This is a genomic window from Paenarthrobacter aromaticivorans (genome assembly GCF_019038615.1).
GTDB classification, from domain to species: domain Bacteria; phylum Actinomycetota; class Actinomycetes; order Actinomycetales; family Micrococcaceae; genus Arthrobacter; species Arthrobacter aromaticivorans.
The window spans coordinates 1-57,508 of sequence record NZ_JAHOPC010000020.1; the positions used below are offsets into that span (position 1 = coordinate 1).

A 57,508-nucleotide genomic window follows, 5' to 3' on the forward strand; every position below is an offset into this window, starting at 1 on the left:
CGCGATCAACGCATCAAGGGACTCAATCCACTCCGCGGTCTCTTCCGGATCACGATCAGGCAGCTGGGCAGTCAACCCGCTGAGGATGTGTGAGGTCTCTTCTCCTGCAGCCACGTCCAACCTCTCTTCATTGAATGTCTGGGCGCTTGCTCTGTGGGGGCGCTCAAGGAATTTCGTATTGTGAGAATAAAATTCTGCAATTCGAGATTACGTCTGCCGATGGGCAGCGTCAACACGGATTACGTAACCGCAACAGTCAACTGGGAAAGGCGGGCCCAATCAACCGAATGTGACCCTCCATACACTTGTGACGCCTTGACGTGACGTGACCTGAGTCATAGAGTACTTTCACTATTCAATAACTTGTTTCCGCTTTGTGGAAACAGTACGAAGTGGAGATCCACGATGCAGACGACTTCATCAGTCGGCGTCACTGAGACTCCGGGAGACACAACAGCAGGTGGGCCCAACCACCCGGCCGTGGGCAACACGGACCTTTGCGCTATTGCTTCCGAAGCCGCAGGCCGTACCATCAGCCCGAGTCTTTACAACGTTGACCTCGCACCCACCAAGGCCGCAGGCCGCAAGTGGACGAGCTACAGCATCTTTACCCTCTGGGCCAATGACGTCCACAGCCTGGGTAACTATGCCTTCGCCATTGGTTTGTTCTCGCTCGGTCTAGGTGGCTGGCAGATCCTGGTGGCACTGGGAATTGGGGCTACCCTGCTCTTCGCCCTCTTGAACTTCTCCGGATTCATGGGCCAGAAGACCGGCGTTCCGTTCCCCGTCATGAGCCGCATCAGCTTCGGCATCCGCGGTGCGCAGATCGCCAGCCTCGTCCGTGGCGCCGTGGCTGTCGCTTGGTTCGGGATCCAGACATACCTGGCATCAGTGGTGCTTCGCGTCATGCTCGTCGCCATGGCCCCGGGCCTGAAGGATCTGGACAGCAACTCGATCCTGGGCCTTTCAACGCTGGGCTGGCTCTCCTTCGTGGCTCTCTGGATAATTCAGTTGGTCATTGTCAGCTTCGGCATGGAGATGATCCGTAAATATGAGGCCTTCGCAGGTCCCATCATCCTGGTCACCATGGCAGCGATTGCCGTGTGGGTCTTCATCGAGGCCGGCGGAGCCATCCAGTGGAGCGGCATCAAGGGACTCGAAGGCGCCGATATGTGGCTCACCATCTTCGCTGGTGGGGCATTGTGGGTTTCGATCTACGGAACGTTTGTCCTGAATTTCTGCGATTTCACCAGGTCCTCTGTGTCCAGGAAGTCCATCGTCAAGGGCAACTTCTGGGGCATCCCCATCAACATGCTGGTATTCGGTGCAATCGTGGTTGTCATGGCCGGTGGACAGTACAAGATCAATGGCACAGTCATCGAGAGCCCGTCGGACATCGTCCAGAGCATCCCAAATACTCTGTTGCTCGTCCTGGCTTGCCTTGCCTTGCTGATCCTGACCATCGCCGTGAACCTGATGGCCAACTTCGTAGCACCCGTTTATGCACTGACCAACCTCTTCCCGCGCCACCTGAACTTCCGTAAGGCGGCTTGGGTTAGCGGCACCATCGGCCTCATCATCCTGCCGTGGAACCTCTACAACAACCCGATCGTCATCGTGTACTTCCTTGGTGGCCTGGGCGCCCTGCTCGGCCCGCTGTTCGGAGTGGTCATGGCCGACTACTGGCTGGTCCGTCGGGGCAAGGTCAACGTTCCCGAGCTCTATACCGATGATCCCAAGGGCGCATACTTCTACAAGCGGGGCGTGAACCCGAAGGCCATCATTGCCATGCTCCCCGCAGCTGCCTTGGCCATCGCCATCGCCTTCATTCCAGGATTAGCTCCCGCGGCACCGTTCGCGTGGTTCATCGGAGCCGGCGTCGCTGCGCTCACGTACTTCGCTGTTGCTGACAAGAAGCAGGCTCACGAGGACGTCTCCGGCGAACCAATCGCTGTCGCCAGCACGCACTGATACAGAGGAAACCATGCGCATCCTTGTTGCAAACGTGAACACCACACAGTCCATGACCGATTCGATCGCCGCTCAGGCCCGGGCTGCTGCCGCCCCCGGCACTGAGATCGTCGGCATCACTCCACGCTTTGGTGCCGACTCCTGCGAGGGCAACTTCGAGAGCTACCTTGCCGCGATCGCTGTCATGGATGCTGTGGTCAACTATCCCGAACCTTTCGACGCCGTCATCCAGGCAGGCTACGGCGAGCACGGCCGGGAGGGGTTGCAGGAGCTCCTGGATGTCCCGGTGGTCGATATCACCGAGGCTGCTGCCAGCACTGCGATGTTCCTTGGCCATAAGTACTCGGTCGTTACTACGTTGGATCGTGCCGTCCCCCTGATTGAGGACCGCCTCAAGCTTGCCGGGCTGGAGGCACGCTGTGCCTCGGTCCGCGCCAGCGGTATGGCTGTACTGGAACTCGAGGAGCACCCGGACCGAGCAGTCGAAGCGATCGTGGGCCAGGCCGAGCAAGCTGTCCTGCAGGACAGGGCCGAGGTGATCGTCCTTGGCTGCGGTGGCATGGCTGGCCTCGACGAGCAGATCCGGCAGCGCGCCGGCGTGCCCGTTGTTGATGGTGTGGCTGCGGCCGTCACCATCGCTGAATCCTTGGTCCGGCTCGGCCTCAGCACGTCCAAAGTCCGTACCTACGCAACGCCGCGTCCGAAGACTGTCATAGGCTGGCCGATAACAGCACCCCAGCCCACTGCAGAGCGGTCCGCGGAGGCCGCTCGCTGACGCGGGTTACAGAAGCTGACGCTGGTTACAGAAGCTTAAGGCGATTTCCCGAAAGGCCACCACATGACTGACCCACGCCCGCCCGCAGACCCGAGGGTCGCCGTCGTGACCGGTGCCGGTTCCGGCATTGGGCGGGCCGTAGCCCGCCTCATGCTCGCTGATGGTTACCGTGTGGCGTTGGCAGGGCGTCGCGAAGCGCAGTTGCTGGAGACTGCGAACAACCATCCGGATGCCCTGGTGGCGCCATGCGATGTGACAGAGCCCGACGACGTCGCGCGCCTTTTCGCGGAGGTGCGGCAACGCTGGGGCCGCGTTGATGTGCTATTCAACAACGCTGGCATCTTCGGACCAGCGGGCGACGTTGGCGAAATCGACGTCGATGAGTGGGAGGCCACGTTGCGCGTCAATGTCACGGGCTCCATGCTGTGCGCCGCTGAGGCCGTGAGGACCATGAAGGCCCAGGATCCCCAGGGTGGACGCATCATCAATAACGGCTCCATCTCTGCGCATTCCCCCAGGCCCAGATCTGTTGCGTACACGGTGACGAAGCACGCGATGAGCGGCCTGACCAAGAGCATCGAGCTGGATGGCCGCGACTTCGGTATCACCTGCGGACAGATAGACATCGGCAACACCCGCACCGAGATCATGGACACCATCGGCGTTGGTTCCGGTGCCCTCCAGGCCGATGGGTCACGGAAGGTGGAGCCGATGTTCCCCGTGGCGGACGCTGCCCGTGCTGTGCTGATGATGGCCAACATGCCGGCCTCGGCCAACGTCGGTTCCCTGGTGGTGACAGCGGCGGGCATGCCGTTCATAGGCCGCGGCTAGGTCACCTGCTCCTGAGTGTGTCGTCCTGACCCTCTTTGCTTTACTCTGCCCACGGCACGCCCATCTTTTTGGGCGTGTCGTGGGTTTTTCCTTGCCAAAAGGGGTCAGGAAGGCACGGGAGCAGGGCTTCCCATCCAAATGTGACTTTCCGCAATATGGAAATTCAATTTCCCCTTGCGGAATGATGTGAGCGGGCTTACATTTTTAAACAACCCCCAAATGTGGGGCTGTTCCCAACTGATTGGTTCAGATCAATGAAGATCCCAGACTCTGCGGCGCTGAAGGCGAGTTCGGCCCCGCTGAAGAAGAAGCCACTGTATAAGTCGCTCTTTTTTCAAATCCTGATCGCCGTCGTCGCAGGTGTGCTCATCGGTCATTTCTGGCCGAACCTCGGGTCCACCCTCCGGCCGCTGGGTGATGGATTCATTCAACTCATCAAGATGATCATCGCCCCGCTGATTTTCCTCGTGATCGTCACAGGCATCTCGGCAGTCGGCGACGTCAAGGCGGTCGGAAGGGTCGGAGTCAAAGCACTCCTGTACTTCACCTGCGCCACTCTCTTCGCCCTGGTCTTCGGACTCATCGTGGGCAACATCGTCCAGCCGGGTGCCGGCCTGAACATCGATCCCTCCACGCTTTCCCAGGAAGCCGTGGACGCAAAGACCGGCCACGCGGTTCCCAAGGATGCGGCGACCTTCCTGCTGGACGTCATCCCCACCAGTGTGATCGGCGCCTTCGCCAACAACAGCCTGCTCCAGGTGCTTTTCTTCTCCGTTTTCTTCGGTGCCGCGATCGTGGTCATCGGTCGCCAGCGCTGCCTGCCGGTGATCAGCCTCATGGAGACCGTTCTGGAGCTGATCTTCAAGATCATGTCCTGGATCATGAAGGTCGCTCCGATCGGTGCCTTCGGTGCCATGGCCTTCATCATTGGCCAGTACGGGCTTGGCACGCTGGGCACGTATGCGCTTCTGATCGCATCCTGCTACGGAGCGGCCGTCGTCTTCATTGGCCTGCTGTTCCTTGTGGCCTGGGGCTTCGCCCGTGTTCCGCTGTGGCACTTCCTGAAATACACCCGCGAGGAATTCCTGCTCGCACTCGGCACGGCCTCCACTGAAGCGGTCATGCCGCGCATCATGACCAAGCTGACCAACGCTGGCTGTTCCCGGGCAACCACCGGTCTGGTGGTTCCCACCGGCTACTCCTTCAACCTTGACGGCGCAGCGATCTACCTTTCCATCTCCCTGCTCTTCCTTGCCCAGGCGTTCGGCCACCACCTGGACCTCGGTCAGCAGTTGGCCGCACTGGGTGTGCTGCTCCTGACGTCCAAAGGCATGGCGGGCGTCCCGGGCTCATCGTTCCTGGCCCTCTCGGCCACGGCTGCCGCCCTTGGCATCTTCCCGGTTGCAGGCGTAGCACTCCTCCTCGGAGCCGACCGCCTCATGGACTCCATGCGCGTCGTCGTCAACCTGCTTGGCAACTGCGTAGCCACGTTCGTTGTAGCCAAGTGGGAAGGCCAGTTCGACCGCAGCGTCATGGTCCGTGCCTTCAATGGCGAGATTACCAACGAGGATTCAGCCATCATGCTGGGCCAGGAGGAAGTATTCGAGGAACAGGAGCTCGAACGCCTCAGCGAAGGCCACCACCCCTCACCGAAATTCCGTGGAGGTCCAACCTCGGACGAGATCCCGCAATTCGAGATGAGCAAGCCAGGGCAACCAACCACCCCGGTTTGCCCTGACTAACTCCACAGTTTGTGTACAGCCAATGCCCTCAAGACGCCGTCTTGAGGGCATTGGCTGTACGCAAACCCGTTAGAGGGGAAGCAGTTCCGAGAGGTCCGCGCGTAGTCCGGACGCGGCAACGCGGCCAGCCGAAACGGCGTCTCCCCACGAGATCCGGCCGGTAACCAACTCAAGCCAGGTGGCGGCGTCGCACTCTATGACGTTTGGGGGAGTGCCGCGGGTGTGACGGGGCCCCTCCACGCACTGAGTGACGCCGAACGGAGGCACGCGGACCTCCACCGAATTGCCGGGCGCGCGGGCGGTGACTTCCTCGAGCGAGTAGCGCACGGCCAGCGCAATCAAAGAGCGCGACGGCGGTGCGGCGCCGGTTTCGCCGGAGGCGCCTTCACCCGAGGGGCCTCCAGCTGAGGGACCTCCAGTTGAGGGGCCGACGGCGGATTGCCAGGCTGCCAGCGCAGCGCGGCCCTCGTTGACGTCGATGCGGCGTCGTGCAACTGCCATGGTTTCTTTCCTTATATAACTAGGTGACTCAGTCGAGCATCGCGGATACGGCGTGGCCCAAGCGGATCTTGCCCACTGGACGCCCGCCGCCGAGCACGGGTTCCACGACGCGTTCCAGGACGTTGGAAACCGCGGGAATATCTACCGCGCCGCTTACGGCAAGCAGGGTCAAGCCCACCAGGGACGTAGCGCGGAGGTTGCCGTCCAGCATCTTGACGGCCACGGTTGCGCCGGTGGGAGTGGCGAGGACCAGAATCCCTTCGGCGCCGATCTTGGCCAGGATGTCCAGCTCTTCCATGACGATCGTGTTCGACTCGCCTTTGCCCTGGACCGCCCACGGGTAGTCCAGCATGGACGTGGCGATGGTTGCGGCGCGTGCGTTCGAGGAGGAATCGCCCGGTGATTTAGCCAGACGTGAATACGCCCGGGCCAGTCCAGTCAGCGAAATCGCCGCAACGGGTGCTCCGCAACCATCAATGCCCAAATGCGAGATCGTTTCGCCGCTGTATTCCTCGATCACGGTCCGCACGCGCTGCTGCAACGGATGATTCGGCTCAAGGTAACTGCGAAGATCCCAGCCGTTTTCCGTGCAGGCCCACAGGAAAGCCGCGTGCTTCCCGGAACAGTTGAACGCAAGCCTGCTCTGGCCGCGTTCGGAACGGACCAGCCAATTGCGGGCGGTTTCATCCTGCGGCCATGCGGTGGGGCACTGAAGCTGATCCTCGCGGACACCTGCCGCTTTGAGCATTCCCTCCACCACGTCCATGTGGTCCAGTGAACCGGTGTGGCTTCCGCAGGCCACAGCCACCTGTGCGCCCCGAAGCGGGACTCCGGACTGCATGGCTGCGAGGGCCTGGAATGGTTTCAGGGTGGAGCGGGCCAGGATGGGAGCATCGATGTCACCAAGCCGGGTGACTACGCTTCCGTCACCGGCAAGGACGACGGCAGCACCGATGTGCCGGGACTCGATAAAGCCACTGCGTTCGATGACTGCCAGTTCGACGGCGGACTCAACGTTGAACGTTTCATGCGAACTCATGGGCATGAGGCCAGTCTAGGGCGCGACGGCTGTGTTCCCTGGTCACATGCGAGGTCCGGGCGCGGTCCCGGATCCAGTCATCCGTTGCCGGGGAACCGACACAGCTTAGGCCCCGCGCCCTACACAAAGTACCCTTGAAGACTGTGAAGGTACTCGTCATTGGCCCAGGCGGCCGCGAACACGCCATTGTCCGCTCTCTGCTTGAAGATCCCAACGTTTCCGAGGTCCACGCTGCCCCGGGCAACGCGGGCATCAGCAAACTCGTTCCCACGCACGCAATTGACGGGAACAACCCGGAAGCCGTGTCCGCGCTCGCCACCAAGCTGGGCGTGGACCTGGTTGTCGTCGGTCCGGAGGCTCCCCTGGCCGCCGGTGTGTCCGACGCCGTCCGTGCAGCCGGGATTCCGGTCTTCGGACCGAGCAAGGAAGCAGCCCAGCTCGAAGCGTCCAAGGCCTTCGCCAAGCAGATCATGGCTGAGGCTGGCGTTCCCACGGCCATGGCGCGCGTTGCCACCAATGCAGAGGAAGCCGCCGACGCCCTGGCTACGTTCGGCGCTCCGCACGTTGTCAAGGACGACGGCCTCGCCGCAGGCAAGGGCGTTGTGGTCACCAACGACCGCGAGGAAGCCCTCGCGCATGCGCAGGCTTGCTTCGACGCTGGCGGAACAGTTGTCATCGAAGAATTCCTCGACGGCCCCGAAGTTTCCCTGTTCGTCCTCTGCGATGGACGCACCACCGTTCCCCTGTCTCCGGCGCAGGACTTCAAGCGCATCTACGATAACGACGAAGGCCCGAACACTGGTGGCATGGGTGCCTACACGCCGCTGGAGTGGGCTCCCGAAGGCCTGGTCCAGGAAGTTATCGACCGCGTCGCCCAGCCAACCGTGGATGAGATGGCACGCCGCGGCACGCCCTTCATCGGCGTGTTGTACTGCGGCCTTGCACTCACCTCGCGCGGTACGCGCGTCATCGAGTTCAACGTACGCTTCGGCGACCCCGAGACCCAGGCAGTCCTCGCCCGACTCAAGACTCCGCTCGGCGCGCTGCTCCTGGCAGCTGCCAAGGGCGAACTGGACACCGCGGAGGAGCTGCGCTGGTCCAAGGACACGGCAGTCGCCGTCGTCGTGGCCGCCGAAAACTATCCGGATACTCCCCGCACAGGGGATCGCATCCGCGGCCTGAAGAAGGTGGACGAGCTCGAAGGCGTCCACGTTGTCCACGCCGGCACCAAGCTGGATGAGGAAGGCAAAGTGGTTTCGGCCGGCGGTCGCGTTCTCGCAGTGGTCGCGCTCGGTTCCGATCTGGTGGAGGCCCGCGAAAAAGCGTACGACGGCGTTGAGCTGGTTCAGCTTGAAGGCTCACAGTTCCGTACGGATATCGGAGGCAAGGCCGCCCGCGGTGAAATCCGAGTGCCCTACGCAGCAACCGGAACCCTCCCGAAAGTACAGGCCTGAGCATGACTGATTCGCTCCCCACAGGCGGTTTCAAAACCGAGACCCTGCAGCTTCCGGGCTGGACGCACGTCTATTCCGGCAAGGTTCGCGACCTCTACGTCCCCACCGATGAATCCATCACGGAAAAGGTCGGCCAGGAATGCGTACTGGTGGTTGCCAGCGACCGCATCAGTGCCTACGACCACGTCCTGAGCAGCGAAATCCCTGACAAGGGCCGCATACTGACGCAGCTCAGCCTGTGGTGGTTCGATCAGCTGGATGTTGAGAACCACGTGCTGGCCTCCACGGTTGAGGGTGGCGTTCCGGCCGCCGTCGAGGGCCGGGCCATGATCTGCAAGAAGCTGGAGATGTTCCCGGTGGAGTGCATCGCCCGTGGCTACCTCACGGGTTCCGGGCTGGAGGAGTACAAGCACTCCCGTACGGTCTGCAACATCCCGCTTCCCGAGGGGCTTGTTGACGGTTCGCGCTTGGAGAAGGCACTGTTTACGCCCTCTGCCAAGGCCGACGTCGGCGAGCACGACGTCAACATCACCTATGACGACGTCGTGGCCATAGTCGGTGACGACATCGCCGCCCGCCTCAGCGAACTCACGCTGAAGATCTACACCCGCGCTGAGGAGATCGCCCGCGAACGGGGCATCATCCTTGCCGACACCAAGGTGGAGTTCGGCCTCGACACGTACACGGGCATCATCACGCTTGGCGATGAAGTCCTCACCCCGGACTCCTCCCGTTTCTGGGACGCATCCACTTATGCGCCGGGCCAGTCGCAGCCCTCGTATGACAAGCAGTACGTCCGTGACTGGCTGACCTCGGCCGAGTCCGGCTGGGACAAGTCCTCGGACACGCCTCCGCCGGCCTTGCCCGCTGAAGTCGTGGAGCGCACCCGTGCCCGCTACGTGGAAGCCTACGAGAAACTCACAGGGCGAACGTTCGCCTAACTTTGCACCAAACAGCCCCGGACCAGTTCAAGTTCACCACTGGTCCGGGGCTTTTTGTGTGTCTTCGTGGTTGGCTAGCTTGCTTCGGAGTGCGCTTCCGGGTGTGATGCAGCGGCGCGGCGTTCCGCCAGACGGATCTCCAGGACAGCATCCATTGCTTGCTGGACCCGGTCCGAGGCGCCGGCTGCACTGAAGTCGTGCTGGGCCTCTTCCAGATAGTGCAGGGCCTCCGTGGTTTCACCTGCTGCCTTCAAGGACTTCCCCAGCAACAGCGAGACCTCTCCAGCCGTGTGGCGGGCCAATACCTTGCGGTCCTTGTAGATCTCGCGAAGCTTGTCCACCGCGGCCGGAATATCGCCCGTCAGGTACAGCCAGCGTGCGCGGATGAAAGCTACTTCCAGCTGGTCCGTCTTGTTTCCCCCGACGATGGACAACGCCAGCTCGGCACGTTCAATTGCGGACAGGGTTTCGGGCTCAACAATGCCGGACGACAACCTGACAGCGGCCGATGCCTTGTTGAATCGGGCCCACAGTTCGATGTCGTTGGCAGGGGAGAGCAGCTTTGCCGCGCGCTCGTGGTGCTTGATGCCCTCAACGTAGTCGTGTCGCATGAAAGCAACGTTGCCCACCACCCACGCGACCTCGCCGGCCAGCTGGGACATGGAGTGCTCGTCCATGTGCTCGATCATGGTCAGGCAGTACTCCCATGCTTCGTCAAGCTTGCCGCTCTCCGCGAGGGCGCCGATCAACGCCCGGTGCGCGCCGATAATCAGCGTGGATCCCTTGGGCAGCTGTTCGGACAGTTGCACAGCTTTCTTTGCATGCTCGACGGCGGTGGCCAGCTGACCTTGTCCGTGACAGACTGCGGCAAGCATCTGCCATGCCCGGACGCCAAGCCCTGCCGATTCCGTCGCCATGGGGTGTTCCAACAAATGTTCGACAATTTGCTGGCATTCCTTGAGTTGGCCTTGCTTCATCACGCACTCGGCCTGCATGTAGGTCATATTCCACCAGGCGCTGTTGTTCTTCGCCTCGAGGGCGATCTGCGCGGCAGTCGCTGCATGGCTTGCTGCGAGTTGGTAGTCGCGCAGGTCCCACGCTTGCCGGGCATACAAACCAGCCAGCACGTACTCTGCATCGCTCACGGAGACAGGTTGGCTCCAGGCTTCCAACGCCTTGGGCGCTAGCTCGAGCCTGCGTGCCAGCTCTTCGATGACCTCGGCAGTAGGCTCGCGACGACCTGTTTCAAGCAGCGAAATGTAGCTCGGGGAATACAGGTTTTTGCCCAGTTCTGCCTGCGTCAACCCGCGTTCGAGCCGTTCGGCACGTAGCTTCTCGCCGAATCCGTTTCCCACGGGGTCCTCCTACAGGTGTCTTTTCACCAAAACCTTGACAGTCTCTGTGGAAAACATTTTACAATGTATGTCAACAGGGACCGTGCAATTTCCGTAACGAATCCGACTCGCATTGGGGAACATAATGTTCAAGAAAATGGCCGCTTCGGTGGCCTTGGCAGGCGCTCTCGCTTTTACGGTTGCGGCTCCCGCAGTCGTCTCTGCTGCTGCAGCGGCAGACTCCGGCTCGGTAAGTGCTATTGGCAACTGGCCCGATCCTATGAGGTCCACCACCACGTCAGGTGACACGACGTACACGACGTCGTCCATCGGCAACTGGCCGGATCCTATGTAAATCAGTAATTACTGAAGAAACCCCGGAGCGTGACGAGCGATGCTCCGGGGTTTTCTTTTGCGTTCCTGCGGGTGCTCGGGTTTGCACGCGGCCGGCGGGGATGCGTGGCTTGGACGAACGTCCGTGTCGTGGCGGCACTCAGGGCATCCCCGGACAAACAAAAATGGCGCCGATTTCTCGACGCCATTTCCTTTTTGGTCGGGATGACAGGATTTGAACCTGCGACCTCTTCGTCCCGAACGAAGCGCGCTACCAAGCTGCGCTACATCCCGATCCGCTGCGAAAGCAACTGTTCAAGGATAGCTGAATCGCTGCGGGATGCGAAATCGAGGAGGGGGTGTCGCTCCTCACACGAGCGAGTCCCGCCAGGCTCCGTGCAGCCGGGCAAACTGGCCACCACCAGTGATTAGCTCGGCCGGTGTTCCGTCCTCAACAATCCGGCCGTCGTGGACCACCAGCACCCTGTCCGCTGTCTCCACGGTGGAGAGGCGATGGGCAATGATGATGGCCGTACGGGCAGCGTTCTGGCCTGCAACACCCTCCAGAAGATGGGCGAGTCCTGCCTGCACCATCCGCTCGGAGGGAATATCGAGTGAAGACGTTGCTTCATCCAGGATCAGAACGGCAGGCGCGGCGAGGAAGGCCCTGGCGAATCCGATCAGTTGGCGCTGGCCCGAGGACACGCGGCCACCACGCTTGTTCACATCCGTGTCATATCCCTCGGGCAAGCTCAGGATAAATTCATGGGCGCCCACTGCTTTTGCCGCCGCCTCCACTTCAGCACGCGAAGCCTCCGGCCGGCCCAGCGCGATGTTCTCCGCCACGGAGCCGCTGAACAGGAAGGCTTCCTGGGTCACCATGACCACTGCGCGGCGAAGGTCGGTGGTAGCCAGATCACGGAGGTCAATGCCGTCCAAAGTGATGGCGCCTGACGTGACGTCGTAGAAGCGCGCGACGAGTTTTGCAAGAGTGGATTTGCCGGCGCCCGTCTGCCCAACCAAGGCGACGGTTTGGCCAGCCGGAATGTGAAGGTCCAGCTGGGGCACAACCACCTTGCCGTCGCTGTACCCGAACTGCACACCCTTGAAGTCGATCTCGCCGCGTGAACTCTTCAGCGGCACAGGATTTTTTGGAGGCCGGACGGTGGGTACCTCTTCGAGGAGCCCGGATACTTTCTCCAGTGCAGCCTGGGCACTCTGGAAGGAGTTGTAGAACATGGCCATCTGGTCCACCGGCTGGAAGAAGCGCTTCGTGGACAAGATGAGGGCCAGGAGTACGCCCACTGCGAGGTCACCACTGAGCACCCTGAACCCGCCGAACAACAGGACCGTCGCCACGCACACGTTGCCGATCAGGACCAGTCCCGGCTGGAAGATGCCGTTCAGGTTGATGGAGCGGACAGTGTTCTTGCGGTAGTCCTCAGCCAGGGCTCCATAGCGGTCGGCGTTCTCGCGCTCCTTGCGGAAGGCCTTCACTGCACGGATGCCGGTCATGGTTTCCACGAAGTGTACGATCAACCGCGCCGAAACCACCCGGGATTCCCGGAACGCGATCTGTGAATGCTTTTGGTACCAGCGCGCGAGTAGGAACATGGGCACACCCGCCGCAAGCATGATCAATCCGCTCCGCCAGTCCAAGGCAAATACAGTGAAGGCTGTGAAGAGCATGAACAGCATGCCCGAGGCCAGCGAGCTTACGCCGGAGTCCAGCAACTCCCGCAGCGCCTCGAGGTCCGAGGTTTGACGGGCGATGATGCGGCCGGACGTGTATTTCTCATGGAATTCAAGGCTCAACCGCTGGGTGTGCCTGAACACGCGGACCCGGAGGTCCAGAAGCATGGCTTGGCTCAATTGGGCTGTGGACGTTACGTAGAGGGCGGTCATTGCAGCGGTGGCGACTGCCGCGGCCAAGTACAAGGCACCGGCGAGTACCAACGGGCCATTGTCGCCGGCTTGCAATGCGGGCAAAGCGGTGTCGATGCCAAAGGCGATCAGGGCTGGCCCCGCCACGCGGGTGAGCTGTGAAACCACCACCATCACGATTGTCATCCAGAAACGCAACCGCACCGGGCGGATCAGCGAGCCCAGCAAGGCCAGTGACCGGCGTCGTACTGCTTTGCTGTCCGCTTTGCTCAGGAGCGTGTTGTCCTCGTTGGCGGTTCCAAAGGTTGTGGCGCTCACCGGCGGGCCTCCTCGGCGTCTTCGAGCTCGTCCAGTTCGCTGTCCAGGTCCCTCGGACCGGTATCCAGGCTTGCGATGACGTAGCGGTAGTGGGCGTTTTCAGCCAGCAGTTCCGTGTGGGTTCCGACCGCGGTGATGGTTCCGTTCTCAAGCAAGGCCACGCGGTCCGCCAATGCCACGGTCGAGGGCCGGTGCGCGACGATCAGCGTGGTGGTCTCGTGCAGTACTTCGCGCAATCTTGCTTCCACACGTTCCTCGGTGTTGACGTCCAAGGCCGAGAGAGGATCGTCCAGGACCAACACTTTCGGCTTCGCTGCGATGGCCCGGGCAAGGGCTATGCGCTGCCGCTGGCCACCTGAAAGGCTCAATCCTTCCTCACCAATCAGCGTGTCGACGCCTTCTGGCAAAGAGTACGCGAAGTGGGCTTGGGCAACGTCCAAGGCTTCATCCAGGGCTGCGTCGCTGGGCTCAGGGGAGCCGAGCAGGACGTTGTCCCGTACCGAGCTCGAGAACAGTGTGGTGTCCTCGAAAGCCACCGCAACGATGCGCCGGAGTTCCTCGATGTCGTAGTCGCGGACGTCCACACCATCTATAGTCACGGAGCCTTCGCTGACGTCATAAAGACGGGGTACCAGTTGGAGCAAGGCGCTCTTGCCGCTGCCGGTGATGCCCACCAGTGCCATGGTTTCGCCAGGACGAATATCCAGGGTGATGTCACGCAGGAGCATACCGCCGTCGTCGAATCCGAAGCCCGCGTGCTCAAAGCGCAGGGCGCCCTTCACTGTTTCCGGCACCGCAGCCTGATCCGGCGAGGTGATGGTGTTCTCGGTGTCCATGACCTCGAAGTGCCGGTCCAGCGCAGTCTTGGCAGTCAGCGCCATGGCAAGGAGCATGCCGGAAAATTCCACGGGAGTGGCCACCACGGCTGCGGTCGCGAAGAACGCAACCAGCGAGCCGATACTCAGCTGGCCGCTTGCCGCGAGCATGATGCCCACCACGAGGCCGACGCCCAGTGCCAACTCAGGCAGCAAGGTGACCACCAGCGTGAAGCCGGCTTGCTGCTTCGCCTTGGCAATCTCTGTCTGCCGCAGCTCTTCCGCTTGGCCGTTGAAATTCTCCAGCGCTTCGCGGCTGCGGCCGAAAGCCTTCAGGACGCGGATGCCGTGGACGGACTCTTCCACGGTGGTAGCAAGATCGCCCGCCTGGTCCTGGCTGAGGCGCGTGACCAGGCTGAAACGACGGCGGAAGCGAAACGAATTGACCATGATCGGCACAGCCGCGCCGAGGAAGATCAACGCCAGCTGCCAGCTCATGGAGAACATGACGCCGACGCCAATGATCACTGTCAATGTGGTGACCACCAGCATGATCGCGCCGAACGCCATCCAGCGGCGCAGGAAACTCAAGTCCGTCATGGCGCGGGACAGCAACTGCCCTGAACCCCAGCGATCATGGAAGGACACTGTGAGTTGCTGGAGGTGACCATACAGCGATACGCGCATCCTGGTCTCAACCGTGGTGGCCGGGTTGATCACGAACTGCCTCCGCAAAGCCACCAGCCCGGCTTCAGCCACACCAAGCGCAAGAATCACGACGGCGGCAATCCAGACAGCACCTGGGTCACCGCCCGGCTGAAGCGAGGTGTTGACCAATACACGCAGCACCTGGGGGATGGTCAGCGCGACGATGCTGGCGAGCAGGGCGCAGAGGAGGCCCATGAAAAGCCGGGGGAGGATGGGCCGCACATGAGGGTACAGGCGGCCGACGGATGTGAAGAATGACGTTTGTTTGGACATGCCCGCTTCTCAACAGCTGGATCTTCAGATGGTGCGGAGGTAGTTTCCCGTAGCAACTACCCTATGCCATGCCGTGATTCGTTTCACAGGACCACACTTTGCTATGTGGAAAGTTCCCCAGTTATTGGGGTTCGTAATGGTCCGTGCGTTTAGCTGCGCTTGGCGTCTAGCTGCGGGCCGTGAGGGTCAGCAAGACCGCTTCCGGGCGGCACGCGATCCGGACCGGGGCGTAGCGCGAGGTGCCAATGCCGCCTGAGACGTTCACCGGCGTCCTGAACCCGTCACTTTCCCAATCGTGGAGGCCCTTCGCCCGCCATGTCGGCAGGTCGCAGTTGGATACGAGAGCGCCGTACCCCGGGATGCAGATCTGGCCACCGTGGGTGTGTCCGGCCAGGATCAGGTCTGCTTCGGCTTCGGTGAAGTGGTCGAGGACGCGTTGGTACGGTGCATGGATGACGGCGACCCTCAGGTGGGGACGGGCATCCTGGTTCACGGTGCCGCGGGGCCAACCAGCATAACGTTCGCGCTTCAAGTGGGGATCATCGACCCCCGAGAAATCGAAACGCAGGCCGTTCAACACCACCGACTGGGCTCGGTTGGTGAGGTCGATCCAGCCCCCCATGCCGAACGCAGACCGCAACCTGGGCCAGTCGAGCTTGATGGGATCAGTCCTGAGTTTCGACGGTCCGCGGAAGTAGCCCGCCGGGTTCTTGATCCTGGGTGCGTAGTAATCGTTGGAACCCGGGACGAAGACACCGGGAAATTCCATGAGAGGCCGGAGAGCGGTGATCAGCGGATCGACGGCCTGTTCGTGGCTGAGGTTGTCGCCGGTGTTGACTACAAGATCGGGCTTCAGATCCACCAGAGACTGAAGCCACTGGGTTTTCTTGTCCTGTCCCGGAACGAAATGGATATCGCTCAGGTGCAGCACGCGGAACGGCTCCGAACCTTCGGGGAGGATGGGGAGCGTCTCATGACGGACTCCGAACTGGTCCTTTTCCCACCAACCGTAGGCAGCAGCTGCCGTGCCCGCAGCGGCACCGAGGGCAGTGGTGACGGCGAAACCGCGCCCGATAGTGCGGACGCGGTTTGCCAGGGAATCAGGGAACTGCACGGTTAATCCTTGCCAGGGCCGTTGCCGTTGCGGTTATTGCCACCGTTGTCTGTGGGGGCAGCCGGCGGGGCAGGATTGTTCTGTGTGGGTGCTGGCGGCGTACTCCTTTGTGGAGCAGGGGCTCCGAGGAGGTTGGACGGTGGCGCCTGGAACGGGTTGGTTCCATACGCAGGGGCAACGGAGAGCATGTAGTTGGTGAACTGCGGACCAGCAATCATGTAACCGTCGATCGACTGGTAGAACTTGCCGTTGACGGTCAGGTTACGTCCGGGACGCTTCTGGTCACCCAAGGGGTCACCGAACCAGGAAGCTGTTGCCAACCCCGTGGTGTAGCCGACCACCCAGGTGGAACCGTTGGTGTCGTTGGTACCGGTCTTGGCGGCTACCGGGAAGTTGTTACGAGTGGAAAGAGCAGGCCGGATCAGCGAACCCGAACCGGCGTTCAAGACTTCCTGCATAGCGTACGCCACGCCTCGGGCAACCTCAGGTTTGACGGCATCCTTGCAGTTGGAGGATTGGGCCGGGAGGTCGGCGCCGGACTGGTCCTTTACCGACGTAATCGCGATTGGCTGGCAGTACTTGCCATCGGCAGCAAACGTGGCGAAGGCGCTGGCCATGGTGAGAGGCGCAGTCTGGGTGGAACCGATGAGGTTACCCAGGGTGGTCATTGGCACCTTGGGATTGGGGTCCGTGATCTTGCCAGTATCGTCCCGTGCAGGCAGGCCACTGTGGATGCCCGTAGCATCGACGATGCCCTGGATTCCGCAGAGGTCCAGCTGGGCAGCCGACGCAAACGTCGCCGTGTTGATGGAGTTCATGAGGCCATAGAGGACCGTCATGTTTCTGTAGTAGCCCTCGTCCGAGTTTTGGAGGTCGAACGTGCCATTGGTGGCGTCATACCAGCCAACGGTGGGCGCAGGGCAGGTGTTCCTCCACCGGAAGTTCTGCGGGTACCTGCGGACTGAAGCGTTGATGGTCGTATTCATCGACTTGCCCTCGTTCAGCCATTCAGCGAACGTAAACGGCTTCATGGTAGAACCGGGCTGGAAGCCGCCAATGCCGTTGAGGTCATTGCCGTCGGCATCGAGGACATCCACGTTGAAGTTTTGGGTCTGATCGAACTTGCCGTCTTGGGGGAGCCAAACAGTGTTCTGGGCCATGCTCACGATCTGGCCGGTGCCTGGCTGGACCGAGACGATCGAGGCACCCCACTTGTCCGGGTTGGCGCCAGCTGTCCCATCAACCTGCTGCTGGGCAACGGTCTGAGCGGTGGGATCAAGGGTGGTGCGGATGGTCAGGCCGCCACGCATGACCCGTTTCTCGCGCTCGTCCGAGGTCTCGCCGTACGCCGGGTTGTTCAAGAGCAGGTGCAGCACGTAGTCGCAGAAGTACGGAGCCATGGTGGCGTACGCGCAACCCTGGCGTGCAGGAGTGACCTTGGTGGTGACAGGGGTGGCAACCGCTTCGTCGTACTGTGCTTGGCTGATCTTGCCCTGGTTCACCATGGCAGCCAGCACAAGGTCGCGGCGCTTCTTGGAGTTATCCGGGTTGGTGATCGGATCGAAGGCGGACGGGCTGTTCACCAAACCAGCCAGCAAGGCTGCCTGCGGAAGTGTCAGATCCTTGGCAGAAGTGCTGAAGAAGAACTTGGAAGCAGCTTCAATGCCGTAGGCGTCACGGTTGAAGAAGACGATGTTGAGGTAGCCCTCAAGAATCTGCTCCTTGGAGAACTTCTTCTCCAAGGCAATAGCCAGCTTCATCTCGCGGAGCTTATCGCCGACGCCCTTGTTGAGGCCGTTCAGCTTGACGTCTTCGTCCTTGCCGGATGCCACCAGCGATTCATTGATGACGTTGTTGACGTATTGCTGCGTAATGGTGGATGCGCCCTGCTTGTTGCCTCGGGCGGTGCTCACGATGGCTCGCATGATGCCGGTGGTGTCGATGCCGCCGTGCTCATAAAAACGGCTGTCCTCGATAGCGATGACAGCGTCCTTGATGAACGGGCTCATTTGATCCAGCGGAACCTTGGTCCGGTTCTCAGCGTAGATCGATGCAATCGGTGTACCGTCCTTCGCCAGAATCGTTGTGTTCTGGCTCGGAGGGTCCACCTGCAGCTCTGCCGGCAGAGTGTCAAAGAACTGGATTGAACCACTTGCGGCACTGCCCGAAACGGCGGCTGCGGGGACCAAAAGGCCCGCCACCAGGACGCCACAAATCGCGCTCACGCCAAGGAAACCTAAAATCTTTCCGAGGGTGGTGGCAGTGTCGAATATGGGGTTCTTGCGAGTCACCATGTTTTCCACTTTACCGGCAAGGGCTAGGCTTTCTGTCATGACCAAATGGGAGTACGCCACGATTCCGCTCATTATCCACGCCACGAAACAGATCCTGGACCAGTGGGGCGAGGACGGCTGGGAGCTTGTCCAGGTCGTCGGTGGACCCGATGGCAAAGGCCTTGTTGCATACCTGAAGAGGGAGAAGCAGTAATCATGACAACCCCCGCAGAAACCACGTCTGCCGCGGAATCCGGCGCTCCGACGTCGGCCGTTGAGCAGCGTCTCGCCGAGCTCGGCTTGACCCTCCCGGAGGTGGCCGCACCCGTTGCCGCCTACGTGCCCGCGATCGTCTCCGGCAACTACGTTTACACCTCCGGCCAGCTGCCCTTTATTAATGGCAAACTCGAAGCTACGGGCAAGGTGTCCCTCGGCGAGTTGGGCGCTTCGGATGAACCCACCGTCGATCCCGAGGATGCCAAGCGCTACGCCGCTGTCTGCGCGATCAACGCCCTCGCTGCCGTTAAGAGCGTCATCGGCGACCTCGACCGCATCACCCGCATCGTCAAGGTAGTTGGCTTCGTTGCGTCCGAGCCCACCTTTACGGGCCAGCCCGGCGTTATCAACGGCGCCTCCGAACTGCTCGGCCAGGTACTGGGCGACGCCGGCAAGCACGCACGCTCCGCCGTCGGCGTTTCCGTCCTGCCGCTCGACTCTCCCGTTGAAGTCGAGCTCATCGCTGAATTCAGCTAAGGAACCGGTTCACCCAATTGCCGCAGCTTGCCCGCCGCCTGTTCGAACTCCCCCCGGCACTCGAAGGGGCGGCACGAAACTGGCTTGAGCTCGGCGAGCGGACCCCCAGGGCCGCCCGCTACGCATCATCCGTCGTCCTTTTGCGGGACTCACCCACCGGTCTGGAGACCTGGCTTGGTTACAGGCCAGGCTCCTCGCCGCTGGGTGTCGTCGCGTACCCAGGTGGGTCCCTGGACCAGTCCGATGACGACCCCGTCGGTTGGTTGGGTCCCTCACCTCAGTATTGGGCTGAGCATATGGGAACGGACGACGTCGGGCTCGCCCGCCGCCACGTGGTGGGCGCAATCCGCGAACTCTTCGAGGAAACCGGTGTCCTCCTTGCCGGCCCCGACGCTTCCTCCACCGTGGAGGCCAACTCCACGGTGGAATGGATGAAAGCCCGGGAAGCTGTGTCCAGCCAGGAAAAGTCCTTCAGCGAAGTGCTTGCCAAGCGTGGCCTTTCGCTGCGCACCGACCTGCTGAAGCCCCTGGTCAACTGGCTCAGCCCCGACTTCGCGCACACCCGTTTCAATACGCGCTATTTCGCCGCTACTGTCCCCGTGAACCAGCAGCCGAGCATCCTGGGCAGCAAGGGAGTCTGGGGCCGTTGGGTGTGCGCCGCGGAAGCCATCGCGCTTCGCGACACCACAGCACTCGGCGACGAAATAGCCCAGGAAAACACGGTGGGACTCACCCTCGGCCAGCTTCTGGTGCCAGGGTCCGAAATCATGCTCGAAAAAATGGCCCACGCCAACGGCTGTATCGCTTACCTGAGTTACAAGCGCAAGGCCCACCTGTACCAACCCAAACTGGTAGATGAAGGTGGAGTGCTGATGCTCGAGGTCGAAGCCGCCAGGACCGTAGCCGGAGAGCCACAGCGGGAGCGCTAAATCGGTTCCTCTCTCACATCCCGACGGGTTTTGATGGTTCCTCTCTCACATCAAGACGGTTTTTGATGGTTCCTCTCTCACCTCCCGACGAAAAAAGCCGCCCCGGTTCATCACCGGAGCGGCTTTTTTGCAAGGACAAATTAGCGCGAACGCTGGCGGAGCCGCTGCATGTCCAGAATGACGACGGCGCGCGCTTCCAGACGCAGCCAACCGCGCTGGACGAACTCGGCCAGTGCCTTGTTGACGGTTTCGCGGGAAGCGCCCACCAGCTGGGCCAGTTCTTCCTGCGTCAGTTCGTGGGCAACCAGCACGCCGTCGGTGGCCGGACGCCCGAAGCGGTCAGCCAGATCCAGGAGCGCCTTGGCGACGCGGCCCGGGACGTCCGAGAAAACGAGGTCGGACAGTGAATCGTTGGTGCGGCGGAGTCGGCGGGCGAGTGCCTGCAACAGCTGCGCGGAAACCTCGGGACGTGTGCGGAGCAGCGCGTTGAGGCTTTCGTTCTTCAGTCCTGCCAGGCGCGTTTCGGAGACGGCGGTGGCCGTGGCGGTGCGGGGGCTGGGGTCGAACAACGCCATTTCGCCGAAGAGTTCTCCCGGGCCGAGGATGGCCAACAGGGACTCGCGGCCATCGGGGGAGGTGCGGCCGAGCTTTACCTTGCCGGAAACGATGAAGTACAGCTGGTCACCCTGGTCGCCTTCGCGGAAGACCGATGCCCCGCGTGAGAGGTCCACCTCGGTGAGTTCGTCCGTCAGCAAGCGGAATGCGTCGTCGTCAAGGGTGGCGAAGAGGGGTGCGCGGCGCAATACCTCGATGTCCATGAAATCTCCTGAATATAAGTTTCGGTCGTGGCGCTCCAGCCATTGTTTCAGAATTTTTAAGCTTCTGTGACGTACTTGGCAGGCGAAACGCTGAAACGGCGCGGTTTTTGCCCCTGTCAGGCCCTGTTTGCCGTGCCTTTGTGCGCTCGGAGGGGACCCGTATCGTGATGGGACTAACGGTTCCCTGTCAGGGTGCCCAACTACAATTGGCGCTACCCGGTCACAAGGAGCATTGGTGTTTGGCTTGACGATTTTGGATTTGGCATTGATCTTGATGCTGCTGTCCTACCTGATCTATGGCCTGCGCAATGGCTTCCTGGTGACCCTCGGCGGAATTGCCGGTTTTGTGGTTGGCGCTATTGGTGCATTTGTGGCGGTTCCACTTGTGAGCGGCTGGGTGAGCGATAGCGGTTGGAGGCTGACCGCTACGGTGGGTGCCGCCGTCGTACTTATTGCACTTGGCCACGGGCTGGGGACCATGATCGGACGAAAAGTCCGCCATGCCGTGCGGATAAAGCCCTTGCACGCAGCTGACCGGTTGATTGGCGGCGTGGTCAGCGTGGTGGTCGCGGCGCTGGTGATGTCCATGTTGGCGTTCAGTGTCAGTTCGCTGGGCGTGCCGTTTGTCTCGCAGCAGTTGGCTGAATCGCGGGTCATTCGGTACATCGATTCCTTGACGCCGACGCCGGTCAAAACCACTATGGCGCAACTGCGGTCAACGGTGATCGGCGACGGTATTCCCACGCTGATTGAGGGCTTCGGCCCAGCGACGCCGGTTGAGGTTCCCAACGAGTCCACTGACACTCCTGCCCTGAACCGCGCCGCCGAGTCCGTGCTGAAGATTGCCGGCACGGCTTTCGAATGCGGCCAGAATCAAACTGGATCCGGATTTGTGGTGTCGCCCGGGCGCGTCGTGACCAATGCGCACGTTGTGGCGGGCGTGTCGCAACCGGTGGTGGAGATTCCCGACGGCGGCGCGTTGCCGGGACGGGTGGTCTATTTCGACTCCCAGCGGGACATCGCAGTTTTGGCAGTGGACGGACTTTCATCGGAACCACTCCAGTTGAGTCCAGACCTGGCAGCTGGCAGCCCTGCAGCTTTTGCTGGCTACCCGCACGGCGGTCCTTTCCAGTCCAAACCAGCAACGGTCCAAGGTGTCTCGACCATCCTGGTTCCCGATATTTATGGCAGCAATCCTTCTCCGGAGTCGGTCTATAAGCTTGCGGGTGACGTCCAACCCGGTAACTCGGGAGGGCCGCTGCTCACCATGCAGGGACAGGTAGCAGGCCTGATCTTTGCCAAGACCACCACCGATGCTGCGCTTGGCTTCGCACTCACCATGGAGGACATCCAGCCGGTGGCTGCACAAGCTCCAGGTCTTAGCGCTCCGGTTTCGCCCGGGCAGTGCACACGCAAGTAACTTTGAGGGCAATTCCCGGACATTCTCCCGTCGCCTAATAGATTGGGAGCCATGACTGAAGCCACCCCCGCCACCGAAGCTGGTCGCGGAACCATTCTTGTGATCAACGGACCGAACCTTAACCTTTTGGGCACGAGGGAGCCCGAGAAGTACGGCACTTCCACGCTCGCCGACGTCGAACAGTTGGCCATGTCAGCGGCGGCTGCCCATGGCTTCACGGTGGACTGCGTTCAGTCCAATCACGAGGGGGACCTCCTCGATGCTATCCACGCGGCGCGTGGAACCGCGGCGGGAATCGTCATCAATGCCGGCGCCTTCACCCACACGTCGGTGGCACTTCGTGACGCCCTGGCCGCGGTTCAGCTGCCTTCGGTTGAAGTACATATCACCAACGTTCATCAGCGGGAAGAGTTCCGGCACCATTCCTACTTGTCCGGCGTGTGCAGTGCGATCATCGTCGGCGCGGGTGTGCTTGGGTACAAACTGGCCATCGATTACCTGGCTGAAACGGTCTAATTGGGCTGATGTGAGAGAAGGTTCCCGGGAAGCCGTCAGGATGTGAGAGAGGGTTCCCGGGAAGCCCTCTGGATGTGAGAGAGGGTTCCCGGGAAGCCGTCAGGATGTGAGAGAGGGCTACAGGGCAGTGAACCTCAGCAAAAGTGCGTGCTCGGGGTTCAAGACGGGCATGGGAAGGCCCACCTCGCCCAGGAAGCGTCCCGTTGCCACAGCACCTTCGGCCAGCCAAGCGACCGGCCGGGCCTCGATGAACGTGTGCCCGTAATCGGCATCCGCCGGTGTGGGGAAGATTGCTTCCACGCGATAGGAACGGGAAGCTTCCAGTCCCGGAATGGCCACGCGGCCGGGCTGCTCGGCGAAACCGGTCCGCGTCTTGACCACGGCGAACAGGGCTGCGGTGGCACCCACTGCAGTACCGCCGTCGTTCATGGCAGGATCGGCAACAACACCGTGCAGCATCAGCGACTCGTCCGCCAGATCTGCGCGAACCATCCGCCCAGTGTGGATCAACCCGCGGTGCTCCTTGTACAGGGTGATGAAGCGCTTGAGTTCCTCGCGCTCCGCCCCCTGGACTTCGCGGATGTCCCACTCCATGCCGAAATGTCCAAACAGTGCGGTGATGGCCCGGAACGACAGGTCGTGCGTCCGCGCCGTGGTGTGGGACGTGGTGGGCCCGATGTGCCCGCCCACCAGCTCCGGGGGAACCACCATGCCGGTCCAGCGCTGGATGGTTTGCCGCTCCAAGGCGTCATTGCAGTCCGAGGCCCAGATCCGGTCGGTACGGTCCAGGATCCCAAGGTCCACCCGGGCGCCGCCGGAGGAACAACTCTCGATCTCGACGCCCGGATGTGCTGCACGAAGGGCATCGAAGAGCCGGTAAGCGGCAAGTGTTTGTTCATGCACGGATGAACGGCCCGCATGGCCGTGCTCCACGAGGTCCCGGTTTTGGTCCCACTTGAGGTAGCTGATGTTGTTTTCCCGTAGCAGGGCGTCAATACGGTCAAAAATGTACTGCCACGCCTCGGGATTGACGAGGTCGATGATGTGCTGGTGTCGCCACTCGAGCGGCAGGCGGCCACCGTCCTTGAAGGACAGGGCAGATGGTCCAACGATCCACTCGGGGTGGGCGCGGGCGATGTCCGAATCAAGGTTCACCATCTCCGGTTCAACCCAGAGCCCAAACTCCATTCCGCGGGAAGTCACTGCATCAATCAGGGGCGTGAGGCCTGAAGGCCAGATGGTCTCATCGACATACCAGTCGCCGAGCCCAGCGTGGTCGTCCCGGCGCCCGCGGAACCACCCGTCGTCGAGCACAAAACGCTCAACGCCCAGGTCCGCGGCGGACTCGGCCAGCTCGATCAAGGTCTCCAGGTTGTGATCGAAGTACACTGCTTCCCAGGTGTTGAGGACAACTGGCCGTGGTTTCCCAGCGACATCCACGTGATGGGGGCGGGACCGGAACCAGCTGTAAAAGGCTTCACTGATGCCGTCCAAGCCGTGGCCGGAGTAGGCGGCATACAAGGCAGGCGTGGTGTAGCTTTCGCCGGATTGCAGCACTACTTCCGAGGGGCCAAGCAGTTCGGAACCGCCGATCATTGTGCGGCCGTCCGCTACGTTGTCGGCAAATTGCTCGTGGTTTCCGCTCCACGCCAAATGCGTGGCCCAGACTTTGCCGTGCCGGTTGCCGAAGCCTGCGGTTCCGGCTGCAAGCAGCAGCGAGAAATCGTGTCCCGTACGGCCGTGCCGGCCAGTGCGGACCCAGGTTCCTTGCTGGATTGCCCTGCGTTGCGGGTGCCGTTCGCGGCACCAACGGCCTGTAAGGTCCAAAAGCTCGACGGCGTCCGGCGCCACTGGGAGGATCGTCGCCAATTCGTCCACCTGGAAAGGCGACGTGCCGTCGTTGGTGACGGTGTGCCGTAGTTCCAAAAGCCCACCCGGGTGCAAAGTGAGGTTGCTCGTGACGGTGATGCCGGCGTCGGGATCCGATTGAACGATCACCGCTGACGACCCGTCCCCCGTCGCGTTCGCCACCCGCAGGCGTACAGAGAAGTCATGCCCGGGAACGCCATCCGTGAACCGGTGTCCGCGCAACCCCGTCCGGCCTTGCCACGAGGAGGACGCCTGCGGGAGGAGCCCGGCCGGTACGTTGGCATCGATCGAGGAAGGAGGGATGGGCTCATTGAGGATGGAAAGATCCGGAAGGGCGTCGCCCAGGTCTGCTCCCCAGTGGGATATTTCGGCCTCTCCTCGGTGAGTGCTGATCACCAGGCTGGTACCGGCGGAACGGAGATGGAGCGGGTGCATGGGTATGAGTCGCTTTCAAAAGATGGTGCTGGACTTGTGAGGCCTGTTCTGCGTCCCAACGGGGCGTCAAAGAGCGCAGAACAGGCCTCACAACGGGAGGGGTTTTACTTGAAGAGGGCGTTGACTTGTTCGTTGGCTGCGGTCAGGGAACTGGCCGGGGACTTGCCGGCGATCACCGCGTCCATGGCCGGCTTCATGATTCCCGCAACCTTGGCGGCGTTGTCCGTGATGGGGAGCATGAAGGTGGTCTTGTCCTTCACGTGCTGGGTGAAGGCGCTGACGTCCACGTTCTTGGCCTTGAAGGCGTCAGCGGCCTTCTCGGAAGAGGTGGTGATGGCCGGGAACACGACGGCCTTGGAAGCGACGACGTCCTGGCACGCGGCAGAGCCGAGGTACTCGACCCACTTGATGGAAGCATCCTTCTTCTTCGTGCCGGCCCAGATGGAATCGGCCAGGCCGTTGAACATGGAGGCGCGCTTGCCGTCGGGGCCCTGAGGGGTGGGGGCGATGCCGACGTCGATGCCCTTGTAGCCGGTGTACTGGCCGATCATCCAGGAACCATTGCTGTTGATGGCTGCCTTCCCCGCGCCGAAGTTATCGGCTGCGTTGGCGCCCACGGTTGTTTCAAGCTTGGGCATGTAGCCCTTCGCAGCGAGTGAGGCCCACCAGTCGATGGTGTCCTGGAGCTTCTCGTCGTCGTAGTTGAAGTGGGTGCCCCAGGGGTTCTTGTCCGTGGTGGTCCAGCCCGTGGTGGCGGACAGGTAGCTCCACTGCGTCTGGCCGGCGTTCTCGGCGTCGGAGCCTGGCAGCCCCAATCCGTAGACGGCAACGTTGTTCTTGTCGAAGCCTGCTTCGTCGCCGCGCTTGCCGTTCTTGTCCACGGTGAGGCGGGCGATCGCCTTCTCGTATGTTCCGCCGTCCTGCGGGTTCCAGTTCAGGGAGCCCATCTGTTCCGGGGTTATGCCGGCGTCCGTGGCCATCTTCTGGTTGTAGAACAGCGCGATGGTGTCCCAGTCCTTGGGCAGCCCGTAGCGCTTGCCGTCCTGGCCCACCCAGAGGTCGGCGAGGCCCTCGTTGTACTGTGAAAGCTCTACCTTGTCCTTGGTGACGGCGTCGTCAAGTGGCACGAGCTGCTTGGTCTTGAGGAAGTCCGGGTACTTGGACAGGTGGTCGGTAAAGACGTCCGGTGCGGTGCCGGAGGCCATGCCGTTGGTGATCTTGGACCAGTAATCATCCCAGCCGGTCTGGGTGATCTTGACGGTGATGTCCGGGTTGGCCTTGGTGAAGTCCGCGGCGCACTGCTGGTAGGCAGGGAGCTGGTTGGCGTCCCAGAGCCAGTAGTTGATCTCGCCCTTGGCAGCATCTGCTCCGGCGCTTCCGCCCGAGCAGGCGGACAGGGCGAGAGCAGCGGCTGCTGCTACGGCGACAGCGCCGAATGCCTTCTTGTTCATCATGGTTTGTCCTTTCAGGACGGGATGGGGTGCGGCCGGCACATGCCGGTTCCGCGGGAGTGCGGTGGAGAAAGCTATTTGGTGCCGTTGAAGCCGATGGAGTTGACGATCCGTTTGCCGAAGATGGCGAAGAGGATCAGCACGGGCGTGGCGGACACGAGCGTTGCGGCCATGAGCCCGGACCAGTCCGGTGCGCCTTGCGGGGACTGGGATTTGAAGACTCCCAGACCCACGGTGAGCACCCGGGATTCTTCGGAGGTGCCCACGAGCAAGGGCCAGAAGTATTCGTTCCACTGGCCCATGAAGGTCAGCAGTGCCAGGGTCGCGATCGGTGCGGCCGCGTTGGGCATGATGATCTGGAAGAAGATCCGCCAGTGCTTGGCGCCGTCGAGCATGGCCGCTTCTTCGACTTCCCTGGACATGTTCAGGAAGAACTGGCGCATGAAGAAGATCGCGAACGGGGTCATGAACAGGTAAGGCAGCACGAGCCCGAGCATGGAATTCAACAGGCCCAGGTTCTTGATGAGCAGGAAGTTGGGCAGGGCGGTGAAGATCGGCGGAACGAGCATGGTGGCAAGGAACAGTGAGAAGACGGCGTCGCGGCCCTTCCATCGCAGCCGGGAGAAGGCATAGGCGGCCATCGAGCTGAAGAACACGGCGCAGGCTGTGGTGATGCCGGAGAAGAGCAACGAATTCCACAGGTACTGCCAGAAGTTGATCGAGGCACCGGAGCCGCCTTCTGCGATGGCTTCGGAGGCACTTTGGAGGCCGAAGACCCGCTTGAACGCGCCTAGGTTGAAGTCGGCCGGCAACAAGTTGGCGGAGTTCGCTGCGAGGGATCCATTGGAGGACAGGGCCGTGCGAAGTACCCAGTAGAAGGGCAGGATGCTCACGGCGATGGCCACGGCGAGAAGGGTCAAGGCGATGGCGCGGCGCCAATTGAAGGGGCGGCTGAAAGGACGACGGCGGGCGCCGTTCTTGTGGGAGGCAAGAGTGGTCATGGCGTGTCCTTAGTCCAGGTCAGACTGGTTGCCGCGGAGGAACTTCATCTGGATGAAGGCAACGATGGCGAGGATGAGGAAGAGGATGACGGCCAGCGCGGATCCGTAGCCGAAGTCCTGTTCGTTGAAGGCGCGCTGGTAGATGTAGAACTGCAGCACGCGGGTGGCGTTGACAGGTCCGCCGGCGGTGGTGACGGCAACGGTGTCGAAGACCTGGAAGGAACCGATCACGGTCACGACGAGGACAAGCACCAGGACCGGGCGCAGCAGCGGCAAAGTGATCCGCCAGAAAGTGCTCACGGCCTTGGAACCGTCGATGCTTGCAGCCTCGTAGACGCTGTTGGGGATGGCCTGCAGGCCGGCGAAGATCAGTAGTGCTGTGTAGCCCATGTGCCGCCAGGTATTGATGAGTGCCTGGGTGGGGATGGCCCATTGCTCGCTGCCGAAGAAGGCCACCCGAGGCAGCCCGGTCCATTCGATGATCTGGTTGATGATTCCGATCTGGTAGTCAAGCATCCAGAACCACAACAGGGCCGCGATGACGTTGGCCATTAGATAGGGCATCAGGAGTGCACCGCGGATAAGGGTGGACTTTGCCACCCGGTGCATCAGGATTGCCAGGCCCAGGGCCAACGCCGTCTGAAGGACAATGTTGATCACGACGTATTCAGAGGTGACGCCCAGGGCGTTCCAGAACAGCGGATCCTTGGCTATGCGTTCGTAGTTCCTGGCGCCAATCCATTCCGGGTCACCCAGGATGCTGTACTCGGTGAAGCTCAGGTAGATGCCCCGGATGGTCGGCACGAGGTAGAAGAGGATCAATCCGACCATCGCCGGAGCGATGAAGAATAGAGCGACCTTCAGGTCCCCGATGCCGCGGAAGCCGTCGGACGGTTTTGCCCGTTTCCGTGACTTTCGGGGCCCCCTGGGGACAGAGAGCCCCGGATCCAGTTGCTTGGTTAGCGTGGTCATCGTCGACCCTTTCCTGACTGTGATATGGGTAACAACTGGACTAGAATCTACACGAGTAGATCCGAACTATGCAAGCTTTTTGGGAATATTTGTTCGTTTATGTCCAATTTGTTGACTCGTGTAGATCGTAGTGAAAGACTCAAACGAGCCCACTGAGGGCCACTACAACTGCTGCCGAGTCAGCTCCAGGAAAGGTAAACGATGACGTTTTCGATCGGTGTTCTAGGTGTCGGGCAATTCGGCAGCCAGTTCGCGCACCTCTTCAAACTCCACCCCGGTGTCAGTGCCGTCTACGTGGTGGATGAGCTACCGGAGCGGGCCACGGCAGCTCAGGAGCGCTGGGGCCTTGATGGCGTGTTGGGAAGTTTTGAGGAACTCCTGGAGTCCGACGTCGATGCTGTCGCCATCTTCACGCAACGGTGGACTCACGGACCCCTCGTCGAGCGGGCGCTGCGCGCTGGCAAGCACGTGTATTCCGCCGTCCCGATGGCGATCTCCGAATCGGAAATCGAACGGATCATCCAGGCCGTCCGCGAAACCAAGCTTGTTTACGCCATGGGGGAGACCAGCTACTACAACCCCGCGACTGTGTTCGCCAGGCAACAGCATGCCGCCGGGAAGTTTGGCCGGATCTTCTACACCGAAGGCGACTACGTCCACGACATGGACCTGGGTTTCTACGAGGCCTACCAGTACAGCGGTGGCGAACGGTGGAAGGAAACGGCGAGCTATCCGCCCATGCTGTATCCGACCCACGCCATCGGCGGCGTCCTGGGCGCCGTGCCGGGCCACGCTGTCAGCGTCAGTTGCATTGGGGTCAAAGACGATCGTGGAGATGGCGTCTTCGATAAGGACGTCAGTATGTTCGCCAACGATTTCTCGAACGCTACGGCATTGTTCGAAATGAACGACGGCGGTGCGATGCGCACCAACGAGATGCGCCGGGTCGGCTATCCCTCGCACCTGCGCGAGTCCCGCTTCCGCTTCTTTGGCACGGAAGCCAGTTTCGAGCAGCTGGCAACCACAACAGTGTGGCAGGACAAAACGAAGGTGGAGGACGTCTCGGAACAAGTTGAGACAAAGCCCACCATGTCAGCCGACGACCCCTCTTTGGCTGACGTGGCGCCGGAACTCCGGGATGCCTTCATTTCCGGCCTGGCACCTGTTCACGATCAGTCACGGCTTCCCGAGGAATTCCTCGGAGCGCCCAACGGACACGAAGGCAGCCACCAATTCCTTGTGGATGACTTTGTCACCGCAGTCAACAACCGAACGCTGCCGCCCGTCAATGCGTGGGTTGCGGCCCGCTTCACCTTGCCCGGAATCGTAGCCCATGAATCTGCCCTCCGCGGCGGCGAACGCCTTCCCATCCGGGACTTCGGCGACGCTCCCTCCATGTAGCTAGCATTTACCTCATGACAACTTCGGCAGTACAAACCCCGCGCGGACCGGTTACACGCAAAGACGTGGCCCGGTACGCCGGGGTGAGTACCGCCGTCGTGAGCTACGTTGTGAACGGCGGGCCCAAGAACGTGGCCCCCGCGACGGAAGCAAAAGTGCGCGACGCAATCCGTATCCTCGGCTACCGTCCAAACGCTGCGGCGCGCGCTCTGAAGCTCGGCTCAAGCGAAACTGTGGGCGTGATTGTTCCCGACAACACCAACCCATTTTTCTCGCAGCTCGCCCACGCTGTTGAAGATGCTGCAGCAGAACTTGGCTACGGCATGGTTCTTACCAACTCGGGCGGCAGCCTGGCCAAAGAACGGCAAAACATCCGCAACCTTGCCGCACGGCAAGTGGACGGAGTGTTCCTGGCGAGCTGCGTGTTCGATCCCGACCTGACCGACCTTGAAGCCTCGGAAATCCCGTCGGTGTTGCTGAACAATGCCGGCTCGCCCCCAGGGTTCACCAGTGTAGGTGTGGACCTCGAAGCAGGCGCCCGGGCCGCCGTCGAGCACCTCATAGGCCACGGCCACACAAACATTGGCCTGGCCATAGGAACCAACACAGGTAATCAGCTCGACGGACGTGAAGTGGGCTGGCTTCGAACTTTGCGTGACGCGGGACTGCCGGATGGACCAATGCTGCACAGCCCCTTCACCCGCCCCGGTGGCTACGAGGTAGGCAAGCGCTTTCTCGCCATGGCCAACCGACCCACGGCAATTTTCGCCAGCAACGACATGCAGGCCATCGGAATCCTCCGCGCCCTCCACGAGGCGGGGCTGAATGTTCCCGATGACATGGCCGTTGTGTCCTTCGACGGTTCCCTCGATTCCGAATACAGTTGGCCCGCGCTGACTACCGTGGCCCAACCTGTGGAGGCGATGGCTGAAGCAGCTGTTCGGGCACTCGTGGGGGAGGGACGGGGTGAGGCACTGCAGCACAGCATCCTGCCCACGGAGCTGATCGTGCGCCAGTCGTGCGGCTGCAAGTGACCTCCCGACGTTCTCTCACATCGTGCCGCCTGGACGCAGGTGTTCTCTCACATCCTCCGTCGATGTGAGAGAACATCCCTCAGAAAGGGCCTCGATGTGAGAGAGCATCCCTCAAAAAGGGCCTCGATGTGAGAGAACATCCGCGGGCTACGAGTCCATGCTGGCGTAGCGTTCGGGCCGGGCGAGTACCTGGCCGATCTGTGCAGTGCCCGCGGCCAGGGCGAGCCGGACCAAGAGGAAGCCGGCCGCAAAAACTCCACCAACGGTCAGGAACACCACGGGCCGGGTCAACAGGGCAGGACCCGCCAGTGGCAGGACCAACGCTGCTGCTGCGGACGCAGAGATGCCCGCCACGAGGAGCAATGGGGACATCACTGCCTTGACCCGTGCAGCCACCATGAGTTTCTGCGGCATCCCTACCCGGTCCAGGGCCACGAGGGTCGAGGCACGATCCAGCACGGCAGCGGCTTGGTTCACGCCGGCGGAACAAGCCACCATGAGGAACGAGCCCAGCAGGGTGATCATCACGCCGGTGTTGATATCGCGCACCAGCAGCGTGGATTCATCCGATGTGCTGCTGCCCATCGTGTCCGCCACCGCCATGCCGACGCCCACGAACACTCCCACAAAACTGGTCATCGCGACGCCCCCAACTTGTCGCCACGATTCCTTGGGACTTTCCAGGACTGTCCGAGCAGCGAGCAGTTGTTCGGGGCGCCTTGCCCTCTTGAGCTGCGACGACGCCTGAAGTCGGAGGACCCACGGCCCCATCAGGTTCAGTGCAAGCAGGGCCAGTCCGAAGCAGCCGCCCATCACTGCGATAATCACCATAAACGCGCCGAAACTGCTGAGCATGCCCATGGCCACCACTCCGACGACCACCACCACGGCCGCGATCACACCGCGAACCCAGTGCGCGCCGTCCGCCGTTTGCCTGGTCCGCACGCCCAGCGGCGTCAGTACCACCTTCCGCAGGCCAAGCGCAGCGCTCGCTGCGGCAAGGACGCAGACTGCCAGGATGCACCCGAGAATTGATGGCACGGACAACCAAGCATGGCCGCCTAGCGATTGTCCCCGGAACTGGATCAATCCCAGAAAAGGCGCCGCGCAGGCATACAGGCAAGCACCAGCTACCGCCCCGATCGCCGCCAGGACTGTTGATTCTATGATCGTCATCCATATGACCGTGGCACTACTGGCACCCAAGAGGCGAAGGGACGCCAGGCGGTCATCACGACGGCGGGCGGCCAGTCGTGCTGCAGAGGCACCGAGCGTCAGCAGCGGTATGACGAGCAAGACCATGGCGACGACGGCCAGCGCCTGATAGGTGCCCGCGATGTCATCAGACCAGGACCAGAAGACTTGGGAACCGCCAGCCACCGTCAATAGGAGTGCCGTGACCGTGCCGAACGCGAGAATAGGCAACGCGGCGTCGCTCAGTTTGGTTTGGTGCAGCCCGGTTTGACGGCTGCTGCTCCGCGAGAGGTACGGGGTGAGGCGAAGGGCAAGGGCAAGGCTAGACATTGAACGCACCCTTGAAGTCAGTGGTTGCAGGGGCCGACTGGCTGGGAGGGGGAACGGCGCAGCCAGTGTCCGCCACGATCCGGCCGTCACGCAGTTCCACGACGCGTTGGCAGCGTGCTGCCACGTTGGGGTCGTGGGTGACCACCAGCAGCGTTCGGCCATTGGCTGCGACGGACTGAAGCAACACGTCGAGGACCTCATTTGAGGTGGCGGAGTCCAAGGCACCAGTGGGTTCGTCGGCAAAGACGATGCGTGCACCTGTGACCTGGGCCCGGGCGATGGCCACCCGCTGGACCTGCCCGCCAGACAATTCACCGAGCCTGCGCTGCTCCATGCCGGCAAGGCCAAGTGCCGCCAGCCACTCGGCGGCACGGGCCTCGGAGGTAGTCCGATCGGTGCCGTTCAGCATCAGCGCCAAAGCAACGTTCTCAAGGGCGGTCAGTTCCGGCAGCAACATGCCCTGCTGGAAGACGAAACCGAATTCCTCCCGGCGGAGACGGGAAAGCGCCCCATCTCCGAGGGAATCCAATCGGACCGGACCGGCTGCCGAGCTCAAGGTGACCGTACCGGCGTCGGGCCTCAAAATCCCGGCTAGGCAGTGCAGAAGGGTGGTCTTACCGGAACCCGACGGCCCAATGATTGCAATGGATTCGCCCGCAATTGCGGCGAAGTCCACGTGATCGAGCGCGATGTTGCCGGGGTAGTGCTTGGTGAGTTGCTGAGCGTGGAGGATGGCGTTCATGAATCCAGCATCCCCAAAGGCCCCATCCCTAGGCGTCAGCCCACTGGTTGAACTCCCCGGGCAGGCCTCCACCCGCGGTATGAGAGCCTACTTGGCCTGGACGTCCGCGATTCTCAGCTTCGCAACATTCTCGGCGAGCACGCGGCGGGCATCCTCGCCCAGGTTCGAATCGGTGATGAGCTCGTCGGCCTCTTCCAACTGGGCAATGGAGGCTATGCCCACCACGCCCCACTTGCTGTAGTCGGCCAGGACCACAGTGCTGCGGGCCGATGCCATGAATGCACGGTCCGTTTCGGCCTCGAGCAGATTGGGGGTGGTGAAACCTGCCTGGGCGTCCATGCCATGGACGCCCAGGAACAGGACGTCAAGATGAAGCTGCTTGAGCGAGGACGTCGCAATGGGCCCCACCAACGCGTCCGACGGCGTGCGCTCGCCGCCAATAAGGATCACGGTTGAGCCGAACCGGGCCGGCCCTGATGAAGACCCATGATGGAACAGATCGGCTATCCGCACGGAGTTGGTGACAACGGTGATTCGGGGACCATGGACGAGTTCCTGTGCCAGCGCCCATGTGGTGGTTCCCGCGCTGAGCCCGATCGCCATGCCTTCATGGACCAGCGAGGCAGCCTCGACCGCGATGGCATGCTTTTCGGCCGTTAGCTGTGTGGACTTGAGCTCAAAGCCGGGCTCGTGGGTGCTGGCATCGCCGGGAAGTTTGGCCCCGCCATGAATTCGTTCCACCCGGCCGGTTTCCTCGAGGGCTTCTATGTCACGCCGGACGGTCATGGGGGAGACGCCCAGCAACTGGGCGAGGTCCGATACCCGCACAACGCGCTCGCGCTGGACGGCATCGATGATGGCGGAGTGGCGTGCTGCCTGAAGCATCAGGGCCTTTCTGGAGAGCCTCATCAAACACGAGGCTGATTCTGGCTCCAGTCTAGGACGCGGCGCTGCTGCTGGGTGGCAAATGTAGTCGCGGCGTCGTCACGATCCTTGTGAACGCACGACGGCGCCGCTCGCCTTGGGAGGGGAGCGGCGCCGTCGACTAGTGGGTCCGAGGGAGGCTACTTACGCAGCGATTCGGCGATTTGGGTCATGATGGCGGGGTCTGCCAGGGTGGTGGCGTCGCCGGTGTCGCGGCCTTCTGCGATGTCTTTCAGGAGGCGGCGGACGATCTTGCCCGAGCGGGTTTTCGGCAGTTCCGGCACGATCAGCAGCTGCTTGGGCTTGGCGATGGGGCCGATTTCCTTGCCCACGTGGTTGCGCAGTTCCAGGACGGTTTCGTCGCCGCCGTTTACGGCGTCGCCGCGGAGGATGACGAACGCGACGATGGCCTGTCCGGTGGTCTCGTCAGCGGCGCCCACGACCGCCGCTTCGGCCACGGAGGGGTGGGAGACGAGGGCGGATTCGATCTCCGTGGTGGAGAGGCGGTGGCCGGAGACGTTCATGACGTCATCCACCCGGCCCAGGAGCCAGACGTCGCCGTCTTCGTCCTTCTTGGCGCCGTCACCGGCGAAGTACATGGTCTCGAAACGGGACCAGTAGGTGTCCTTGAACCGTTCCGGGTCGCCCCAGATACCGCGCAGCATGGAGGGCCACGGTTCGCGGACCACAAGGTAGCCGCCTTCGCCGTTGGCAACGGACTCGCCGGTTTCGTCCACCACGTCCACGGCGATACCGGGCAGTGGTACCTGGGCTGAGCCGGGTTTGGTGGCGGTGACGCCGGGCAGGGGCGCGATCATCTGCGCACCGGTTTCGGTCTGCCACCAGGTGTCCACGATCGGGGCGGGGTTTTCCTTGCGTTCGCCGTTCTTGCCGGCGTTGCCGCCGATGACCTCGCGGTACCACATCCACGCCTCGGGGTTAATGGGTTCGCCCACGGAGCCCAGGACGCGGATGGAGGACAGATCGTACTGGCCCGGGATCTCCCGGCCCCACTTCATGAACGTCCGGATCGCCGTGGGGGCGGTGTAGAGGATGGAGACCTTGTACTTCTCCACGATCTCCCACCAGCGGCCCTGGTGCGGGGAATCCGGTGTGCCTTCATACATGACCTGGGTGGCGCCGTTGATCAGCGGTGCGTAGGCGACGTAGGAGTGCCCGGTGACCCATCCGACGTCGGCGGTGCACCAGTACACGTCCGTTTCCGGGTGAAGGTCGAAGACGGCCTTGTGCGTGTAGGCGCTCTGGGTGAGGTAGCCGCCGGTGGTGTGCAGGATGCCCTTGGGCTTGCCGGTGGTACCGGAGGTGTACAGGATGAACAAAGGGTGCTCGGAGTCATGCCCGACGGCGGTGTGCTCGGTTGCTGCCTTGTCAACGGTGTCAGCCCACCAGAGGTCGCGGCCTTGGACCCAGTTGACGTCCTCGCCGTTGCGCTTGACCACGACGACGTTCTGCACGGAGTGTCCCTCTTTACTGAGGGCCTCGTCCACGGCCGGCTTCAGCGGGCTGGGCTTGCCCCGGCGGTAGGTGCCGTCCGCGGTGACCACTAGCTTGGCCTCGGCGTCCTCGATGCGGGACCGGAGCGCGTCGGCGGAGAAGCCGCCGAACACCACCGAATGCACAGCACCGATCCGGGCGCAGGCCAGGATCGTGATGACGGCCTCGGGAATCATCGGCAGGTACACGGCCACGCGGTCGCCCTTGGCAACACCCAGGGCTTCGAAGGCGTTCGCGGCCTTCTTAACCTCCTCGGTCAGCTGCGCATACGTGTACGTGCGGGTATCGCCGGGCTCGCCCTCGAAGTAAATGGCAACGCGGTCTCCCAGGCCGTTCTCCACGTGGCGGTCCAACGCGTTGTACGCGGCGTTGACCTCACCGCCCACAAACCACTTGGCGAACGGCGGATCCGACCAATCCAGGGCATCGCTGAAGTCCTTGTCCCAGCTCAGCAGCTCACGGGCCTGCTTCGCCCAAAACGCGGGACGGTCCGCTTCGGCCTCTTTGTACTCATCGGCGCTAGCCACGGCGTTCGCGGCAAACTCAGGTGATGGCGGGAACTTACGGTTCTCGTGGAGCAAATTCTCGAGAGCCTCGACGTGCGGTGCCGGACCGTTCTGCGGCGTCGACGCTGCAGCGGTGGCCGTGGATCCGGTGGTGTCCTGGGACATGGTGAACCTCATCATTCATCGATCTTTGCTGCGCGGACGCCGCCAGCTAAGTCCGCACTCCAGCCGTGAGCCGTTGCAGTGCGTCCCGCGGCGGATCCGCAGAGTGTTGTCCGCCTTCAACATTATCGCTTTGGGAGGTCCTACGTGTGCGTGGTCACAAATGGGTCAGCGAGCGGTACGGATTCGTCGACGAATGGCTGCTTTGGTTGTCAGGAACCGCTTACATGACGGGGGTTGGCAATGCCAGACTGTAAGGAACCTTGGAGTTTCCTGTGGACGGAGCAGCGTGGCCGATTTCAGCTAGAAGAGTGTCAGTGGCGTGGCATAGGCTGAATAAGTCTTGGGACGCATCGTCAGGTGTGCCCGGTTTTCCGCGGAAACCTGCGGAAAATACCGGTCCGGACTGTCCAGGACGCCGCCGTACGAAGGAGAAATAGATGAACCAGCTGAGCCCAGGCCCGCACGACTCACATCCGACGGGACCGGACACCGCGGCTGGAAAGGCGAACGACGCCGGTACCACCACTGCTGCGAAATCCACCTCAGGCGCACCCACCAAATACGAGGCAGTTGCCGGCCCTTTCACCATTCGTGACCTCACGGTTTTCGGTTCCGTACTCCTGATGTTCATCGCCTCGCTGCTGCCCATGTTCGGTGGCCGTTACAACCTGTGGAACTTGGACAACCTTTTCTTCCTCCTCCTGGGAATCATCCTGCCGGTAGTTGTTGTGGCGCTTTTCGTTGCCCGTCGGCTGCAGCCCGGGACCATTGTCCGCGTCGGCTCGTTGTCGATTGACCAGTTCGCTTCCGTGACCGCTGCATTCGCGGTGCCGTTGTTCTTCCTGACGATCGTTGATTCCTTCAACGGCAGCGTCCTGCTGGGCCTGGTGGGTTCCGTGGGCTTGCTGGCCGCCACCGTCCTGGCCCCGCATCTGCCAGTGCTATCGGCTGACTTCAAGGGCCGCACTGAAACACCGGCCCACATTGTTGCCCGCCAGGCAGCGATTCCCACCCGTAAACCGGCTGCCCCAAAGCCTCCCAAGGAACCCAAAGCGCCGAAGTCGGCCAGCGGGCCTTCGACGCCCGACTCCCGAGCAACGGGGTATCAGGCGCAGGGTGCAGGTTCTGCCAGTGTCCATCCATATGCTCCGCCAGCCGGTGCGAGCCCCTACGCTCCGCCAGCCACGTCCGGCCGCGTTGCTCCGGCCCCAACTGGTGGGCCCGCCGTCGTGCATTCGGCCGATTCCACGCCTGCTGCGGAACCTCATGCTGCCGCACCCTCCTCTGCTCCCTCGCCCGCAGCAGCTGTCGCCCCTGCCGCTGCCCCGGCTGCATCCGGGTCGCCCGCTCCGGTTTCTCCAGCAGAGCCCTCACCGGCCGAGCCCGACGTCGTCGTGGAAAGCCCGGGACAACCGCAATCGCCGACGCAGGCACCGGCCACTACCCAGCACGCCCAGCAACCGGCTGCCCGGCAGCCCGCCGCCGCACAGCCCGCAGCAGCCCAGCAGCCCGCCGCCCAGACGCCGGCCGCCCAGACGTCCGGAAATGAGCGCGGATGGGCTGCCACCATGGCCACGCCCATCGTCTCCGCCGATACCCGTTCCGTGAGCGACTCCATTGGGGCCACTGTGGATCCGTCCAGCCGTTCTGATGATTCCGGTTCCTCTCCTGCCTATGAAGCCTTCTGGTTTGCCGTAGCCCAGCCTCGAACTGCATATGACGAACGGACAGGTGCTCCGGCCTTCACCATTGAGCCTGGCGGTTGGGTCCTCGCGCTCGAGGACCGTGGCGACGAATTCCTGGTCCAGGACACCGATGGCAAGGTTGGGGTCCTGCGGGAGCTCAGCAATATCGAACGCGGCTGAGAAGGACGCTGTGGCCATCGCTGAAGCTGGTTCCCTGCTCGCCTTGAAACGCCGGGCACGCAAGATCAACAGGATCTTGGCTGACAAATACCCTTATGCTCACGCCGAGCTGGATTTCCGGAATCCGTTTGAGCTTGTGGTGGCCACAGTCCTCTCGGCCCAGACCACGGACGTACTGGTCAACCAAGTCACCAAGATCCTGTTTGCCCGCTACCCGGACGCCCGCGCCTTGGCGGAAGCGGACCCTGCTGAGCTGGAATCGATCCTGCAGCCCACTGGATTCTTCAGGGCAAAGGCCAGGAACGTCCTGGCCCTTAGCACCCGGTTAGTGGACGAGTACGACGGCGAAGTTCCAGGTCGCCTCGAGGATCTCGTGACACTTCCGGGCGTCGGGCGGAAAACAGCCAACGTGGTCCTCGGGAACGCCTTTGGTGTCCCCGGAATTACTGTTGACACGCACTTCGGGAGACTGGCACGCCGTTTCGGGTGGACGGCATCCGATGATCCCGTGAAGATCGAATTCGACGTCGCTGAGCTCTTTGAACCACGCGACTGGACCATGCTTTCGCATCGCGTGGTCTTCCACGGCCGGAGGATATGCCACGCTAAGAAACCCGCCTGTGGGGCGTGCCCGGTTGCCAGCCTCTGTCCCAGCTACGGCGACGGCGAGACCGACCCCGATAAGGCGGCAAAGTTGTTGAAGTACGAGCTCGCGCCCGGCAACGAGGCACTGTTGGAGAAGTTGCTGGCCGAGACGCACAGGGCGGCGGAGATCCGGATGGAATCACAGAGGAGGCCCGGGTGACCGCGTTTGAGGACCTTGCCAAGTTAGTGTCCCGCTTTGAGGCCGGCGAGCAGCAGCATTCTTCCCACTGGGCGCAGTTGCCCGTCACGCCGGAAACCAATCGCGCCGCCGCCGTGCTCATGCTCTTTGGTGTGCTGGACAACATCCCGGCCGAATCCGGACGCCCCTTTGCGCCGGCGGACCTCGACGTCCTCCTGCTTGAACGGGCCCACACCCTGGACGACCATCCAGGCCAGGTAGCATTTCCGGGCGGGAGCGTGGATCCGGAGGATGACTCCGTGGTGTCCGCGGCCTTGCGTGAGGCAGTGGAAGAGACAGGGCTGGACGTCAGTGGCGTGAAGGTGCTGGGCGTCATCCCCGAGCTCGGGCTGATCCGCAGCAATTTCCGGGTGACACCCGTACTTGCCTGGTGGGACTCTCCATCACCCGTTCGCGTCGTCGATTACGCTGAGTCCGCCCAGGTGTTCCGGGTCCCGGTTCGGGATCTCCTGGACCCCGTCAACCGGGTATCCGCCACCATTTCCCGTTTCGGCCGGACTTTCAGGAGTCCGGGTTTTACCGTCAACGGCGTCGTGGTCTGGGGCTTTACCGGGATGGTACTCAGCGGTTTGTTCGACGAACTCGGATGGACGGTCCCCTGGGACCAGGACAAGCTGTACGAGATCGAGCTCTAGCAGCTCCGGCCGCGGGCGCCGTTCAGGCAGCCCTTCGGTTCGCCGTCGAGCGGTCCACGATCAGCCCTGTTGCGGCGTTTTCACGCACTGCATTAATGCCGTCCATCACGCCTTTGAGATGCTTGAACGTTGGTGACTCCGCTACAACCGTTCCGTCCGCCGCTGTAAGGCGAAACCGGTACGAGTCGTCGCTGTCTTTGAGAATTTCGAACCTGCCAGCCATTTTGTGCTGTCCCCCCTTGATGCTTCCTTGCAGCAGTCGTGGGCCGGTGTGCCGATCCCACCTAGAGAACGTATCCAGAAGCCAGCGGGAAAGAAAGTTACTTTGGGGTACCGGTCATGGAATTGTCATGCACCATCACACTGCGAGATGTGACTGGCTTGTTGTGAGGGTGGCAGCTAATCTGAGCGCTGGCTGCTCCGTCGTGCCACCCGTCGACGGCGAAGGTGACGAATGATCAACCCAGCAGCATTCGGCGAGGCTCAGGGACAGGGGAAGCGAGCAACGCTGCCCGGAGGCTGGCCTCGGTCTCGGCGAGCCTACGTTGTTCCATGTTTTGAAGGTCCTCGACGTCCAATGGCTGTACACCGGGCATTTCTGAAAGGCTGTTTATCCACGCCTGGCCAGCCACGCTGTCGTGTTGTTCTCCGAGGAGACGCTGCAGGGTCATCGATGGTTGGATGATCGCCGTGGCGCCTGGACCCAGGACAGGGGCCACCGCCTCCACGGAGTACCGCAATACTTTGATGTCCTTTCGCGCGCCATGGAGTCCTTCGTTGCGTTCTGCTTCATCAGCATGCCTGCTGTCCGGCTCCAGGCTTCGTTGCGTAGTTTCCAAGCTCTTCTGGACCGTCTCCCAACGCGGCTGCAGGAGTTCCACCACCTCGAGGAGACTGGGATGGTTGTCAGTTTCCCCTGCCGCCAAGTGGGCCGTTGCAGGAAGGAGGGCTTGCCGGGTTGCCTTGACGATTCCCTGCCATCGACTTCCGGTCCCGATCCGGGTAGCCATTGCGTTACTGCTGGCAAGGAGCTGGTTCACGGCTTTATGGAGTGCTTCCGGTGACAACCAGGCCTCTGATGCGTCCAGCCATAGCGCCAAACGCTGGGACAGAACGTATGCGTCGCGGGCTTCGCCGAGGGAGCGCGCCAGCCACCGGACGTCGCGGCCCGTGGCTCCCGGGACGTCAGGGAGAACGGATTTGTAGCATGAAAGGACAGAACGGAGCCGCCGAAGCGCCAGCCGGGCCCCGTGGACGGCGTCCTGGTCGGCCGCGCCAACCAGCGGCAAGCAGCCTTCCAGCTCTGCAAGTTGGAAAGCAATGTACGAATCCACGGAATCACGCACGTCCGAACCCACGTGGCCAGTTTCCTCCGGGACAGCAGGGGTGGACAAGCAGGTGCCTACTTCGCTTTGTCGTAAGAATCGACGACGGCGACACTCACCGGGAATTCGACCGGAATTCGCCCGAACATAAGCTCTTTCGCTGCGTTTGCGGACTCCTCGATCGCCTGGATGCAGGCGTCTACGGCCTCATCCGGGGCATGGACCATTACTTCGTCGTGAAGGAAGAAGACGAGCTCCCCTGAGGGTAAGCCTTCGGCATCCAAAGCCCGCAGCCGCCGTCGTAATTCCGCCAACCAGCAGGAAGCCCATTCCGCAGCCGAGCCCTGGACTACGAAGTTCCGCGTGAACCGGCCACGAGAGCGCGCCAGGTTGTCGGCTCGCCGCTGCTCCTCGGCGGTGGTGGACTGTTGGCTTCGCAACCAGCCGTGGGACGGGGGTGGGCTGCTTCGCCCCAAACGGGTGGTGACGGTCCGGCCTGCCTCGCCTTCTCTGGCTGCTTGCTCCACAAAGCCCACCGCTCGCGGGTACGTGCGTGCCAGTTGCGGCATGAGCCTGCCCGATTCACCGGTGGTGGCGCCGTAAATGGCGCCGAGCAGCGCCACCTTCGCCTTGGACCGGTCCCCACCGAAACCTTGGGCCGCGATACCGGCGTAAAGGTCCTTATCGCGCGCGGCCTCGGCCATTTTTGTGTCCTGGGCGAGCGCTACAAGGACGCGCGGTTCCAGCTGGGAGGCATCGGCAACAATGAGCTTGTGGCCAGGGTCCGCACGAACTGCGGCACGGATGTTTTTGGGAATCTGCAGAGCACCTCCGCCGCGGGATGCCCACCTTCCGGACACCACGCCTCCCACTACATACTCGGGGTGGAACCGGCCATCCTGGACCCACGCATCCAGCCAGGCCCACCCATTCGCGGTATGCAGGCGGGAGAGCTTCTTGTACGCAAGCAGAGGCTGGATCGCAGGGTGTTTGGACTCCTGGAGCTCCCATTGCCGGGTGCTTTTGACTTCGATTCCGTTCCGATGGAGGGCCCGCATAAGGTCTTGAGGGGAGTCCGGGTTCAGGCTTGGTGAAGTGAGGATCTCCCGCAGCTCGTTGCACAGCATCTCAAGTGCCCGCGGCCTATGGCCAAGTGGCGGACGGGGCCCGAGTACGTCGGCAAGGATCTGCTCGTGCACCTCTTCCCGCCAGGGAACGCCGGAGTGTTGCATTTCCACCGCAACGATTGCACAGGCAGACTCGGCCGCGAGCAGCAATTGCAAGCGTTGCTTCCGTTGGTCGTCATCAGGTACCTGGGCGATCGCGTGCTGTTGCGCAGCAAACTGATCCCTCAGTTCAGCCAGCCCCGGACTTTTGGACGCCGGGGTGAAGTCGTCAAAGAGTGCCCCTTGATCGGCTGGCGGGGGTGGGGGCTGCAGTGCCCGCGGCGGCGTTGAATCGTCGTCTTGCGTGAGCTTTTCTGCGTTCTTTGCGTAGTCTGTGTGCGCCGTGAAAGATGAGTGCGCCAGGATGGCTCCGCAGAGGGCGAGGTCGTGGCAGCGCTCCAGTTTCACGCCGCTCCTCAGGAGTTCCGGGTAGCAATCCTGCGCGCGATGCCACACCCAGCGGGGCCGCTGGCTTTCCAGTTCACGGACGACGCCGGGTAACTCAGCTCGCGCCACGACGCGAGGGTCCGTGGTGGCCTTCCCCGTCGGAGAGACTCTTTGCATGGCTGCGCCGTCCGGATGGGCGGCGAGCAGCAAATACATGGTTTCCATTCTGCCCTGTGGGAACACATCAACTGTTCCTCCACAACCCTCGTTTGGGCAGGGTTGTCCACATGGGGCGTTTGAGAGCTTATGTTGCAGGCTTCGACGCCGGGAAAGTGGCTTCATGAGCAAGCGACATCTTGGGCGCAGACGGTCCAGCAACGAACTCTTGGGGCAGGCTGCGGACGAATCATGGATGCCCGGGGAAGCTGCCGAAATCTTACTCGTCACCGGCGATGCCTACCTGCAGGAAGAGGCGCGAAGAATCGTCGCTGCCGCCGGTGGCAGCCTCGAGTTGGCCGCCGACGTCGGAGCGGCAATGCATGGCTGGGATGGCGCCGACGTTGTTCTGGTGGGCAGCGACATCCGCGAGCTGCCGCCTCGAAGGCAAGCGCCCACTGTCTTACTGGGCAGGTCTGTTGAGGGCGATGGGTTGTGGCGGCTGGCTGCTGCCCTGGGCGCCGAGCGTGTAGCTGTCCTTCCCGAGGCCGCAAATTGGTTGGCCGAGTACTTGAGCGTGTCCGGTTCGCCGGAACCTGGCGGTTTCGTTATCGGGATTGTGGGAGGCTGCGGTGGGGCTGGAGCCTCCACCACAGCAATTTGGCTTGCCCAGGCAGCGGCAGGCCACGGCATCAGCACTATCCTGATGGACGGCGATCCTTGGGGTGGTGGCCTGGAACTGGCGATCACCGTACATGAGGTGGCTGGCTTGCGCTGGCCGGACTTCGCCGAAACGCGGGGAAGCATTGATCCCGTCCAATTCAGGGACTCCCTGCCGGTGGCTGGTGGCTTCGCGTTCCTGTCGTGGCCGGGTACCCGTGAAGCGTTCACAACACCGGATGCCGGTTCTGTGGCCGCTGTCATGGATGCCGCGCGACGAAGTTTCGAACTCGTCGTGGTGGACATTGGGCGCAGTGAGGAATGCCTGCGAACCTTCGCGTGGGACTGCGAGAGGATCCTGTTGATGACCACAGCCCACCTGAAACCGGCTGTTGCCGCGGCCCGCATCCTCAACGAGCTGCCACCCTTGGACACGGGATTGGTGGTCCGGGGCGGTGGCCCTTCGGCCGTTGATGCACAACTCATTGCCGAGTCGTTGGGACTGCCGCTGTTGGGGATTCTTCCGGAGATTCGAGGAGCGGCCGCGGGAACCGAACTCGGTCGGCTCCTTGATCTGGGGCGTCGCAAGTCCGTGAACCGGTTCGCCCGGGGCGTGCTGGAATTGAACGGCACGAGTGAATGAGCCGCCAGGACAGAAGCGCGCAAGCCTGGCCCAGGACATCCTTCACCGCTGGGCGCCGGAGTCAGAGCCGTCGGTTGGACTCCGTCCTTCTTGAAACCGTCCGGGAGTCTGTCCTCTCGGGAAACGGGCCAGTAACACCCTCCACTGTTGCGGCCGCCGTACAGGCCAGCGGCAAGCTGTTGGGTACGGCCGGAGCACTAGAGGCCGCGGAATCCATTAATGCGGAATTGAATGGTCTGGGGCCCCTGCAGCAGCTTGCACAAGATCCCTCGGTCACAGACATCTTCGTCAATGGCCCCGGGTCCGTCTGGCTCGACCGCGGTCGGGGCCTGGAACGGTCCCCGGTGCAGTTCGATTCTGAACAGCAAGTCAGGGCGCTGGCCGCAAGGCTGGTCTCTGCAGGTGGTCGCCGGTTGGACGACGGCTCTCCCTGCGTAGATGTCAGGCTCAAAGGCGGCTATCGCGTACATGCAGTTCTGGCGCCTATATCAACTGCGGGGACTCTGTTGTCGATTCGAATTCGGCGCGAAGAAACCTTCACAATGGCTGAATTGCGCGACGGTGGCATGTTCGATCAGCACATCGAGGCTCTTCTCCGCGCAATTGTGGAGCAGCGCTTGAGCTTCCTGGTCAGCGGTGCCACGGGATCAGGGAAGACCACACTCCTGTCCACCATGCTCGGGCTGTGCAACCCGTCCGAACGATTGGTATTGATCGAAGATGCCGCTGAACTCAATCCGGTCCACCCGCATGTACTCACCCTTGAATCCCGCCATGGAAACCTTGAGGGAGGTGGAGCGCTGGACCTTGGCGAGTTGGTCCGTCAAGCCCTGCGTATGCGTCCGGACCGGCTCATTGTGGGAGAGTGTCGCGGCGCCGAAGTCCGCGAGTTACTCACCGCGCTCAATACCGGTCATACAGGCGGCGGAGGAACAATCCACGCCAACACGGCGGAAGCAGTTCCGGCGCGGCTGACGGCTCTCGGCGCGCTCGCAGGGTTGAACGCCGAGGCCGTTCGGTTGCAGGTCTCAAGTGCATTGGACGTTGTGATTCATGTGGAACGGACGCCGTTGGGGCGGAAAGTAGGCTCGATCGGTGTGCTGACTGACTCCTTGCACGGCCAACAAGTGGTGACCGCACTGCGATGGAGCCCCGAGGGCCTAGCGCAGGGACCAGCGTGGGCGGAGCTGAGTTCACGGCTTTCTCCTGGGGTATCCGGGGAGGCGGACGGATCTTTGCAGGGCCTACCCGTCGGCCCGGATGCACTCACTGTGATGGGCCTGGACTTGTGATCCCCACCCTGGTGCTAGCACTGGCGCTGGCGGCATTGCTCCAGCTCAAGCCGCCCCAAGCCGGCAGCCGACGAATGCGGGCAAGACTCGCCAAGCCCTCGTCCCTGAGTGGGACCGGTGTTCGGAAAGAGCATGCAACACCAGGAGTGGGCAAAAGGCCGTGGCGCATGTGGCGCGCAAAGGTAGAACCCTTATCCCTCGTAGTGTTGGTGCAGCAACTCGCTGCACTTTTGCGAGGAGGACGCGGACAATCGCAGCTTTGGGAAGAATTATGGCTCGTCCATGGTTCCGGACCGGGCCTGGAGGCCTTGCCGAGGACCACAGCCCACCAGCCGACTCCAGGAATCTCAGTGGAATCCGTCAGGGTGCTGGCCTCCGCGCGGGCAGCCTCAACCATTGGAAATTCCCCAGCAGAAGCTATTCGCAACAGCTCCGCGAAGGTCTATCCAGGCCGGGGAAGCACGGAACGCCGCATCTGGATGGAATTGGCCGCATGCCTTGATGTGGCCCAAACCAGTGGCTGTCCACTCGCAGAGCTCCTCACCAGGTTCGCAGCACAACTCGAAGCTGAGGAAGATTCTGAAGCAGCACGTCAAACTGCCCTCGCTGGGCCCAAAGCCACGGTGAGGTTGCTGTCCTGGCTCCCGGTCTTTGGCTTGGTGCTCGGGATGGCCCTCGGCGTGGACCCGTTGGGAATCCTGCTGGGTAATGTCTTCGGAGTGGCCACTCTGATCATTGGCCTTCTGCTGACCGTCGCAGGGCGTGTGTGGTCCTCCCGGCTCGTCGCTTCGGCTGTAGGGTCCACATGATGTCTTTTGCGCTCGTGGCGGTACTGGCTCTGGCGGCCTTTGTGGGATTCGCCAGGCCCGCAGGGCTTCGCGGCCGGTTGTACACAAGTTTGGCCGAGGAGCGTAACTCCAAGGACGACTCCAGCCTTCGACCAGAGGCCGCCACTGCGGGGGACGGGCTTCGGGACACGGCGATGATGCTGGAACTCGTAGCTTCCATGCTGGATGCAGGTGCCGGAATCGGGCGGGCACTGGAACTGATTTCCCTTAGCGCCGGACCGAAAATCAGCCAGGATCTCCGTCCCGTGGTCGCTGCGCTTGCCATGGGGGCCGACTGGGACGCTGCCTGGCGAAACCCTGCCCAGCATCAGCCCGAGGTAGCGCGCTTGAAGGATGCTCTGGCTTTCGCCGCATTGACCGGTGCGCCCTCGGCTTCCATTCTTTATGCCCAAGCGGCCAGGGAGCGCCGCGAGCAATTCCGTGCCGCCGAGAAGCGAGCTGCCGCCCTGGGAGTGAAGCTTGTGGTTCCCCTGGGCCTTTGTTCCTTGCCCGCCTTCATTTGCCTGGGAATCGTGCCCGTCCTAATCGCCATGCTTCCGGCTGGATAGCGAACGTTATCAGCGCTTGCCCGGCAGCCGTCTCTTCCTCCACAACCAGTCCCAGCGGGTGGTTATCCACTTGGCTGAACCAGGGGCTTCAGCGGCGGCCGGAGTCAGGGAAGAGTCGATTTCACCCCGGCAAACCTGTCGGCTTTCTTGAAAGGAACACCCTATGGAAACTCCCTCCAGCACCCTCCCCGCCCGGCGCTCCGAGCGACGGAACGCCTCGCGTGCGCTGGCAGCAACTCTTGCCGGTCTTGCATCCGTGGGGCATGGCAGCGGCACGGATGAGGCCCGGCAACACAAGAGTGGCAACCGCGCGGTTGTGCAGTTCGGGATTGAACAGCATGGGACGGAGCAGCTGGAGATGGAGCTGTTCAACCGGGTAGAACCTCATGGCCCGGCCACAATCCAGCAGTTGAACAGGCAGATGACCCTCAGGCGAACCCCGCTCATGGGGTCCGAAGGCGGTATGGCAACAGCGGAATACGCCATAGCAACGCTCGCGGCCGTGGGGCTCGCTGGTTTGCTGGTGGTTATCCTGCGGAGCGAGGAAGTTCGAGGATTCCTGCTCAACCTGGTTCGCACCGCGTTGTCCTTGCCATGACCTCGTCGGTGCTTCTCCCCATTAAACCCGTGACTCTCCAAATTAAGCCGGCGTCTCTCCCCATCAAAATGCCCGCAAGACGGAAGCAATGCGGTGCCGTAACAGCCGAGTTCGCAGTTGCCCTGCCAGCGGTGATTTTGCTGTTCGCCTTCTTGTTGGCGGCGGGTTCAGCAGGGATAACACAGCTGAGATTGGAGGAGGCGGCCAGTGCCGGTGCTCGCAGCCTTGCGCGGGGCGAGAATTCCGGCGAAGTGCAAGGCATCGTCAGGCGCTTGGCGGGCGAGGGAGCCACAGCGGGGGTGGCAAGCGACGGCGATTGGGTGACTGTGACAGCCACCGCAGCGGTAGGAGGTACGGTGGGCTCACTGATCCCCTGGACTTTGACGGCTTCGGCGTCGGCCCGCGATGAGACACCCGGGGCATCTGTTCGGAGCGACGTGAGCCACGTGCCGGGTGCCTCGGTGGCCGGTGTAACGCAAGTGGCAACACGGCGGAACATGGCACCGGGGGATACCGCCTTTCGGGTTGCGGTGAACCCTTGGATTCCCTTGTGAGGGTTCGCTGCCTATGGCGGCGAACCGTGAAGCGTCCTCCTTTAGGGTCACACCCTGAGCAAGGATCCGGCACGGTTCTGGCGCTAACACTGGGGTTCGCTGTCCTGGCATTGCTTGGCGGGCTGCTAGTTCTGGCCCAAGCGGGGGTCATGGCGTCGCGGGCTGCGTCGGCAGCAGACCTGGCAGCCCTCGCGGCGGCCGATGCGGCGCGTGGAATAGCCTCGGGTGAGCCATGTGCCGTGGCGGCCGGCGTGGCAGGCCAGCAGGGTGCCACAGTGACAGCCTGCGACGTCGTCCGGGGCGAAGTCGTGGAGGTCGCCACGGAACTGGAACAACCGTTCCTCTTCGGCAGGGCCACGGGCAGGGCGCGGGCTGGGCCGCCTCCTTAGCCAATGGAGCTGGGGCGGTATTGGTTGGGACTGCCCCGGGCTAGACGGCGTCTTTCAGGAGGACATCCAGAAGTGTGATGGCGGCTGCCTTGTCCAGTGGGTTGTTCTTGTTGCCGCATTTTGGCGACTGCACACAGGACGGGCAGCCGGCTTCGCATTCGCACGCCTTGATGGCTTCCCGGGTGGCTGTAAGCCAGACCTTGGCCTTCTCAAAGCCGCGCTCGGCAAATCCGGCGCCACCGGGGTGCCCGTCGTAGACGAAGATCGTTGGTACCCCAGTGTCGGCATGCAGGGCGGTGGAGACGCCGCCAATGTCCCAACGGTCACTGGAGGCCACCAACGGAAGGAGACCGATCGCCGCGTGTTCCGCCGCATGCAAAGCGCCGGGGAACTGCGCTTCCACCAGGCCGGCGCCATGTAGTGACCTGTTGTCCACAACGAACCACACCGCCTTGGTAAACAGATCCCTGGCCCCGAGATCGAGCGGCTCTTCGCCCAGAATCTCGTTCGATATCAATGCCTTGCGTTGGAAGGAAACCACCTGGGTTGTGACCTTTACGTCCCCAAAGTGCGCAGCGATGTCGCCCCACTGGACCGAGCGCAAGGTTTCCAGGACTTCGATCTGCGTTACATCCCGTGCTGTGGTGTAAAAATCAGGGTTCACGCGCCGCACCATGACGCAGTGGTCGGCCTCGTTGAGTTCCTCCACCAGGTAGCTGTCCCCTTGGTGGACGTAGATTGCACCGGTGTGGGCCTGATAGTGGGTTTGCGGTGAGTCCATCGTCCCCAAAAGGGAACCTGTCCCGGCGTCGACGATGCTCACGGGTCCACCACCGTCGGCCCGTAGATTTACCATCCCGGCTGCGCTCTCCGGGTGGGTCCAGAACCATCCGGCCGGGCGTTTTCGGAGATATCCCTGCAGGACCAGCCGGTCAAGGAGGCTTTCAGCTGTGGGCCCGAAGAGGTCGAGTTCAGCCGGACCCACAGGCAACTCCGCTGCCGCCGCGCACAAGTGAGGTCCCAGGACGTACGGGTTTCCCGGATCAAAGACTGTGGCCTCGACCGACACATCGAAGATGGCTTCCGGATGGTTCACAAGGTATGTATCCAAGGGGTCGTCGCTCGCCACGAACGCCGCTATGGCGTCCTGACCAGCCCTTCCTGCGCGTCCAATCTGCTGGAAGAGCGAGGCCCTGGTCCCGGGCCAGCCGGCGACCAAAACCGCGTCAAGCCCGGAGATGTCGATGCCGAGTTCCAAGGCAGAGGTACTGGAAACCCCCAGCAGCTGTCCGGACCGCAACGCTTTTTCCAAGGCACGCCGTTCTTCAGGCAGGTATCCGGAACGGTAGGCCGCCACGCGGCCGGGCAAGCTGGGATCCACCTCGTCCAGGAGCCGTTTGGTGATGGACGAAATCGATTCAGCTCCGCGCCGGGACTTGATAAAGGCAATGGTTCGTACCCGGGAGGAAACAAGGTTTGCCAGGATGTCGGCTGTTTCGGCCACCGCAGTCCGCCGTTGCTTCGCTCCGTTTTCGCCCTTGACGTCTGTCAGGGCGGGCTCCCAGAAGGCCACGGTGGTAGAGCCATGCGGAGAACAGTCTTCGGAAACTTCCCTGACCGGAGCGCCGATGAGCCGGCCGAAGGAGACGGCTGGCTCGGAAGCAGTGGCAGAAGCGGCGATGAATACGGGTCCAGGGAAGGAGCTCCCGGCGCCGTAGTAGGCGCAGATCCGGCGAAGGCGCCGCATGAGGTTGGCTACGTGCGAGCCGAAAACACCCCGGTAACTATGCGCCTCATCCACGATCACATAGCGCAGCCTGCGGAAGAACCGTGCCCACCACGTGTGGTTGGGCAGAATGCCAAAGTGCAGCATGTCCGGGTTTGCCAGGATGAAATTGGCATGATCGCGGATCCAGCGGCGCGACGCAACGTCGGTGTCGCCGTCGTAGGTTTCTGCTCGAACGGTAGGGAGCTTCAGCGAACGGATAGCCGCCAATTGGTCCGCCGCCAGTGCCTTGGTGGGGGACAAGTAAAGTGTCACGGCACCGTCGTCGTGGATCTTTCCAGGCTCGGACAATACCCGCAGCTCCGAGCGGTGGATCGCGTCCAGTGCGGGTAGTTGATATGCGAGCGATTTCCCTGAAGCGGTGCCCGTTGCGATCACCACATGCTGGCCTGCCTGGGCAAGGTTGGCGGCCTGGACCTGGTGTCGGTACGGTTCGTGGATGCCCAGGGAGACGTAGGCCTGGACGATGTCCGGGTGTACCCATTCGGGCCACGGTTCGTTGACGGCCTTCCGGGCGGGGATCGTGTGGACATGGCGCAGCTGCTCCGGGTCCGGGGTCCGGCCCAGCAGAGAGATCAGCGAATTTGGTGCAGCCACCAAATCATTCTGTCACTCTGCGGCGGCGCCAACGGCGGCACCCGAAGGGACCGCCGTCGACGATGGCCGTTAAGCAAGCGTTCTCACGCTACGGAGAGGTCGGAACCTTGGTTGCTGCTGATTGACATCATGAGAACGTGGCACACCACGTCCCACCCAAGGTGGGAGTAGAGCTTTTGGCCGTCCAGGGATGCCAAGAGAAGTCCGTTCTGGACATCGTGCTCGAACGCTTGGGCGGCGAGGGCCTTCATGATGAAACTCCCGAGGCCTCGGCGCTGGAATTGAGGCTCAGTGACGATCTTGTCGAAAACCGCGGTGCCGTTAACTACGAATACGCGGCCGCTGGCGGCCACGTTCTCGCCCGAGTGGACCACCGCATAATGGACGCCGTTGGTTTCGGAGGTAGCGAGTTCGAGGTCATCGTCAGGGAGCCAGGGGTCCTCGGAATCCTGGGTCTCCATATCCACGATCATCATTGTCTGTGAGGCGGAAGTGACGTTCAGCCCGTGCTGCTCGGCCAGGTACTTATACCGTTGGACGTCGTTGGTCAGCACGGTCAGAATCCGTGTCTCGGCTTCCGCGGTCTTCGCGGCGAGGTCGGCGAACTCTGCATCGGACGGATCGTGGGCGAAATACTCCCAGTCACCCGTCTTATCGGCGCGCAGCGCGGCGGGAAAGCGTCCCTCTTGACGTGACTCGTAGCCCCGGCAGCCGGACCAGCCGGCCACCCAGACTTCCAAGAGGTGCGCGATGTCTTCAACCAAGGCGTCTGGACTCATGTAGAGAGACTATGCCAGCGCCCCGGGAAGCAACAGAGCCCGGTCAGGGGAAGAATCCGTGCTTATGAAATTGTGACTTCGAAGCCTGGAGCGTGTCTGGTTTCCCCAGGGTCCTCGGTGCGTCTGTAAGCGGGGCACCGCAGATTTTAGTACACCCAGTACCCTTTAATAGTGGCTTTAAACCGAATTGTGCTTTTCTATGGCTTTACCCCGATCGCCGACCCCGACGCCGTGCGTCTGTGGCAGCGTGCCCTCTGCGAGAAACTGGGGCTCACCGGCCGGATCCTGATCTCCAAGGACGGTATTAACGCGACGGTTGGCGGCGAGCTCAACAACATGAAGCAGTACGTGAAAACCACGCGCGAATACAAGGGCTTCCACGACATCGACTTCAAGTGGTCCGAGGGCGGGGCTGCCGATTTCCCACGCCTGAGCGTTAAGGTCCGCGACGAAATAGTTTCCTTCGGAGCTCCCGGCGAGCTGAAGGTCGACGAAAAGGGCGTAGTGGGCGGAGGCAAGCATCTCCAGCCTGAGGAACTTCACTCCCTGGTGGACGCAAAGAAAGCGGACGGGGAAGACGTGGTGTTCTTCGATGGCCGCAACGCCTTCGAGGCGCAGATCGGCAAATTCAAGGACGCCATCGTTCCGGACGTCGCCACTACGCATGACTTCATCAAGGAACTCGAGTCCGGCAAGTATGACGCCCTCAAGGACAAGCCCGTAGTCACTTACTGCACGGGCGGCATTCGCTGCGAGGTGCTCTCAAGCTTGATGGTCAACCGCGGTTTCAAAGAGGTGTACCAGCTCGATGGTGGCATTGTTCGCTATGGCGAAACCTTCAAGGACAAGGGACTCTGGGAGGGCTCGCTCTACGTTTTCGACAAACGCATGCACGTAGAGTTCAGCGACGAAGCAAAGACCATAGGCGAATGCGTTCGCTGTGCCGCTCCCACCAACAAGTTCGAGAACTGCTCCAACCTGAGCTGCCGGACGCTGACTCTCTACTGTGCAGAATGTGCCTCAAGTCCTGAAACCCTTCGCTGCCCCGAAGGCTGCGAAGCCGCCTGAGCGCCAACCCCCATCAGAGCCTGCTGACCCGGTACGCGAAGTTCGCGTCTGATCTGGCGCCCACTGTGATGGCCAGGATGGCGTCCTTTTCCAACTGCACCACGCTCACCCGGGCATTGGCGCATCCCAAGGTCAGGTCAACCAAATCCGTCTCGCCTACGCTGACTGCGAATGAGACGCGGCGAGTGCCGCGGCACGCCAGCGTCACGGCGTAAGTTCCGCCCGGCAACTGCACAGTCTGCTCGGTTCTGGACTCGCCGGAATTCAGGAAGCCGCTGCTCGAATAGAACGACTGCCCCTGCGATTCCGGCAAAGCCGCTTTGGCCCACTCCTTCAGTGCCTCACCCGTAACGGTTTGCTCCAAGGCTGGGTCAGGAGGAAGCACGACATTGCTGCCGCTAGTGTCTGTGGGGCTGGAATCCGCACGGCCGCCATCGTCATAGGTGTACTCGCACGCCGTCAGCGCGCCACCCAGAACGAGCAAGAGCCCGACGGCGGCACTTGCCAGCCGTCTGGACACAACGGAGCCAGCCACCTTGCTGCCCATACGTTGACTTTACGCTGGCCTGGAAGCGCACCATAGTGCTGCCGGGCGGGGGGGGTTAATTAGCGGCGGGCACCAGCTGGTAAGCAAAAATCAGCGGGGCATCCACGCTACTCGTGGAGATAGTGAGGGCGGCGGTGGCGGGGACTTTGATCTTCGCCACTTCGAGGCTGCCGTTGCAGGCGGCTCCCGCATCGGCAATTTGCTTTCCACCGGAAGAAACGGCGAAGAACACCTTTCCTCCTCCATCGCAGGCCATCGTCAGTGTGTAATTCCCGGCGGGAACGCTCGGTGACTCCTTGACCAGCGGGTCCCGGTTCAGGATCTTGCCGGAATCCTCCAACGTCACGGTGTTGGCTGAGGGAAGAATTTTGTCTTTCCATGCCGGTACATCGGCATGTTCGACGCTGACCGGACCCTGGCAGGCTGAGGCCGCCAGTAGCGTCCCGGCAGCAATGACAACAAGGCCTGCGCGACGCCTTGTGGAGGAGAGGTTGAGCATGCTTCCACGCTACCGGGTCCCACAGCGAGGTTTTGTCCACATAGCCCAAACCACGGACCGCTCCCATGAAGCAGCCCCCATAGACTTGCAATGTGACTCAAACCCCCGAAATATTTACCGAAGGCAATACTGACGGTGCTCCGCGCAGCGACCATCCTGAGCTCCTGGCGTCTCTCGCCTCTGACCTTCGCGCCATCTCATACACGGTCGACGGCGTGGCGGAACTTCTGGGGGAATCCGCCTATGCCGCACTGAACAGGGACCAGATAATTCCAGCGTTGTTGGTGAGCGAACGCTTGTCCAAGAGCGGAGTGGAAACCACCAGGGCGCTGTCCGTCATAGTGCGGCTGTGGTTACTTGCTGTCCCACAGCCCCAGTCCGACGTTGACATTGCGCTCCCCACTATCGGCGCCCAAGGCCTCGCCCGGCTCGGACTGATCACCCTCGAAGCTGGCGTTGCCACGGCCAAGGTGGATCTGCGTCCCTATGGCTGGGAGGCCAATGCAGACGGCAGCGGGGGAGCGGAGCTCTGGGTAGCCAGCGATCTCGCTGCCCACCAACAAGCCGGGGTCCTGAGGCACGATCACGTGCTGGGGATAGGACGGGCATCAACAACCTTGGTCCAAACAACCATCAGGCAGCACACGCACCGTGCCCTGGACCTCGGGACAGGCTGCGGCATCCAGACGTTCCACTTGCTGCATCACTGCGAACACGTAACGGCGACGGACATTTCTGAAAGGGCGCTCGCCTTCACTCGTTTTAACCTGCTCCTCAACGCTCCAGAACTGGACCTGGATCCGAACAACCTGGAAGCCCGCGTCAGCCTGCGCCTGGGCTCGCTCCTGGAACCCGTGGCAGGGGAACGTTTCGGCCTCGTCGTCTCCAACCCGCCCTTTGTCATTACCCCGCGTCGCGCTGGGGAGTCCATGGCTGATCAATTTACATACCGCGACGGCGGTCTGCCCGGTGACGAGATCGTCGCCTCGTTGGCGCGGTCTCTGGCGGACGTCCTTGAACCCGGCGGCACAGCCCAAATGCTCGGCAACTGGGAGATCCGCAAAGGGACACAATGGCAGGACAGGCCGTCCTCATGGCTCAAAGATTCCGGCCTGGACGTTTGGTTCATTCAACGCGAGCAGGTGAACCCGGAGCAGTACGCAGAGACCTGGCTGCAGGACGCCTCGGAGAACCGGGACCGCAGCCACTATCAGAAGTCGTACGCCGCGTACCTCGACGACTTCGCATCGAGGGATGTTGAAGGAATCGGCTTTGGCATGATCTGGCTACGCCGCCCGCAGACTTCAAACGAGGTACGCATCAGCCGGTTTGAGGAAATTACTTACCCCATTGAGCAACCTATCGGCCCCCATCTCGGAGCGGCCGTGGAGCGCGCCGACTGGCTTGCCGGCAGTACTTTGCCGGAAGCACACCTTGTGGTGGCCGAGGACGTCACCGAAGAGCGCCATCAGCGTCCCGGGGCTGTGCATCCAGGCGTGATCCTCCTCCGGCAGGGGGCTGGCCTTCGTCGAACAAACCTGCTCAGCACGGAGCTGGCGGGCTTTGTGTCTGCTTGTGATGGCGAATTATCCGTACGGCAGATTGCCGGAGCCTTGGAAGCACTTCTGGGAGGCACAGACGACTTCGATTCAGGGTCCTTCCGCGAAGGGCTTTTTGCCGAAGTACGGAATCTCGTCCTGGACGGGTTCCTCCTCCCGGATTCGCAGGAAGCGTCTACGCAAGAGGAGTCCGTATGAACAGTGCACGGCCGCCGCGCCCGCTCGGTAGCAACTCCCCAGTAAGTGACCCTGCTTACACTGATGAAGTGATTGCGAACAACGAGACATCCCAGGCGTCAGGCGATGCCCCCCGGCGCAAGAGGGCCGAGAAAACGGTTGAGATAACCGATCCCAAGGCTATCCGTGCATTGGCGCACGCCGCCCGTCTCGAGGTCATCTCCGAGCTCTACGCAACACAGGTAAGCCACACGGCTACTGAGCTCGCGGCCCGTACCGGCCTGACGCCCAGTGCCATGAGCTACCACCTCCGTGCGCTCCAGAAATGGGGGATCGTTGCTCCGGCGGAAAATGCCGGCGACGCAAGGGAACGCCGTTGGAAGGCTGCTGGAACGGACTTCAGGATTTCAGGCGGCAGCGTGGCCAGCCCGGAGATCGCAGTGGTCGATCTTGAGCTGGATGCCTTCCGGCGCAGGGCTTCGGCTTTTGCCAAGGCCCGGGGAGAACGCAGGCAACGTGGCGAAGCGGCGGAAGAGCCGGCGTCGGTGGTGCTGGCGAGCAATTTGCTGTACTTGACCAACCAGCAGCGCAAAGAGCTTTCTGAACGGATCCGGGAGGTCCTGCGGGAGTACGAACTGGAAGACCCTACCCAGATTCCGCAAGGTGCCGAGCGTGTTGCTACTCTGTGGTCAATGATGCCGGATGACCGCATGGCACCTGGGCACTAGGGGCCCGGCCAGCCCTTCGGATTTCCGCGCCAGAACGCAGGATTCTGCAATCTATGGTGAACTAGGCCAATATGGGCACCAGCCCAATTACACATTTTTTCTGTAGGAGCACCGTGCCCAGCAAGGCAAAAACCGGCAAGAAACTCGTGATCGTGGAGTCTCCGGCCAAGAGCAAGACCATCGCCAAGTATCTTGGCGAGGGCTTCATCGTCGAGGCTTCCATCGGCCATATCCGGGATCTCCCGCAGCCATCGGACCTCCCTGCAGAACTCAAGAAGACTTCGCTGGGTAAGTTCGCCGTAGACATCGAAAACGACTTCAAGCCGTATTACGTCGTATCCCCGGACAAGAAGAAGAAGGTCGCCGAGCTCAAGGCCCAGCTGAAAGACGCTGACGCGCTCTATCTCGCAACCGATGGGGACCGCGAGGGCGAAGCCATCGCGTGGCACCTGCTTGAGGTCCTTAAACCCAAAGTTCCCGTGTATCGCATGACTTTCGGTGAAATCACCAAGGAAGCGATTCACCGTGCCATGGATAACCTGCGGGACGTCGATACCGCCCTGGTTGATGCCCAGGAGACCCGGCGCATCCTGGACCGGCTCTATGGCTATGAAATCTCTCCGGTTCTGTGGCGCAAGGTTGCCAGGGGGCTTTCCGCGGGACGTGTGCAGTCCGTGGTTACCCGCATGGTGGTTGACCGCGAACGCGAACGCATGGCTTTCCGGGCCGCTTCCTACTGGGACCTGACCGGACAGTTCGGAGCCGACTCGGGATCTTTCAAGGCAAAGCTTGCCGCGGTGGACGGTTCCAAGGTGGCCAGTGGCCGTGACTTTAACGACAATGGCCAGCTCACATCCTCCAACGTGGTTCACCTCAACGAGGAACTCGCAACATCATTGGCCGCAGGTCTACAGAACGCCGATTTCCGCGTTCGTTCTGTAGATACCAAGCCGTACACGCGCCGTCCTGCCGCACCGTTCACCACCTCCACGCTGCAGCAGGAAGCCGGACGAAAGCTCCGCTTCTCCTCGAAGAGCACCATGCAGGTTGCCCAGCGCCTGTACGAAAACGGCTACATCACTTATATGCGTACGGACTCCTCTGCCTTGAGCGATGAAGCTGTCACGGCAGCCCGGCGCCAGGCCGCGGAGCTCTACGGTCCCGAGTATGTGCCCCAAAGCCCACGCGTGTACGCCAACAAAGCTGCAAATGCGCAAGAGGCCCACGAGGCCATCCGCCCCGCAGGTGACTCGTTCCGCACGCCTGCCCAGGTGGCCAAGCAGCTCAGTGGAGACGAATTCCGTTTGTACGAGCTCATTTGGAAGCGCACGGTCGCGTCCCAGATGGCCGACGCCAAGGGCTCCACAGCCACCATCCGGCTGGGTGCCGCGGCAGCTGACGGACGAGACGCTGAATTCTCTGCCTCGGGTACCGTCATCACCTTCCCCGGCTTCCTCGCCGCTTATGAGGAGGGCAAGGACGAGAGCCGCGGAGATGAAGACTCCGATGAAGCGCGCCGTCTGCCCAACGTGGCCAAGGACGACTCCCTGAAGGCCTCGGACATCGTGGCAGTAGGC

The 57,508-nt window shown here is 62.2% G+C and carries 52 protein-coding genes and 1 tRNA gene (1 of these 53 cut by a window edge); 28 read left to right on the top strand and 25 right to left on the bottom strand.

Going from position 1 to position 57,508, the window contains the following annotated elements; all coding sequences use genetic code 11:
- Positions 1–114, bottom strand: a 114-nt coding sequence (locus KSW38_RS23920; RefSeq protein WP_487345395.1) for a hypothetical protein, incomplete at its 3' end; no start/stop codon positions are given.
- A 291-nt stretch (positions 115–405) separates the two neighbouring features.
- Here KSW38_RS23920 and KSW38_RS21520 point away from each other — a divergent pair.
- The 4 genes from KSW38_RS21520 (at position 406) to KSW38_RS21535 (ending at position 5,319) form a co-directional block, all read left to right on the top strand.
- Entirely contained in the window at positions 406–1,971 is a 1,566-nt protein-coding gene (locus KSW38_RS21520) for an NCS1 family nucleobase:cation symporter-1 (RefSeq protein ID WP_216926997.1), read from the top strand.
- Between the two features lie 13 nt (positions 1,972–1,984).
- Positions 1,985–2,746 carry an aspartate/glutamate racemase family protein gene (locus KSW38_RS21525; RefSeq protein WP_216926998.1) on the top strand — a complete coding sequence of 254 codons (762 nt, stop codon included), beginning with the start codon at positions 1,985–1,987 and terminating at the stop codon, positions 2,744–2,746.
- A 63-nt stretch (positions 2,747–2,809) separates the two neighbouring features.
- The gene (locus KSW38_RS21530; RefSeq protein ID WP_216926999.1) at positions 2,810–3,577 is read left to right on the top strand and encodes an SDR family oxidoreductase; all 768 of its coding nucleotides are present in this window, start codon (positions 2,810–2,812) and stop codon (positions 3,575–3,577) included.
- Positions 3,578–3,831: 254 nt separating this feature from the next.
- Entirely contained in the window at positions 3,832–5,319 is a 1,488-nt protein-coding gene (locus KSW38_RS21535; protein WP_216927000.1) for a cation:dicarboxylate symporter family transporter, read from the top strand.
- 69 nt (positions 5,320–5,388) lie between these two features.
- Here KSW38_RS21535 and KSW38_RS21540 read toward each other — a convergent pair whose 3' ends face one another.
- A complete protein-coding gene (locus KSW38_RS21540; RefSeq protein WP_216927001.1) occupies positions 5,389–5,820 on the bottom strand; it encodes a sterol carrier family protein in 432 nt (143 codons plus the stop codon).
- Between the two features lie 28 nt (positions 5,821–5,848).
- Positions 5,849–6,865 (bottom strand): asparaginase, encoded by a 1,017-nt coding sequence (locus KSW38_RS21545; protein ID WP_216927002.1) that lies wholly within the window; start codon positions 6,863–6,865, stop codon positions 5,849–5,851.
- 137 nt (positions 6,866–7,002) lie between these two features.
- Between KSW38_RS21545 and purD the strand changes: the two genes are divergently transcribed.
- Both purD and KSW38_RS21555 read left to right on the top strand, forming a co-directional pair.
- A complete protein-coding gene (gene purD, locus KSW38_RS21550) occupies positions 7,003–8,313 on the top strand; it encodes a phosphoribosylamine--glycine ligase (protein WP_216927049.1) in 1,311 nt (436 codons plus the stop codon).
- A 2-nt stretch (positions 8,314–8,315) separates the two neighbouring features.
- Positions 8,316–9,254 (top strand): phosphoribosylaminoimidazolesuccinocarboxamide synthase, encoded by a 939-nt coding sequence (locus KSW38_RS21555; RefSeq protein WP_216927003.1) that lies wholly within the window; start codon positions 8,316–8,318, stop codon positions 9,252–9,254.
- A gap of 74 nt (positions 9,255–9,328) precedes the next feature.
- Here the strand turns inward: KSW38_RS21555 and KSW38_RS21560 are convergent, their stop codons facing one another.
- Complete coding sequence (locus tag KSW38_RS21560; RefSeq protein ID WP_216927004.1) at positions 9,329–10,609, bottom strand: helix-turn-helix domain-containing protein; 1,281 nt, start codon at positions 10,607–10,609, stop codon at positions 9,329–9,331.
- A gap of 124 nt (positions 10,610–10,733) precedes the next feature.
- Here KSW38_RS21560 and KSW38_RS21565 point away from each other — a divergent pair, with 124 nt between their 5' ends.
- Complete coding sequence (locus KSW38_RS21565) at positions 10,734–10,943, top strand: hypothetical protein (protein WP_216927005.1); 210 nt, start codon at positions 10,734–10,736, stop codon at positions 10,941–10,943.
- A 195-nt stretch (positions 10,944–11,138) separates the two neighbouring features.
- On the opposite strand, the gene KSW38_RS21570 is transcribed toward KSW38_RS21565, so the two are convergent.
- The 5 genes from KSW38_RS21570 to KSW38_RS21590 all read right to left on the bottom strand — a co-directional run bounded on the left by KSW38_RS21570 (position 11,139) and on the right by KSW38_RS21590 (position 18,366).
- Positions 11,139–11,215, bottom strand: a tRNA-Pro gene (locus KSW38_RS21570).
- Between the two features lie 75 nt (positions 11,216–11,290).
- Positions 11,291–13,123: an ABC transporter ATP-binding protein gene (locus KSW38_RS21575; RefSeq protein ID WP_216927006.1), complete on the bottom strand. Its 1,833-nt coding sequence runs from the start codon at positions 13,121–13,123 to the stop codon at positions 11,291–11,293.
- Positions 13,120–14,919: an ABC transporter ATP-binding protein gene (locus KSW38_RS21580; RefSeq protein ID WP_216927007.1), complete on the bottom strand. Its 1,800-nt coding sequence runs from the start codon at positions 14,917–14,919 to the stop codon at positions 13,120–13,122. Before KSW38_RS21580 ends, KSW38_RS21575 begins: the two co-directional genes overlap by 4 nt.
- A 166-nt stretch (positions 14,920–15,085) precedes the next feature.
- Positions 15,086–16,033: a metallophosphoesterase gene (locus KSW38_RS21585; RefSeq protein WP_216927008.1), complete on the bottom strand. Its 948-nt coding sequence runs from the start codon at positions 16,031–16,033 to the stop codon at positions 15,086–15,088.
- A gap of 2 nt (positions 16,034–16,035) precedes the next feature.
- Positions 16,036–18,366, bottom strand: coding sequence for a transglycosylase domain-containing protein (locus tag KSW38_RS21590; RefSeq protein WP_254186792.1), 2,331 nt, complete (start codon positions 18,364–18,366; stop codon positions 16,036–16,038).
- On the opposite strand from KSW38_RS21590, the gene sp36 reads away from it, so the two are divergent.
- From sp36 to KSW38_RS21605, 3 genes are read left to right on the top strand one after another with little or no spacing between them, the layout of a single operon-like run.
- Positions 18,365–18,520: a Sp36 family protein gene (gene sp36 / locus KSW38_RS21595; RefSeq protein ID WP_011775990.1), complete on the top strand. Its 156-nt coding sequence runs from the start codon at positions 18,365–18,367 to the stop codon at positions 18,518–18,520. The two genes, KSW38_RS21590 and sp36, sit on opposite strands and share 2 nt — an antisense overlap.
- Positions 18,521–18,522: 2 nt before the next feature.
- Entirely contained in the window at positions 18,523–19,059 is a 537-nt protein-coding gene (locus tag KSW38_RS21600) for a RidA family protein (RefSeq protein ID WP_216927009.1), read from the top strand.
- 17 nt (positions 19,060–19,076) lie between these two features.
- Positions 19,077–19,988, top strand: coding sequence for an NUDIX hydrolase (locus KSW38_RS21605; RefSeq protein WP_216927010.1), 912 nt, complete (start codon positions 19,077–19,079; stop codon positions 19,986–19,988).
- 140 nt (positions 19,989–20,128) lie between these two features.
- On the opposite strand, the gene KSW38_RS21610 is transcribed toward KSW38_RS21605, so the two are convergent.
- Positions 20,129–20,806, bottom strand: coding sequence for a Crp/Fnr family transcriptional regulator (locus tag KSW38_RS21610; protein ID WP_011775987.1), 678 nt, complete (start codon positions 20,804–20,806; stop codon positions 20,129–20,131).
- Positions 20,807–21,041: 235 nt separating this feature from the next.
- Between KSW38_RS21610 and KSW38_RS21615 the strand changes: the two genes are divergently transcribed.
- Entirely contained in the window at positions 21,042–22,226 is a 1,185-nt protein-coding gene (locus KSW38_RS21615) for a MarP family serine protease (protein ID WP_216927011.1), read from the top strand.
- A gap of 51 nt (positions 22,227–22,277) precedes the next feature.
- Complete coding sequence (gene aroQ, locus KSW38_RS21620) at positions 22,278–22,742, top strand: type II 3-dehydroquinate dehydratase (RefSeq protein WP_216927012.1); 465 nt, start codon at positions 22,278–22,280, stop codon at positions 22,740–22,742.
- Positions 22,743–22,859: 117 nt separating this feature from the next.
- On the opposite strand, the gene KSW38_RS21625 is transcribed toward aroQ, so the two are convergent.
- The 4 genes from KSW38_RS21625 to KSW38_RS21640 all read right to left on the bottom strand — a co-directional run bounded on the left by KSW38_RS21625 (position 22,860) and on the right by KSW38_RS21640 (position 28,470).
- A complete protein-coding gene (locus tag KSW38_RS21625) occupies positions 22,860–25,046 on the bottom strand; it encodes an alpha-galactosidase (protein WP_216927013.1) in 2,187 nt (728 codons plus the stop codon).
- 104 nt (positions 25,047–25,150) lie between these two features.
- Complete coding sequence (locus tag KSW38_RS21630; protein ID WP_216927014.1) at positions 25,151–26,500, bottom strand: ABC transporter substrate-binding protein; 1,350 nt, start codon at positions 26,498–26,500, stop codon at positions 25,151–25,153.
- A gap of 71 nt (positions 26,501–26,571) precedes the next feature.
- Complete coding sequence (locus tag KSW38_RS21635) at positions 26,572–27,498, bottom strand: carbohydrate ABC transporter permease (RefSeq protein ID WP_216927015.1); 927 nt, start codon at positions 27,496–27,498, stop codon at positions 26,572–26,574.
- 9 nt (positions 27,499–27,507) lie between these two features.
- The gene (locus KSW38_RS21640) at positions 27,508–28,470 is read right to left on the bottom strand and encodes a carbohydrate ABC transporter permease (RefSeq protein WP_216927016.1); all 963 of its coding nucleotides are present in this window, start codon (positions 28,468–28,470) and stop codon (positions 27,508–27,510) included.
- A 201-nt stretch (positions 28,471–28,671) separates the two neighbouring features.
- Here KSW38_RS21640 and KSW38_RS21645 point away from each other — a divergent pair, with 201 nt between their 5' ends.
- Both KSW38_RS21645 and KSW38_RS21650 read left to right on the top strand, forming a co-directional pair.
- Positions 28,672–29,871, top strand: a complete 1,200-nt coding sequence (locus KSW38_RS21645) for a Gfo/Idh/MocA family protein (protein ID WP_216927017.1) — start codon at positions 28,672–28,674, stop codon at positions 29,869–29,871.
- Positions 29,872–29,885: 14 nt separating this feature from the next.
- A complete protein-coding gene (locus KSW38_RS21650) occupies positions 29,886–30,905 on the top strand; it encodes a LacI family DNA-binding transcriptional regulator (RefSeq protein ID WP_216927018.1) in 1,020 nt (339 codons plus the stop codon).
- A gap of 147 nt (positions 30,906–31,052) precedes the next feature.
- Here the strand turns inward: KSW38_RS21650 and KSW38_RS21655 are convergent, their stop codons facing one another.
- The 4 genes from KSW38_RS21655 to acs form a co-directional block, all read right to left on the bottom strand.
- The gene (locus KSW38_RS21655) at positions 31,053–32,429 is read right to left on the bottom strand and encodes an FtsX-like permease family protein (protein WP_216927019.1); all 1,377 of its coding nucleotides are present in this window, start codon (positions 32,427–32,429) and stop codon (positions 31,053–31,055) included.
- Positions 32,422–33,171, bottom strand: a complete 750-nt coding sequence (locus tag KSW38_RS21660; RefSeq protein WP_216927020.1) for an ABC transporter ATP-binding protein — start codon at positions 33,169–33,171, stop codon at positions 32,422–32,424. Before KSW38_RS21660 ends, KSW38_RS21655 begins: the two co-directional genes overlap by 8 nt.
- Positions 33,172–33,258: 87 nt before the next feature.
- Positions 33,259–34,056 (bottom strand): DeoR/GlpR family DNA-binding transcription regulator, encoded by a 798-nt coding sequence (locus KSW38_RS21665; protein ID WP_216927051.1) that lies wholly within the window; start codon positions 34,054–34,056, stop codon positions 33,259–33,261.
- 179 nt (positions 34,057–34,235) lie between these two features.
- Positions 34,236–36,281 (bottom strand): acetate--CoA ligase, encoded by a 2,046-nt coding sequence (gene acs / locus KSW38_RS21670; RefSeq protein ID WP_216927052.1) that lies wholly within the window; start codon positions 36,279–36,281, stop codon positions 34,236–34,238.
- Positions 36,282–36,718: 437 nt separating this feature from the next.
- On the opposite strand from acs, the gene KSW38_RS21675 reads away from it, so the two are divergent.
- From KSW38_RS21675 to KSW38_RS21685, 3 genes are read left to right on the top strand one after another with little or no spacing between them, the layout of a single operon-like run.
- Entirely contained in the window at positions 36,719–38,146 is a 1,428-nt protein-coding gene (locus KSW38_RS21675) for a hypothetical protein (RefSeq protein ID WP_216927021.1), read from the top strand.
- A gap of 10 nt (positions 38,147–38,156) precedes the next feature.
- Entirely contained in the window at positions 38,157–38,951 is a 795-nt protein-coding gene (nth, locus tag KSW38_RS21680; protein WP_216927022.1) for an endonuclease III, read from the top strand.
- Positions 38,948–39,625 carry an NUDIX hydrolase gene (locus KSW38_RS21685; protein WP_216927023.1) on the top strand — a complete coding sequence of 226 codons (678 nt, stop codon included), beginning with the start codon at positions 38,948–38,950 and terminating at the stop codon, positions 39,623–39,625. Before nth ends, KSW38_RS21685 begins: the two co-directional genes overlap by 4 nt.
- A gap of 22 nt (positions 39,626–39,647) precedes the next feature.
- Here KSW38_RS21685 and KSW38_RS21690 read toward each other — a convergent pair whose 3' ends face one another.
- The 3 genes from KSW38_RS21690 to KSW38_RS21700 all read right to left on the bottom strand — a co-directional run bounded on the left by KSW38_RS21690 (position 39,648) and on the right by KSW38_RS21700 (position 42,719).
- On the bottom strand, positions 39,648–39,848 hold the full coding sequence (locus KSW38_RS21690; protein WP_216927024.1) for a YegP family protein: 201 nt from the start codon (positions 39,846–39,848) through the stop codon (positions 39,648–39,650).
- Positions 39,849–40,083: 235 nt separating this feature from the next.
- Positions 40,084–41,019 (bottom strand): CHAD domain-containing protein, encoded by a 936-nt coding sequence (locus KSW38_RS21695; protein ID WP_216927025.1) that lies wholly within the window; start codon positions 41,017–41,019, stop codon positions 40,084–40,086.
- Between the two features lie 8 nt (positions 41,020–41,027).
- Entirely contained in the window at positions 41,028–42,719 is a 1,692-nt protein-coding gene (locus tag KSW38_RS21700) for a bifunctional 3'-5' exonuclease/DNA polymerase (protein ID WP_216927026.1), read from the bottom strand.
- Positions 42,720–42,843: 124 nt separating this feature from the next.
- On the opposite strand from KSW38_RS21700, the gene ssd reads away from it, so the two are divergent.
- The 7 genes from ssd to KSW38_RS21735 all read left to right on the top strand — a co-directional run bounded on the left by ssd (position 42,844) and on the right by KSW38_RS21735 (position 48,191).
- A complete protein-coding gene (gene ssd, locus KSW38_RS21705; protein ID WP_308169461.1) occupies positions 42,844–43,962 on the top strand; it encodes a septum site-determining protein Ssd in 1,119 nt (372 codons plus the stop codon).
- A complete protein-coding gene (locus KSW38_RS21710; protein WP_216927027.1) occupies positions 43,959–45,254 on the top strand; it encodes a TadA family conjugal transfer-associated ATPase in 1,296 nt (431 codons plus the stop codon). The genes ssd and KSW38_RS21710 overlap by 4 nt, the downstream gene beginning before the upstream one ends.
- Positions 45,255–45,421: 167 nt before the next feature.
- A complete protein-coding gene (locus KSW38_RS21715; protein WP_308169462.1) occupies positions 45,422–46,063 on the top strand; it encodes a type II secretion system F family protein in 642 nt (213 codons plus the stop codon).
- Positions 46,060–46,650 (top strand): type II secretion system F family protein, encoded by a 591-nt coding sequence (locus KSW38_RS21720; RefSeq protein ID WP_428982424.1) that lies wholly within the window; start codon positions 46,060–46,062, stop codon positions 46,648–46,650. The genes KSW38_RS21715 and KSW38_RS21720 overlap by 4 nt, the downstream gene beginning before the upstream one ends.
- 163 nt (positions 46,651–46,813) lie before the next feature.
- Positions 46,814–47,248, top strand: a complete 435-nt coding sequence (locus KSW38_RS21725; RefSeq protein WP_216927029.1) for a DUF4244 domain-containing protein — start codon at positions 46,814–46,816, stop codon at positions 47,246–47,248.
- A gap of 29 nt (positions 47,249–47,277) precedes the next feature.
- Complete coding sequence (locus KSW38_RS21730) at positions 47,278–47,802, top strand: TadE family type IV pilus minor pilin (protein ID WP_308169463.1); 525 nt, start codon at positions 47,278–47,280, stop codon at positions 47,800–47,802.
- A 26-nt stretch (positions 47,803–47,828) separates the two neighbouring features.
- The gene (locus tag KSW38_RS21735; protein ID WP_216927030.1) at positions 47,829–48,191 is read left to right on the top strand and encodes an Rv3654c family TadE-like protein; all 363 of its coding nucleotides are present in this window, start codon (positions 47,829–47,831) and stop codon (positions 48,189–48,191) included.
- 40 nt (positions 48,192–48,231) lie between these two features.
- Here the strand turns inward: KSW38_RS21735 and KSW38_RS21740 are convergent, their stop codons facing one another.
- Entirely contained in the window at positions 48,232–50,574 is a 2,343-nt protein-coding gene (locus KSW38_RS21740; RefSeq protein WP_216927031.1) for a DEAD/DEAH box helicase, read from the bottom strand.
- A gap of 83 nt (positions 50,575–50,657) precedes the next feature.
- The gene (locus KSW38_RS21745; protein ID WP_216927032.1) at positions 50,658–51,353 is read right to left on the bottom strand and encodes a GNAT family N-acetyltransferase; all 696 of its coding nucleotides are present in this window, start codon (positions 51,351–51,353) and stop codon (positions 50,658–50,660) included.
- 171 nt (positions 51,354–51,524) lie between these two features.
- On the opposite strand from KSW38_RS21745, the gene trhO reads away from it, so the two are divergent.
- Positions 51,525–52,421, top strand: coding sequence for an oxygen-dependent tRNA uridine(34) hydroxylase TrhO (trhO, locus tag KSW38_RS21750; protein WP_216927033.1), 897 nt, complete (start codon positions 51,525–51,527; stop codon positions 52,419–52,421).
- 13 nt (positions 52,422–52,434) lie between these two features.
- Here trhO and KSW38_RS21755 read toward each other — a convergent pair whose 3' ends face one another.
- Both KSW38_RS21755 and KSW38_RS21760 read right to left on the bottom strand, forming a co-directional pair.
- Positions 52,435–52,968: a DUF6023 family protein gene (locus tag KSW38_RS21755; RefSeq protein ID WP_216927034.1), complete on the bottom strand. Its 534-nt coding sequence runs from the start codon at positions 52,966–52,968 to the stop codon at positions 52,435–52,437.
- Positions 52,969–53,023: 55 nt separating this feature from the next.
- Entirely contained in the window at positions 53,024–53,467 is a 444-nt protein-coding gene (locus KSW38_RS21760; RefSeq protein ID WP_216927035.1) for a DUF6023 family protein, read from the bottom strand.
- 92 nt (positions 53,468–53,559) lie between these two features.
- Here KSW38_RS21760 and KSW38_RS21765 point away from each other — a divergent pair, with 92 nt between their 5' ends.
- From KSW38_RS21765 to topA, 3 genes are all read left to right on the top strand, one after another.
- Complete coding sequence (locus KSW38_RS21765; RefSeq protein ID WP_216927036.1) at positions 53,560–55,224, top strand: DUF7059 domain-containing protein; 1,665 nt, start codon at positions 53,560–53,562, stop codon at positions 55,222–55,224.
- A complete protein-coding gene (locus tag KSW38_RS21770; RefSeq protein ID WP_216927037.1) occupies positions 55,221–55,931 on the top strand; it encodes a helix-turn-helix domain-containing protein in 711 nt (236 codons plus the stop codon). The genes KSW38_RS21765 and KSW38_RS21770 overlap by 4 nt, the downstream gene beginning before the upstream one ends.
- Positions 55,932–56,044: 113 nt before the next feature.
- Positions 56,045–57,508, top strand: the 5' portion of a protein-coding gene (gene topA / locus KSW38_RS21775; protein ID WP_216927038.1) for a type I DNA topoisomerase. It continues 1,260 nt past the right edge of the window; only the first 1,464 of its 2,724 coding nucleotides appear in the window; its start codon is at positions 56,045–56,047; its stop codon lies beyond the right edge, outside the window.

Bases quoted from the DNA above. Each gene is read 5' to 3' on its own strand.
- KSW38_RS21520 (WP_216926997.1), top strand. From the start codon at position 406: ATGCAGACGACTTCATCAGTCGGCGTCACTGAGACTCCGGGAGACACA.
- KSW38_RS21525 (WP_216926998.1), top strand. From the start codon at position 1,985: ATGCGCATCCTTGTTGCAAACGTGAACACCACACAGTCCATGACCGAT.
- KSW38_RS21530 (WP_216926999.1), top strand. From the start codon at position 2,810: ATGACTGACCCACGCCCGCCCGCAGACCCGAGGGTCGCCGTCGTGACC.
- KSW38_RS21535 (WP_216927000.1), top strand. From the start codon at position 3,832: ATGAAGATCCCAGACTCTGCGGCGCTGAAGGCGAGTTCGGCCCCGCTG.
- KSW38_RS21540 (WP_216927001.1), bottom strand. From the start codon at position 5,820: ATGGCAGTTGCACGACGCCGCATCGACGTCAACGAGGGCCGCGCTGCG.
- KSW38_RS21545 (WP_216927002.1), bottom strand. From the start codon at position 6,865: ATGCCCATGAGTTCGCATGAAACGTTCAACGTTGAGTCCGCCGTCGAA.
- KSW38_RS21555 (WP_216927003.1), top strand. From the start codon at position 8,316: ATGACTGATTCGCTCCCCACAGGCGGTTTCAAAACCGAGACCCTGCAG.
- KSW38_RS21565 (WP_216927005.1), top strand. From the start codon at position 10,734: ATGTTCAAGAAAATGGCCGCTTCGGTGGCCTTGGCAGGCGCTCTCGCT.
- KSW38_RS21580 (WP_216927007.1), bottom strand. From the start codon at position 14,919: ATGTCCAAACAAACGTCATTCTTCACATCCGTCGGCCGCCTGTACCCT.
- sp36 (WP_011775990.1), top strand. From the start codon at position 18,365: ATGACCAAATGGGAGTACGCCACGATTCCGCTCATTATCCACGCCACG.
- KSW38_RS21590 (WP_254186792.1), bottom strand. From the start codon at position 18,366: ATGACAGAAAGCCTAGCCCTTGCCGGTAAAGTGGAAAACATGGTGACT.
- KSW38_RS21600 (WP_216927009.1), top strand. From the start codon at position 18,523: ATGACAACCCCCGCAGAAACCACGTCTGCCGCGGAATCCGGCGCTCCG.
- KSW38_RS21610 (WP_011775987.1), bottom strand. From the start codon at position 20,806: ATGGACATCGAGGTATTGCGCCGCGCACCCCTCTTCGCCACCCTTGAC.
- aroQ (WP_216927012.1), top strand. From the start codon at position 22,278: ATGACTGAAGCCACCCCCGCCACCGAAGCTGGTCGCGGAACCATTCTT.
- KSW38_RS21625 (WP_216927013.1), bottom strand. From the start codon at position 25,046: ATGCACCCGCTCCATCTCCGTTCCGCCGGTACCAGCCTGGTGATCAGC.
- KSW38_RS21630 (WP_216927014.1), bottom strand. From the start codon at position 26,500: ATGATGAACAAGAAGGCATTCGGCGCTGTCGCCGTAGCAGCAGCCGCT.
- KSW38_RS21635 (WP_216927015.1), bottom strand. From the start codon at position 27,498: ATGACCACTCTTGCCTCCCACAAGAACGGCGCCCGCCGTCGTCCTTTC.
- KSW38_RS21640 (WP_216927016.1), bottom strand. From the start codon at position 28,470: ATGACCACGCTAACCAAGCAACTGGATCCGGGGCTCTCTGTCCCCAGG.
- KSW38_RS21645 (WP_216927017.1), top strand. From the start codon at position 28,672: ATGACGTTTTCGATCGGTGTTCTAGGTGTCGGGCAATTCGGCAGCCAG.
- KSW38_RS21650 (WP_216927018.1), top strand. From the start codon at position 29,886: ATGACAACTTCGGCAGTACAAACCCCGCGCGGACCGGTTACACGCAAA.
- KSW38_RS21655 (WP_216927019.1), bottom strand. From the start codon at position 32,429: ATGTCTAGCCTTGCCCTTGCCCTTCGCCTCACCCCGTACCTCTCGCGG.
- KSW38_RS21660 (WP_216927020.1), bottom strand. From the start codon at position 33,171: ATGAACGCCATCCTCCACGCTCAGCAACTCACCAAGCACTACCCCGGC.
- KSW38_RS21665 (WP_216927051.1), bottom strand. From the start codon at position 34,056: ATGCTTCAGGCAGCACGCCACTCCGCCATCATCGATGCCGTCCAGCGC.
- acs (WP_216927052.1), bottom strand. From the start codon at position 36,281: ATGTCCCAGGACACCACCGGATCCACGGCCACCGCTGCAGCGTCGACG.
- KSW38_RS21675 (WP_216927021.1), top strand. From the start codon at position 36,719: ATGAACCAGCTGAGCCCAGGCCCGCACGACTCACATCCGACGGGACCG.
- KSW38_RS21690 (WP_216927024.1), bottom strand. From the start codon at position 39,848: ATGGCTGGCAGGTTCGAAATTCTCAAAGACAGCGACGACTCGTACCGG.
- KSW38_RS21700 (WP_216927026.1), bottom strand. From the start codon at position 42,719: ATGTATTTGCTGCTCGCCGCCCATCCGGACGGCGCAGCCATGCAAAGA.
- ssd (WP_308169461.1), top strand. From the start codon at position 42,844: ATGAGCAAGCGACATCTTGGGCGCAGACGGTCCAGCAACGAACTCTTG.
- KSW38_RS21710 (WP_216927027.1), top strand. From the start codon at position 43,959: ATGAGCCGCCAGGACAGAAGCGCGCAAGCCTGGCCCAGGACATCCTTC.
- KSW38_RS21715 (WP_308169462.1), top strand. From the start codon at position 45,422: ATGTGGCGCGCAAAGGTAGAACCCTTATCCCTCGTAGTGTTGGTGCAG.
- KSW38_RS21720 (WP_428982424.1), top strand. From the start codon at position 46,060: ATGATGTCTTTTGCGCTCGTGGCGGTACTGGCTCTGGCGGCCTTTGTG.
- KSW38_RS21725 (WP_216927029.1), top strand. From the start codon at position 46,814: ATGGAAACTCCCTCCAGCACCCTCCCCGCCCGGCGCTCCGAGCGACGG.
- KSW38_RS21745 (WP_216927032.1), bottom strand. From the start codon at position 51,353: ATGAGTCCAGACGCCTTGGTTGAAGACATCGCGCACCTCTTGGAAGTC.
- KSW38_RS21755 (WP_216927034.1), bottom strand. From the start codon at position 52,968: ATGGGCAGCAAGGTGGCTGGCTCCGTTGTGTCCAGACGGCTGGCAAGT.
- KSW38_RS21760 (WP_216927035.1), bottom strand. From the start codon at position 53,467: ATGCTCAACCTCTCCTCCACAAGGCGTCGCGCAGGCCTTGTTGTCATT.
- KSW38_RS21770 (WP_216927037.1), top strand. From the start codon at position 55,221: ATGAACAGTGCACGGCCGCCGCGCCCGCTCGGTAGCAACTCCCCAGTA.